At 71.3% G+C, this 56,706-nt stretch carries 53 protein-coding genes and 1 other RNA gene (1 of these 54 only partly in view); 32 read left to right on the top strand and 22 right to left on the bottom strand.

The annotated features are described in order from the left end of the window. The 5 genes from ssrA to ftsE form a co-directional block, all read right to left on the bottom strand. Positions 1-179: a transfer-messenger RNA gene (ssrA, locus tag AC27IY_RS43425) on the bottom strand; it reaches 205 nt to the left of the window's first position. Positions 180-493: 314 nt separating this feature from the next. Continuing rightward, a complete protein-coding gene (locus AC27IY_RS43420; protein ID WP_487181577.1) occupies positions 494-2,347 on the bottom strand; it encodes a penicillin-binding transpeptidase domain-containing protein in 1,854 nt (617 codons plus the stop codon). 20 nt (positions 2,348-2,367) lie between these two features. Beyond that, positions 2,368-2,835: an SsrA-binding protein SmpB gene (gene smpB, locus AC27IY_RS43415; protein WP_344210087.1), complete on the bottom strand. Its 468-nt coding sequence runs from the start codon at positions 2,833-2,835 to the stop codon at positions 2,368-2,370. Positions 2,836-2,858: 23 nt separating this feature from the next. Then, entirely contained in the window at positions 2,859-3,767 is a 909-nt protein-coding gene (gene ftsX / locus AC27IY_RS43410) for a permease-like cell division protein FtsX (RefSeq protein WP_344210089.1), read from the bottom strand. A gap of 20 nt (positions 3,768-3,787) precedes the next feature. Further along, a complete protein-coding gene (gene ftsE, locus AC27IY_RS43405) occupies positions 3,788-4,477 on the bottom strand; it encodes a cell division ATP-binding protein FtsE (protein WP_020541427.1) in 690 nt (229 codons plus the stop codon). Between the two features lie 202 nt (positions 4,478-4,679). On the opposite strand from ftsE, the gene AC27IY_RS43400 reads away from it, so the two are divergent. Beyond that, positions 4,680-4,871, top strand: a complete 192-nt coding sequence (locus tag AC27IY_RS43400; protein WP_449948134.1) for a hypothetical protein — start codon at positions 4,680-4,682, stop codon at positions 4,869-4,871. Positions 4,872-4,940: 69 nt separating this feature from the next. Here AC27IY_RS43400 and prfB read toward each other — a convergent pair whose 3' ends face one another. Then, positions 4,941-6,059, bottom strand: coding sequence for a peptide chain release factor 2 (prfB, locus tag AC27IY_RS43395; protein WP_329584571.1), 1,119 nt, complete (start codon positions 6,057-6,059; stop codon positions 4,941-4,943). 47 nt (positions 6,060-6,106) lie between these two features. On the opposite strand from prfB, the gene AC27IY_RS43390 reads away from it, so the two are divergent. Further along, positions 6,107-7,138 (top strand): DUF8094 domain-containing protein, encoded by a 1,032-nt coding sequence (locus tag AC27IY_RS43390; protein ID WP_487181576.1) that lies wholly within the window; start codon positions 6,107-6,109, stop codon positions 7,136-7,138. A gap of 40 nt (positions 7,139-7,178) precedes the next feature. On the opposite strand, the gene AC27IY_RS43385 is transcribed toward AC27IY_RS43390, so the two are convergent. The 3 genes from AC27IY_RS43385 to AC27IY_RS43375 all read right to left on the bottom strand — a co-directional run bounded on the left by AC27IY_RS43385 (position 7,179) and on the right by AC27IY_RS43375 (position 13,121). Further along, positions 7,179-12,053, bottom strand: coding sequence for an NAD-glutamate dehydrogenase (locus AC27IY_RS43385; protein ID WP_423474273.1), 4,875 nt, complete (start codon positions 12,051-12,053; stop codon positions 7,179-7,181). A gap of 316 nt (positions 12,054-12,369) precedes the next feature. After that, positions 12,370-12,567, bottom strand: a complete 198-nt coding sequence (locus AC27IY_RS43380) for a zf-HC2 domain-containing protein (RefSeq protein ID WP_091079819.1) — start codon at positions 12,565-12,567, stop codon at positions 12,370-12,372. Then, positions 12,567-13,121 (bottom strand): sigma-70 family RNA polymerase sigma factor, encoded by a 555-nt coding sequence (locus AC27IY_RS43375; protein ID WP_371250818.1) that lies wholly within the window; start codon positions 13,119-13,121, stop codon positions 12,567-12,569. The genes AC27IY_RS43380 and AC27IY_RS43375 overlap by 1 nt, the downstream gene beginning before the upstream one ends. A 108-nt stretch (positions 13,122-13,229) precedes the next feature. On the opposite strand from AC27IY_RS43375, the gene AC27IY_RS43370 reads away from it, so the two are divergent. From AC27IY_RS43370 to AC27IY_RS43350, 5 genes are all read left to right on the top strand, one after another. Continuing rightward, positions 13,230-13,871, top strand: a complete 642-nt coding sequence (locus tag AC27IY_RS43370; protein ID WP_344210101.1) for a DUF4142 domain-containing protein — start codon at positions 13,230-13,232, stop codon at positions 13,869-13,871. Then, entirely contained in the window at positions 13,872-15,392 is a 1,521-nt protein-coding gene (locus AC27IY_RS43365) for a DUF1996 domain-containing protein (RefSeq protein ID WP_487181575.1), read from the top strand. Between the two features lie 73 nt (positions 15,393-15,465). Beyond that, positions 15,466-16,299, top strand: a complete 834-nt coding sequence (locus tag AC27IY_RS43360; protein WP_423474270.1) for a ferric reductase-like transmembrane domain-containing protein — start codon at positions 15,466-15,468, stop codon at positions 16,297-16,299. A 31-nt stretch (positions 16,300-16,330) separates the two neighbouring features. Continuing rightward, entirely contained in the window at positions 16,331-17,944 is a 1,614-nt protein-coding gene (locus tag AC27IY_RS43355) for an NADH-ubiquinone oxidoreductase-F iron-sulfur binding region domain-containing protein (RefSeq protein WP_487181574.1), read from the top strand. 70 nt (positions 17,945-18,014) lie between these two features. Then, positions 18,015-19,406, top strand: coding sequence for an FAD-binding oxidoreductase (locus AC27IY_RS43350; protein WP_487181573.1), 1,392 nt, complete (start codon positions 18,015-18,017; stop codon positions 19,404-19,406). Between the two features lie 6 nt (positions 19,407-19,412). Here the strand turns inward: AC27IY_RS43350 and AC27IY_RS43345 are convergent, their stop codons facing one another. Further along, entirely contained in the window at positions 19,413-20,036 is a 624-nt protein-coding gene (locus AC27IY_RS43345) for a L,D-transpeptidase family protein (RefSeq protein ID WP_364450158.1), read from the bottom strand. Between the two features lie 200 nt (positions 20,037-20,236). On the opposite strand from AC27IY_RS43345, the gene AC27IY_RS43340 reads away from it, so the two are divergent. The 6 genes from AC27IY_RS43340 (at position 20,237) to AC27IY_RS43315 (ending at position 24,220) form a co-directional block, all read left to right on the top strand. Continuing rightward, a complete protein-coding gene (locus tag AC27IY_RS43340; protein WP_449948116.1) occupies positions 20,237-20,875 on the top strand; it encodes a GNAT family N-acetyltransferase in 639 nt (212 codons plus the stop codon). A 71-nt stretch (positions 20,876-20,946) separates the two neighbouring features. Continuing rightward, positions 20,947-21,600 (top strand): HAD family hydrolase, encoded by a 654-nt coding sequence (locus AC27IY_RS43335; protein WP_364449720.1) that lies wholly within the window; start codon positions 20,947-20,949, stop codon positions 21,598-21,600. 55 nt (positions 21,601-21,655) lie between these two features. Continuing rightward, complete coding sequence (locus AC27IY_RS43330) at positions 21,656-22,165, top strand: DUF6912 family protein (protein WP_423474263.1); 510 nt, start codon at positions 21,656-21,658, stop codon at positions 22,163-22,165. Positions 22,166-22,253: 88 nt separating this feature from the next. Continuing rightward, complete coding sequence (locus tag AC27IY_RS43325) at positions 22,254-22,703, top strand: DUF2690 domain-containing protein (RefSeq protein ID WP_423443628.1); 450 nt, start codon at positions 22,254-22,256, stop codon at positions 22,701-22,703. 85 nt (positions 22,704-22,788) lie between these two features. Continuing rightward, positions 22,789-23,415, top strand: coding sequence for an HAD family hydrolase (locus tag AC27IY_RS43320; protein WP_344210117.1), 627 nt, complete (start codon positions 22,789-22,791; stop codon positions 23,413-23,415). A 97-nt stretch (positions 23,416-23,512) separates the two neighbouring features. Further along, positions 23,513-24,220 (top strand): HAD family hydrolase, encoded by a 708-nt coding sequence (locus AC27IY_RS43315; protein WP_344210118.1) that lies wholly within the window; start codon positions 23,513-23,515, stop codon positions 24,218-24,220. Positions 24,221-24,222: 2 nt separating this feature from the next. Here AC27IY_RS43315 and AC27IY_RS43310 read toward each other — a convergent pair whose 3' ends face one another. From AC27IY_RS43310 to AC27IY_RS43300, 3 genes are all read right to left on the bottom strand, one after another. Beyond that, the gene (locus AC27IY_RS43310) at positions 24,223-25,749 is read right to left on the bottom strand and encodes a penicillin-binding transpeptidase domain-containing protein (protein WP_449948110.1); all 1,527 of its coding nucleotides are present in this window, start codon (positions 25,747-25,749) and stop codon (positions 24,223-24,225) included. Positions 25,750-26,052: 303 nt separating this feature from the next. After that, positions 26,053-26,529: a nitroreductase/quinone reductase family protein gene (locus AC27IY_RS43305; RefSeq protein ID WP_449948107.1), complete on the bottom strand. Its 477-nt coding sequence runs from the start codon at positions 26,527-26,529 to the stop codon at positions 26,053-26,055. Then, positions 26,526-27,305, bottom strand: a complete 780-nt coding sequence (locus tag AC27IY_RS43300) for a glucose 1-dehydrogenase (RefSeq protein ID WP_449948104.1) — start codon at positions 27,303-27,305, stop codon at positions 26,526-26,528. Before AC27IY_RS43300 ends, AC27IY_RS43305 begins: the two co-directional genes overlap by 4 nt. Before the next feature lie 145 nt (positions 27,306-27,450). On the opposite strand from AC27IY_RS43300, the gene AC27IY_RS43295 reads away from it, so the two are divergent. The 3 genes from AC27IY_RS43295 (at position 27,451) to AC27IY_RS43285 (ending at position 29,581) form a co-directional block, all read left to right on the top strand. Further along, on the top strand, positions 27,451-28,095 hold the full coding sequence (locus tag AC27IY_RS43295; RefSeq protein ID WP_487181572.1) for a TetR/AcrR family transcriptional regulator: 645 nt from the start codon (positions 27,451-27,453) through the stop codon (positions 28,093-28,095). A 276-nt stretch (positions 28,096-28,371) separates the two neighbouring features. Next, complete coding sequence (locus AC27IY_RS43290) at positions 28,372-28,935, top strand: hypothetical protein (protein WP_487181571.1); 564 nt, start codon at positions 28,372-28,374, stop codon at positions 28,933-28,935. Positions 28,936-29,074: 139 nt separating this feature from the next. Then, complete coding sequence (locus tag AC27IY_RS43285) at positions 29,075-29,581, top strand: hypothetical protein (RefSeq protein WP_487181570.1); 507 nt, start codon at positions 29,075-29,077, stop codon at positions 29,579-29,581. 14 nt (positions 29,582-29,595) lie between these two features. Here AC27IY_RS43285 and AC27IY_RS43280 read toward each other — a convergent pair whose 3' ends face one another. Continuing rightward, positions 29,596-30,921, bottom strand: a complete 1,326-nt coding sequence (locus AC27IY_RS43280) for a helix-turn-helix transcriptional regulator (RefSeq protein ID WP_487181569.1) — start codon at positions 30,919-30,921, stop codon at positions 29,596-29,598. Positions 30,922-31,346: 425 nt separating this feature from the next. Between AC27IY_RS43280 and AC27IY_RS43275 the strand changes: the two genes are divergently transcribed. The 8 genes from AC27IY_RS43275 to rhaS all read left to right on the top strand — a co-directional run bounded on the left by AC27IY_RS43275 (position 31,347) and on the right by rhaS (position 41,256). After that, entirely contained in the window at positions 31,347-32,675 is a 1,329-nt protein-coding gene (locus AC27IY_RS43275) for an ATP-binding protein (RefSeq protein WP_487181568.1), read from the top strand. 115 nt (positions 32,676-32,790) lie between these two features. Then, complete coding sequence (locus tag AC27IY_RS43270; protein ID WP_371250807.1) at positions 32,791-33,708, top strand: LysR family transcriptional regulator; 918 nt, start codon at positions 32,791-32,793, stop codon at positions 33,706-33,708. Then, positions 33,705-34,562, top strand: a complete 858-nt coding sequence (locus tag AC27IY_RS43265) for a serine hydrolase (protein ID WP_487181567.1) — start codon at positions 33,705-33,707, stop codon at positions 34,560-34,562. The genes AC27IY_RS43270 and AC27IY_RS43265 overlap by 4 nt, the downstream gene beginning before the upstream one ends. Positions 34,563-34,621: 59 nt before the next feature. After that, on the top strand, positions 34,622-36,583 hold the full coding sequence (locus tag AC27IY_RS43260; RefSeq protein WP_487181566.1) for an acetoacetate--CoA ligase: 1,962 nt from the start codon (positions 34,622-34,624) through the stop codon (positions 36,581-36,583). Between the two features lie 85 nt (positions 36,584-36,668). Continuing rightward, the gene (locus AC27IY_RS43255) at positions 36,669-38,165 is read left to right on the top strand and encodes a sugar ABC transporter ATP-binding protein (protein WP_423474243.1); all 1,497 of its coding nucleotides are present in this window, start codon (positions 36,669-36,671) and stop codon (positions 38,163-38,165) included. Beyond that, positions 38,162-39,181, top strand: a complete 1,020-nt coding sequence (locus AC27IY_RS43250; protein WP_423443600.1) for an ABC transporter permease — start codon at positions 38,162-38,164, stop codon at positions 39,179-39,181. Before AC27IY_RS43255 ends, AC27IY_RS43250 begins: the two co-directional genes overlap by 4 nt. Before the next feature lie 18 nt (positions 39,182-39,199). Then, complete coding sequence (locus AC27IY_RS43245; protein WP_364449762.1) at positions 39,200-40,174, top strand: ABC transporter permease; 975 nt, start codon at positions 39,200-39,202, stop codon at positions 40,172-40,174. After that, on the top strand, positions 40,171-41,256 hold the full coding sequence (rhaS, locus tag AC27IY_RS43240; protein ID WP_487181565.1) for a rhamnose ABC transporter substrate-binding protein: 1,086 nt from the start codon (positions 40,171-40,173) through the stop codon (positions 41,254-41,256). The genes AC27IY_RS43245 and rhaS overlap by 4 nt, the downstream gene beginning before the upstream one ends. A gap of 23 nt (positions 41,257-41,279) precedes the next feature. Here rhaS and AC27IY_RS43235 read toward each other — a convergent pair whose 3' ends face one another. Together AC27IY_RS43235 and AC27IY_RS43230 are read right to left on the bottom strand one after the other, a co-directional pair. Beyond that, positions 41,280-41,951, bottom strand: coding sequence for a response regulator (locus AC27IY_RS43235; RefSeq protein ID WP_423474237.1), 672 nt, complete (start codon positions 41,949-41,951; stop codon positions 41,280-41,282). Beyond that, positions 41,948-43,357: a sensor histidine kinase gene (locus AC27IY_RS43230; RefSeq protein WP_487181564.1), complete on the bottom strand. Its 1,410-nt coding sequence runs from the start codon at positions 43,355-43,357 to the stop codon at positions 41,948-41,950. The genes AC27IY_RS43235 and AC27IY_RS43230 overlap by 4 nt, the downstream gene beginning before the upstream one ends. Positions 43,358-43,481: 124 nt before the next feature. Between AC27IY_RS43230 and AC27IY_RS43225 the strand changes: the two genes are divergently transcribed. From AC27IY_RS43225 to AC27IY_RS43215, 3 genes are read left to right on the top strand one after another with little or no spacing between them, the layout of a single operon-like run. Next, complete coding sequence (locus AC27IY_RS43225; protein WP_364449773.1) at positions 43,482-44,399, top strand: ATP-binding cassette domain-containing protein; 918 nt, start codon at positions 43,482-43,484, stop codon at positions 44,397-44,399. After that, positions 44,396-45,970, top strand: a complete 1,575-nt coding sequence (locus AC27IY_RS43220; protein WP_487181563.1) for an ABC transporter permease subunit — start codon at positions 44,396-44,398, stop codon at positions 45,968-45,970. The genes AC27IY_RS43225 and AC27IY_RS43220 overlap by 4 nt, the downstream gene beginning before the upstream one ends. Next, complete coding sequence (locus AC27IY_RS43215) at positions 45,967-46,743, top strand: ABC transporter permease (RefSeq protein WP_487181562.1); 777 nt, start codon at positions 45,967-45,969, stop codon at positions 46,741-46,743. Before AC27IY_RS43220 ends, AC27IY_RS43215 begins: the two co-directional genes overlap by 4 nt. Positions 46,744-46,752: 9 nt before the next feature. On the opposite strand, the gene nagZ is transcribed toward AC27IY_RS43215, so the two are convergent. The 6 genes from nagZ to AC27IY_RS43185 form a co-directional block, all read right to left on the bottom strand. Next, positions 46,753-48,054: a beta-N-acetylhexosaminidase gene (nagZ, locus tag AC27IY_RS43210; protein ID WP_423443584.1), complete on the bottom strand. Its 1,302-nt coding sequence runs from the start codon at positions 48,052-48,054 to the stop codon at positions 46,753-46,755. Between the two features lie 21 nt (positions 48,055-48,075). Next, positions 48,076-49,737 carry a phosphoenolpyruvate--protein phosphotransferase gene (gene ptsP / locus AC27IY_RS43205; RefSeq protein WP_423443582.1) on the bottom strand — a complete coding sequence of 554 codons (1,662 nt, stop codon included), beginning with the start codon at positions 49,735-49,737 and terminating at the stop codon, positions 48,076-48,078. Continuing rightward, positions 49,734-49,997 carry an HPr family phosphocarrier protein gene (locus AC27IY_RS43200; RefSeq protein WP_329584642.1) on the bottom strand — a complete coding sequence of 88 codons (264 nt, stop codon included), beginning with the start codon at positions 49,995-49,997 and terminating at the stop codon, positions 49,734-49,736. Before AC27IY_RS43200 ends, ptsP begins: the two co-directional genes overlap by 4 nt. A gap of 123 nt (positions 49,998-50,120) precedes the next feature. Then, positions 50,121-50,567 (bottom strand): PTS sugar transporter subunit IIA, encoded by a 447-nt coding sequence (locus AC27IY_RS43195; protein ID WP_329584643.1) that lies wholly within the window; start codon positions 50,565-50,567, stop codon positions 50,121-50,123. Between the two features lie 11 nt (positions 50,568-50,578). Then, the gene (locus AC27IY_RS43190) at positions 50,579-50,815 is read right to left on the bottom strand and encodes a PTS sugar transporter subunit IIB (protein WP_020541384.1); all 237 of its coding nucleotides are present in this window, start codon (positions 50,813-50,815) and stop codon (positions 50,579-50,581) included. 33 nt (positions 50,816-50,848) lie between these two features. Continuing rightward, positions 50,849-51,883, bottom strand: coding sequence for an SIS domain-containing protein (locus AC27IY_RS43185; RefSeq protein ID WP_344210163.1), 1,035 nt, complete (start codon positions 51,881-51,883; stop codon positions 50,849-50,851). A 126-nt stretch (positions 51,884-52,009) separates the two neighbouring features. Here AC27IY_RS43185 and AC27IY_RS43180 point away from each other — a divergent pair, with 126 nt between their 5' ends. The 5 genes from AC27IY_RS43180 (at position 52,010) to AC27IY_RS43160 (ending at position 56,642) form a co-directional block, all read left to right on the top strand. Continuing rightward, positions 52,010-52,750, top strand: coding sequence for a GntR family transcriptional regulator (locus AC27IY_RS43180; RefSeq protein WP_344210165.1), 741 nt, complete (start codon positions 52,010-52,012; stop codon positions 52,748-52,750). Positions 52,751-52,811: 61 nt separating this feature from the next. After that, the gene (locus AC27IY_RS43175; RefSeq protein WP_487181561.1) at positions 52,812-54,128 is read left to right on the top strand and encodes a PTS transporter subunit EIIC; all 1,317 of its coding nucleotides are present in this window, start codon (positions 52,812-52,814) and stop codon (positions 54,126-54,128) included. A gap of 30 nt (positions 54,129-54,158) precedes the next feature. Then, positions 54,159-54,749: a DUF6461 domain-containing protein gene (locus tag AC27IY_RS43170; protein WP_487181560.1), complete on the top strand. Its 591-nt coding sequence runs from the start codon at positions 54,159-54,161 to the stop codon at positions 54,747-54,749. 74 nt (positions 54,750-54,823) lie between these two features. Continuing rightward, positions 54,824-56,092 (top strand): PTS transporter subunit EIIC, encoded by a 1,269-nt coding sequence (locus AC27IY_RS43165; protein ID WP_487181559.1) that lies wholly within the window; start codon positions 54,824-54,826, stop codon positions 56,090-56,092. Between the two features lie 166 nt (positions 56,093-56,258). Further along, entirely contained in the window at positions 56,259-56,642 is a 384-nt protein-coding gene (locus AC27IY_RS43160) for an Rv3235 family protein (RefSeq protein WP_487181558.1), read from the top strand. Positions 56,643-56,706: the final 64 nt, after the last annotated feature.

The following is a 56,706-nucleotide window of genomic DNA, read 5'->3' as shown; positions in this document are numbered from 1 at the left end:
CTCCCGGGCTGACAGTGGTTTCGCTACTTAGGCAGCGAGGGCCAGGGAGTCCTGGCCGACCACAGTGCGCTTAGAGTTGGCACTTGTTGTTTGCGGTCACAGGATTAACGAGGTTATGTCCGCAGTCCTCGGCCCGCTTCACCTGGCTTGCAAAGTCGAAGTCGAAGCCAGTCACCCCCTGTGCAGTTGTCAACACACCCCACGCGAAGTGAGGTGAGCAACATGAATCTACACGGCACAACGCCCCTGACGCCAACTTAATTCCCCGTGGCGCGACCGCCCCGAACATGCCGAAACCCCCGGGAGCGCGGCGCACAAGCACACGCTCCCGGGGGCCGACCGGCAGGGTCGAGCCGGTCCGGACGGCAGGGCTTCCCCCGAGATGAAGCCCTGATCTCATCACGGCGACTGGGACCGCAACCCCCCGAGCGGGCCCAGTCACTAAGGAAGACGCTCGGCGAGCAGCCGATGGTTGCTCGCCGTCACGACCTTTTCACGGAGAGGTGCGAAGGGCCGAGAAGAAGCTCCCCGCGACGGCCGAGGCGTTGTAGTTCTTCGACAGCACCGCCACGGCCAGATCGCCCTGCCAGCCGACGAACCAGGTCAGCTGGTTGCCCGCCGTCGCCGTCACGCCGTAGACCTTGGCCTGCTGCTGCGCCAGCGCCGGCGTGCTCAGCGCGCCGGCCCGCATCATCGTGGTCAGCGCCGTGCGCACCTTCGCGTCCATCGGCACGGGGTCGGGCTGGACGATTGGCGCCTTGTCGGTGGCGGCGTCGGACGACTTGGGGTCGGTGACGAGCACGGGCGGACGCCAGGTGCCGGACGCCACCGCCGCCCCGACCAGCGCCATGCCGAGCGGGCTGACCTGGACGTTCTGGCCCGCGATCGCCTTGGCCTTGTCGGCGTCGCCGGCCAGCGACGGGAACGAGCCGTTGAACGACCTCAGCGGCAGCCGCCACGACTGCCCCACCCCGAACGCCTCCGCGCTCTTGCGCAGGTCGTCGGCCTTGACCCGGCGGGCCAGCGAGGCGAGCGCGGTGACGCAGCCCTTGGCGAAGTTCTCCTGGAAGGTGCCCGACGTGTTGGCGCCGAGCTGCCCGGCGTGCACGAACCTGGCACCGCCGACCGTGCGCTCGGCCGGGCAGCTCAGCCGCTGCTTGGGGCTCACCCCGGCCTTGAGCAGCGCGTCGGCCGCCACGATCGAGAACGCCGTGCCGGCGGGGAACTTGCCGGCCAGCGCGTCCTTCTCCTGGTGCATGCCCTTGGTGGCGACCGCGCGGATCTCGCCGGAGTTCTTGTCCACCACGACGAGCGAGCTGGTGGCGGAGTCGGCCACGGCCTGCTCGGCGGCGGCCTGCACGCTGCGGTCGAGGGTGGTCTTGACCGAGACGTTCTGCCGGCCCGGCCACTCCTTGAGCCGGGCGACCTCCTTGCCGGTCTTGAGGTCGAGCGTGATGACCTTGGTCTCCGTGGAGCCGGTCAGGTAGTTCTGGTAGGCCTGCTGCAGGCCGCTCTTGCCGACGGAGTCGCCGGCCCGCTGGGGGCCGCCGAGCTTCTGCTCGGTCTCCGGGGTCAGCGCGCTGACGGTGCCGACGATCTGCCGGGGCGCGTCGGGGTTGACCGGCTGGTCCTGGGGTTCGACCTTGATGCCGGGGATGTTGAGCTTGCTCTGCAGCGCCTGGTAGCGCGCGCGCCCGAAGGTCACCAGGGGCACGAACTTGTCCGGCGGGGACGACCTGATGCGGCTCAGCAGCCGGTCCCGGGCGTAGTCGGTGATCTCCGACAGCTTGTCGACGACCTCCTCGGCCCGGTCGCCGAGCTGGGCGGGGTAGACGCCGGCGACGTAGAGCACGGTGTCGGTCTGCAGCGGGTCGCCGGTGCGGTCGACGACCGGCTGGCGCGGGTTGGGCCCGATGTCGACCGCGAAGCGCTCGCCCTCCTTGAGCTGGGGGTGCAGCACGGACGGCGACCAGCGCACCTTCCACGAGCCGTCCACCAGGTGCAGCGGCAGCACGCCGTCGTACTCCCAGAGCGGGTTGTTCTCGCCCAGGTCGACCTCGGCGCGGAAGTCGGCCTTGGACTCCTCGCCGGTCACGGTGACGCTCTTGATCTTGAACCGGAAGGAGGCCGCGTCGAGCTCCAGCTTGGCGTCCGACAGGGCCTTGCGTACGGTCGCCTGGTCGCCGTCGGTGCGGCCGGCGGCCAGGTCGTAGTCCTCGCTCTGCCAGCCCACGAGGAAGTCGCGCACCGCGTCATGCGGTGACGGCTCCTCGAAGCAGCCGGTCAGCGTGGTGCACGCGATCGCCAGGGTGACGGTCGCGGAGAGGGTGCGGCGGGCGCGTCTCATCGCTGGCGGTGTCGCGCCTCTCATCGGTTGCGGTAGCGCAGGGCGCGGGCCATCTCCCGCTTGGCCTGCTGCTCCGCCAGCGTCTGCCGCTTGTCCCAGTCCTTCTTGCCGCGGGCCAGGCCGATCTCGACCTTGGCCCGGCCGTCCTTGAAGTACAGCGACAACGGAATGATCGTCAGCCCGCCCTCCTTGGTCTTGACGGCGAGCTTGTCGATCTCCTTGCGGTGCAGCAGCAGCTTGCGCTTGCGGCGGGCGGCGTGGTTGGTCCACGTTCCTTGCGCGTATTCGGGGATGTGCACGTTGAGCAGCCACGCTTCGTCACCGTCGATGCTGGCGTAGCCGTCGACGAGCGAGGCGCGGCCCTCGCGGAGCGACTTGACCTCGGTGCCCTGCAGCACGAGCCCCGCCTCGAAGGTGTCCTCGATGTGGTAATCGTGCCGAGCGCGTTTGTTCTGGGCGATGACCTTCCGCCCGGTCTCACGTGGCATGCTTCGACTTTACCGGCGTTCCGTCACACTCTGAGGTATCGGCGGAGGGTGACGAACGACGCGAGCACACAGATCACCACGCCGATGATCATGGTGAAGGTGATCGTCTGCGCCACCGTGTCCCAGCCGAGCTGCGCCGTCGGGCCGCCGACGAAGCGGCCGAGCTCCTCGAACAGCATGACCTTCGTGACGATCAGGATGACCGCCGCGAAGACGCCGCCGATGAGACCCGCGATCACGCCCTCCATGATGAAGGGGAGCTGGATGTAGAGGTTGGAGGCGCCGACCAGCCGCATGATGCCGGTCTCCCGCCGCCGGTTGAACGCCGACAGCCGGACGGTGTTGCCGATGAGCAGCGCGGCCGCCAGCACCAGGATGATCGCGACCGCCAGCGCGTAGTAGGCGAGCTTGTCGAGCATCTGGAAGAACGGCCCGACGAGCTGCTTCTGGTCGGTCACCTGGGAGACGCCGGGCTGGCCCTGGATCGCCTGGATGACCGACGCGTAGTTGTTGGGGTCGGCCACCTTGATTCGGAACGAGGTCGGCATGTCCTCGACCTTGGTGGCCTTCACCAGGGCCTCGTTGGAGGCGAAGGCCGCTTTGAAGTTCTCGTAGGCGGACGCCTGGTCCTCGTAGAAGACCTCCTTGACGCCGGGGGTGCCCTTGAGGTGCTCCTGGAGCTTGTTGGTCTGGGCCTGCGTGATCGCCTTGCCGTTGCAGGTCTGCACGGCCGAGCCCTTGGTGCACAGGAAGACCGAGACCTCGACTTTGTCGTCCCAGTAACCGCGGATCAGACCGACCTGGGCGTTGATCATCAGGCCGACGCCCAGCATCGCCATTCCGACCGCCACGGTGATGACCACCGCGATCGTCATGGTCAGGTTGCGACGGAGGCCGATCCAGACCTCGGAGAAGATGAAGTTCGCCCGCATGTTCTGTCTACAGCTCCCTGTCAGTACGCCTGGCCGTAAACGCCACGCGACTGGTCACGGACGATCTTGCCGTCCTCCAGCTCCACGACACGCTTGCGCATGGAGTCGACGATGGCCGCGTCGTGTGTGGCCATGACGACCGTGGTGCCAGTCCTGTTGATGCGGTCGAGCACCTTCATGATGCCGATGCTCGTCGCGGGGTCGATGTTGCCCGTGGGCTCGTCGGCCAGCAGGATCATCGGCCTGTTGACGAACGCGCGGGCCATGGCGACGCGCTGCTGCTCGCCGCCGGACAGCTCGTCGGGCATGCGGTGGGCCTTGCCCTCCAGGCCGACCAGCTCGATGACCTCGGGCACGACCTTGCGGATGAACCGCCGGGGCTTGCCGATGACCTCGAGCGCGAACGCCACGTTCTCGTAGACGTTCTTGTTCGGCAGCAGCCGGAAGTCCTGGAAGACGCAGCCGATGCGGCGGCGCAGGTGCGGCACCTTGAAGTTGGAGAGGCGGGCCAGATCCTTGCCGGCGACGTGGATCGCCCCGGAGTTGGGCCGCTCCTCCTTGAGGACCAGGCGCAGGAACGTGGACTTGCCTGACCCCGAAGGGCCGACGAGGAACACGAACTCGCCCTTGTCCACGTCGACGGAGACGTGGTCGAGAGCGGGCCGGTTCTGGTTGGCGTAGACCTTGGTGACATTATCGAAATGGATCACGAGAGCATCACGGCATGCCAGTCTAGGGGTCAGGACGGAAGCGAGGGTGGCACATGCCCACTTCCCGCCACCGGCCACTCGGCGGCCGTCGCTTTACCAATGATCGACGTTCCGATTGGCCAGACGACAGTCTAGGGGGAAGACTGGCATGGAACGTCCATAACGGAAACAAAACGATTGTGCGGCTAGACTTGGGGCTGACATGAGTTGCGAACACCTCGTATGCGCGCAGTGCGCCCACCCCGTCATCGAGGGCCGCTGCCCGCTCTGCCGCGCCAACCGCGAGCGGATGCACCAGCACGGCTTCGCCGGGCTCCCGCCCGCCCTGATCGCCGTGCTGCTGGTCGTCCTGCTCTTCGCGACGCTCGCGGCCGAGCACCTGGTCGTCCGCTAGGCGGATCGCCCAGGACGGGCCGCTCAGGACGGGCGCTCAGCCCGCCCGCTCATCCCGGGCGGCCGGGCCTCACTCGGCCGCGCCCGACTCCTGGCGGCGCATCCACCGGATCTCCGACTCGATGAACTCGTCGAGGTCGCCGTCGAGCACCGCCGTCGGGTTGCCCGCCTCGGTGCCCGTGCGCAGGTCCTTGACGATCTGGTAGGGGTGCAGCACGTAGTTGCGGATCTGCGTGCCCCACGACGTGGTCGTGGCGCCCCGCAGCTCCGACATCTTCTCGGCCTCCTCCTGCCGCTTGCGCTCCAGCAGCTTGGCCTGCAGGACCGCCATGGCGGTGGCGCGGTTCTGGAGCTGCGAGCGCTCGTTCTGGCAGGAGACCACGATGTTGGTCGGCAGGTGGGTGATGCGCACGGCGGAGTCGGTGGTGTTGACGCCCTGGCCGCCGGGGCCGCTGGAGCGGTAGACGTCGACGCGGATCTCGTCCTCGTTGATGTCGATGTGGTCGGTCTGCTCGACGACCGGGACGATGTCGACCCCCGCGAACGAGGTCTGCCGCCGCCCCTGGTTGTCGAACGGGCTGATGCGGACCAGGCGGTGCGTGCCGTGCTCGCCGCGCAGCGTGCCGTAGGCGTAGGGAGCCTTGATCGTGAAGGTGGCCGACTTGATGCCGGCCTCCTCGGCGTAGGAGGTGTCGTAGACCTCGGTGGAGTAGCCCTTGCGCTCGGCCCACCGGAGGTACATGCGCAGCAGCATCTCGGCCCAGTCGGCCGCGTCGACGCCGCCGGCCTGCGCGTTGATGCTGACCAGGGCCTCGCGGGCGTCGTATTCGCCCGACAGCAGGGTGCGGACCTCCAGCGCGCCGATGTCGGACCGCAGCGACTCCAGCTCCTTGTCGGCCTCGGCGCGCGTGTCGGCGTCGCCCTCCTCGGCCGCGAGCTCGTAGAGGACGCCGAGGTCGTCGAGCCGGCGGGCCACGCCGTCGACGCGGTTGAGCTCGCCCTGGAGATGGGAGAGCTTGCTCGTCACCTTCTGGGCCTGCTCGGGGTCGTCCCAGAGGTCGGGCGCGGCGACCTGCTGCTCCAGCTCCTCGATCTGCTTGCGCATCGCGTCGAGGTCGAGCACGTCCTGGATGCTGCGGAGCGTGCCCGCGAGCTCGTTGATCTCTTCTGCCGGATCGATGCCTGCCACGTCTCCCAAGGGTACGCGACCGTCGCGGGCCCGAATAACATGGCGAGGTGCGTGCATACGGGCGACGGTGGCTCCTGGCGCTCGCCGCCGGCGTCCTGGCCGGGGCGGGCGCCTGCTCGGCCGACGCCGCGCCGCCCCCTCCGACCAGCTCCGCCGCCGCTGTGTCGACCACGCCCACGCCCTCGTCGTCGCCCTCGCCGAGCCTGGTCGCGGTCACCAAGGCCGAGGCCGCCGAGGTGTTCACCGAGATCACCGCCACCGACGACACGCTGCGCGTCAAGAGCGACCTCGACGGCCGTCTGCGCATGGCGGTCGACCTCACGACCGGCGGGCAGACCCCGCTGAGCCTCGCCGCCTACCTGTCCACCGACTATGCGCCGCCCCGCTACCGATGGGGCGCGCCCGCCCTCTTCGTGCCGAGGTTCAGGCCCGACGAGCAGGCGCCCTGGTTCACCGCCCTCGCGACCCGCGACGGCCGGCCGACGCTGCTGACCTTCGCCAGGTCCGACCGGTGGCGGCTGAGCTCGGTGGCCGAGCTCCTGCCCGGCCAGAAGCTGCCGGAGGTCGCCGAGGACGCCGAGGGCTACGCCACGGCGCTGGCTCCTGACGACAAGAGCGTGACCATCAGCCCGCAGTTCATGCAGCCGGTGCACGCCAGCGTGGCCGAGACCGGCTCGTCGGGCGTGACGGCCGGGCTGGTGGCGGCCGGCCCCTACACCACCGAGGTGGCCGAGCAGATCGCCTCGCTGCGGGAGCAGGCGAAGGCCGACGGCTTCAGCTACGACTCCATCTTCAGCGCCGACAGCTTCCCCGTGTACGCGCTGCGCACCGCCGACGGCGGGGCGCTGATCCAATACTCGCTGTCGCGCACGACGACCACGACCACCAAGACGGCCGAGGACGACTACATCCCGGTGCCCGACGCGGCCCGCTGGGCGATCAACTCGACGGTGCTGCGGCGTACGCTGCGGCTGGTCGAGACGCACCAGTACGCCACCGCCGTCCCGCCCATCGCCAAGGCGGGGGCGGCGGCCGTGATCGCCCACGACGGGGGCCTCACGCGCGCCACCGGCACGTGAGCCCCCGGGCGCGGCGCCGCCGCGCCCGGGAGTCCGGTGACTACGCCTCCGTGTAGGGGAGGTTGCTGGCGGCCACCAGCGTGCGGACGGCCCGCAGCGCGACCGACAGCGTGGCCAGGTCGAAGTTGTCGCTCTCCCAGATCTCCGACAGCGTCTGCCTGGCCCGCGAGACGGCCGCCGAGTTGGCCTCCGACCAGCGGGCCAGCCGCTCCTCGGGCGCCAGGCCCGGCTCGCTGTGGGCCAGCACGTCCTGGGTGAGCGAGGCGTGCGCGGCGTACAGGTCGTCGCGCAGCGCCGAGCGGGCCATGGAGTTCCAGCGGTTGTCCCTCGGCAGCGCGATCACGCGCTCCCGCAGGCGGGCCAGCTGGAGCCGGTCGGCCAGGTCGAAGTAGACCTCGGCCACCTCGCTGACCGGCCGCTCGCTGAGCGAGGCGATCTCCACCAGGTCGAGCGTGGAGTAGGCGGGCACCATCCCGGCCACCCGCTCGGCCAGCTCCTGCGGAACGCCGCGGGCGAGGAAGGCGTCGCGGCGATCCTCGTACGCGGCCAGGTCGGGCCCGGTGAGCAGCTTGGGGATGTGGGCGAGCAGCCCGTTGACGCCCTTGATGAAGAAGCCGGCCGACCCGGCGAGGTCGAGCGGCGGCCGGCGGTTGGCCAGCAGCCAGCGGGTGCCCCGCTCGACCAGCTTGCGCGCCTCCAGCAGCATGGCGATCTGGGTGGCGGTGTCCACCTGGTTGTCGAGGGACTCGACCGCCCGGTAGAAGCTCGGCAGGTCGAACAGCTCGCGCGCGACCAGCCAGGCCCGCACGATGTCGGGCGCGGAGGCGCCGGTCTCCTCGCCGAAGCGGTGCATGAACGTGGTGCCCATGGAGTTGACCAGCTCGTTCACCACGCAGGTGGTGATGATCTCGCGGCGCAGCGGGTGCGCGTCCATGTACGGGCGGAACCGCTCCCGCAGGGCCGACGGGAAGTACGAGACCAGCCACGACTCCAGGTAGGGCTCGTCGGGCAGGTCGGATCCCAGCACCTCGGCGTCCAGCACCAGCTTGGTGTAGGCGAGCAGCACCGAGAACTCGGGCGAGGTCAGCCCGAGCCGCGCCTGGCGGCGCTCGGCCAGCGTCTTGTCCGAGGGCAGGAACTCCAGCTCCCGGTTGACCAGCCCCTCGCGCTCCAGCCGCCGCAGGTAGCGGGAGTGGATGTGCAGCATCTCGACGGCCTGGGCGCGGGCGGCGTCGAGGACCACGTTCTGGGCGTGGTTGTCGCGCAGCACGAGCTGGGCGACCTCGTCGGTCATCGAGGTGAAGACCTGGTTGCGCTGCTTGTCGGTCAGCTCGCCGTCGCGGACGACCTGGTCGAGCAGGATCTTGATGTTCACCTCGTGGTCGGAGGTGTCGACGCCGGCCGAGTTGTCGATGAAGTCGGTGTTGACCAGGCCGCCGTCGCGCGCGAACTCGATCCGGGCGAGCTGGGTCATGCCCAGGTTGCCGCCCTCGCCGATGACCTTGCAGCGCAGGTCGGCGGCGTCGACGCGGAGCACGTCGTTGGCCTTGTCGCCGACGTCGGCGTGCGACTCGGACGACGCCTTGACGTAGGTGCCGATGCCGCCGTTCCACAGCAGGTCGACCGGGGCCTTGAGGATGGCGCTGATCAGGTCGGTGGGCGCCATCGAGGTGACACCGGCCGGGATGCCGAGCGCCTCGCGCATCTGCGGCGTGATCTGGACGGACTTCGCGGATCGGGAGAAGACGCCGCCGCCCGCCGAGATCAGCCCGGGGTCGTAGTCCTCCCAGGAGCTGCGCGGCAGCTCGAACAGGCGCCGCCGCTCGGCGTAGGAGCGGGCGGCGTCGGGGACGGGGTCGACGAAGATGTGCCGGTGGTCGAAGGCGGCCACGAGGCGGATGTGCTCGGACAGCAGCATGCCGTTGCCGAACACGTCGCCCGACATGTCGCCGATGCCGACCACGGTGAAGTCGGTGGTCTGGGTGTCCACGCCCGTCGTGCGGAAGTGGTATTTCACCGACTCCCAGGCGCCGCGCGCGGTGATGCCCATGGCCTTGTGGTCGTAGCCGATGGAGCCGCCGGAGGCGAAGGCGTCGCCGAGCCAGAAGCCGTACTCCTTGGCCACCGCGTTGGCGATGTCGGAGAAGGTGGCGGTGCCCTTGTCGGCCGCGACGACGAGGTAGGTGTCGTCGCCGTCGTGCCTGACCACGTCGCGCGGGGGCACGACCTTGCCGTCCACGAGGTTGTCGGTGACGTCCAGCAGGCCGGAGATGAAGGTGCGGTAGCAGGCGATGCCCTCGGCCATCAGCTCCTCGCGGGTGCCGCCCACCGGAGGACGCTTAACGACAAATCCACCTTTAGACCCAGTCGGGACAATAACGGTGTTTTTCACCATTTGCGCCTTGACCAGGCCCAGGATCTCCGTCCGGAAATCCTCCATCCGGTCCGACCACCGCAGACCGCCGCGCGCCACCTTCCCGAACCGGAGATGCACGCCTTCCACCCGCGGCGAGTAGACGAATATCTCGAACTTCGGCCGCGGCAACGGCAGCACGCTGATGGCCTGCGGGTCGAATTTGAGAGATATGTACGTTTTGCGGTGCCCATCCACCGTCTGGAAGTAATTGGTGCGCAAGGTCGCCTGAATCATCTCCAGGTACGCCCGCAGGATGCGGTCCTCGTCCAGCGAGGCCACCTCGTCGAGCGCGCCCAGGATCTCCTCGTTCAGCGCGTCCACCAGGTCGCACCGCACGTCCTCGTCCCGCCGCGGGTCGAGCCGCGCCTCGAACAGGTTGACCAGCAGCCGCGCCAGCCGCACGTTGCCGGTGAGCACCTTCTCCATGTACGGCTGCGAGAACGTGCTGCCCGCCTGCCGCAGGTATTTGGCGTACACCCGCAGGATCTCGACCTGCTCCCAGGTCAGCCCGGCCCGCAGGATCAGCGCGTTGAAGTCGTCGGCCTGCACCCGCCCCGTCCACAGGGCGCGCAGGCCGTCCTGGAACAGGCGCTTGAAGTCCTTCCTGTCCACGTCGGCCGACGGGGTGTAGCGCAGGCCGAAGTCGTAGATCCAGGCGTTCTTGGTGGCCGGGTCGTTGTCCCGGTCGACCTCGTACGGCCGCTCGTCCACGACCTCGACGCCCAGCCGCTGGATGAGGGGCAGCGCGTGGGACAGCGAGATGGGCGAGCCGATCTTGTAGATCTTGAGCCGCCGCTCCCCCTCGGCCGCGTCGTACGGCTCGTAGAGGTTGATCCCGACCTCGCCGCCGTCGCCGCCCGCGACCAGCTCCTCCAGGCGGCGCAGGTCGACCACGGCCACCTTGGGCGGGAAGTCCGCCTTGTAACCCTCAGGGAAGGCGGAGGCGTAGCGGCGGGTGAGCGCCGGCGCCTCCTCCTCGGAGGTCATCTCGGCCAGCGCGACCGCCAGGTCGTCCTCCCAGGAGCGGGTGATGGCGGCCAGGCGCGCCTCCAGCTCCTCCACGTCCACGCGCGGCGGCGGGAGCTGCTTGCCCCGCTCGCCCCGCACCACGACGTGCAGGCGGGCCAGCGACGACTCGCCGATCATCGCGCTGTAGTCGAGCGACCGGCCGCCCAGCGCCTTGAGCAGCACTTCCTGCATCTTCAGCCGGACCTTGGTGGTGTAGCGGTCGCGCGGCAGGTAGATGAGGCAGGAGATGTAGCGGCCGTAGTCGTCGCGGCGCAGGAACAGCTTGACCTGCTTGCGCTCGCGCAGCCGCAGCACGCCGAGCGCGATCGGCAGCAGCTGCTCGACCGAGGTCTGGAACAGCTCGTCGCGCGGGAACGACTCCAGGATCTCGATGAGGTCCTTGCCGTCGTGGCTGTCGGGGGCGAGCCCGGCGCGTTCGAGCACGTCGGCCAGCTTGCGGCGCAGCACCGGGATGCGGGAGATCGACTCGTTGTAGGCCACGTGGGTGAACAGGCCGAGGAAGCGGCGCTCGCCGATGACCTCGCCGTCCGGCGAGAACATCTTGACCCCGATGTAGTCGAGGTAGGCCGCCCGGTGGACGGTGGCCCGCGAGTTGGCCTTGGTGATGATCATGAGCTGCTTCTCGCGCGCCTTGGCCCGCACCTCGGGCGGCAGCACCGAGAAGCTCTCGGAGCCGATCCGGTCGTCGCGCAGGATGCCGAGCGCCGCGCCCGGCAGCGCCCGCAGCGCCTCGCCCCGGTCGGTGTCCTCCAGCCGGTACTCCCGGTAGCCGAGGAAGGTGAAGTGCCCGTCGGCGAGCCAGCGCAGCAGGTCGATGCTGTCCTCGACCTCGGCCGGCTCCAGCGGCGGCGGGCTCATGCTGAGGTCCTCGGCGACCTGGACGGCGACCGCCCGCATCTTCCTGAAGTCCTCGACCGCGTGGCGCACGTCGGTGAGCACCCGCTGCAGGTCGTTCTCCAGCGCCTTCAGCGCCGCCGGGTCGGCCTGCCTGTCGATCTCGATGTGGATCCAGGACTCGACCAGCATCTGGCCGGTGACGTCCTCCTGGCCACGGCCCAGCATGCGGCCCGTCATGTCCCTGCGCACCCGCATCTGCGGGTGGACCAGCAGGTGGATGCCGAGGTCGTGCCGGTCCAGCTCCATCGTCACCGAGTCGACCAGGAACGGCATGTCGTCGGTGACCACCTCGACCACCGAGTGGCCGGGGTCCCACCCGTTCTCCTCGATGGTGGGGGTGAAGGCGCGGACCACGGCCCGGCCCTGGGGACGCTGCTCGGCGAGCTGGCGCTGCGACATCGCGGGGCCGTACACGTCGACGGGGTCGCGGTGCAGCAGGTCCTCGGGGGCCACGTGGCGGTAGTAGAGCCGCAGGAAGGAGAGCGCCTCCTCGGTGATCACGTGTTCACTGCTCGCCACGCAGTGCTCGGCCGCTCGCTGGAGCAGCTCGTCCTTGGCCTCGTCGAGGGGCATGTCAGGTCTCACTCCTTTGTGAGGGTTGGCCGGGCCGGATACGGCCAGGCTCTTGTTCCCGGGACAGCGGGAAGTAGTAGTGCGGGCGCGTACGGACCCGCGGCAGGCCCTGCCAGCAGGGGGCGGCCGGGAAAGCATCCCACAGCACGAACGCCGCGGCAGGGGCCGGGGACGACGTGAGAAGGCCCTGGGGCGTCATCGCCTCCAGGACCTGGCCGGGGATGCCGGGGAACGAGCGCATCGCCGTCGATGCCCACCGAACACCTCCCCCTGAACGCCTTGCCGTTACCGATACCACCCGAAAAGGGGGTGGACGTCAACGCGACATGGACATAGGGGGGTCGTCGTCGGAGGCGGAGGGGGTGTGCTTCAGCTCGTCGAGCTGCTCGGGCAACTCGACGAGCTCGACGAGCTCGCGCCGGCACTGCTCGCACTCGTCGAGGTGGCGCTCGAACGCCTCGTGCTCCTCTTCATCGAGGACGCCGAGGACGTAGGCGGCCACCTCGTCATGCATCAGCCGGCTACCCCCTTGTCCCGCAGCAGCTCGCGGAGAGCCCGGATGCCGTAGTAGAGCCGGGACTTCACCGTGCCCGGCGGAATCCCCAGAATCTCCGCCGCCTCACTTATCGTACGGTCTCGGAGGTAGGTCTGCTCAATGACTTCGCGGTGTTCGTCGGACAGACTGCGGAGCGCGTCGGCGACGACCATCGCCGACAGGGCTCGCTCAGAGCCGTCCGGCACCGCCATCATGTCGACTTCGGGCGGCTCGACCTCGTGAGGCCGCACGCTCTTGCGTCGACGTCCGTCGATGACGATCCTGCGGGCTACCGTCAGTAGCCACGCCCATAAGAGGCTTGGTTCCCATTGCAGTCTTGCCGAGTTACGCCAGGCTCGGACGAGCGTCTCCTGCACGACGTCTTCGGCCCATTGGAGGTCGTTACCAGTACTTTTGCGCACGTGGCGCAGCAGAGGGCCGCCGAACTCCTGGTAAAGCACCGCGATGCGGTGCTCCGCCTCGGCATCAGCACTCTCGAACCTGCCGTCGAGGTGACCTAGCACGGGGCACATCTTTACACCTTTGTTATCGGTCCGGTAGCCACTCCGATAACTCCAGTCATTTCTAACTATTCCCGGCCATAGCTGAACCTGACCCGCTGCCGCCGCGTACCTCCGACCATGCACAGGCTTTTGCGAGGCGAGCTGTTCATGCTCGGTGGCTTCGTCCTGGCCGCCGCCGTGACGATCGTGCTGGTCATGCCCCCGTCGATCGATCCGGCGGCCGCCCAGTTCACGCAGACGTCCGCGGGACCGCTCACCGCCGCAGACCGCGACCTGCTGGTCAAGGTCCGGCAGGCCGGTCTCTGGGAGATGCCCGCGGGCGACATGGCCCAGACCCGCGCCGAGTCGCAGCGGGTCAAGGAGGTGGGCCGGCTGATCATGGAAGATCACAAGAAGCTGGACGCCCTGACCGTCCAGGCCGCCAAGAAGCTCGGCGTGGTCATCCCCGACGAGCCCAACGCCGACCAGCAACGCTGGCTCGCCCAGCTCGCGGCGGAGAGCGGCCCCGCCTTCGACAAGGACTACGCGAACCTGTTGCGTGCCGCGCACGGCAAGGTCTTCACCGTCGTGGCGAGCGTCAGGGCCGGCACCCGCAACGCCGAGATCAGGAAGTTCGCCCAGGAAGGCATCAACTTCGTGATGCGCCACATGACTCTTCTGGAGTCCACGGGCCTGGTCGACTTCCAGCAACTCCCGGAGCCCCCGACGCCCTCACCTGCACCACCCGTCGCTCTGGCGGTCGACATGAGGAGACACTAAATGACGAGTTCCAGACGCATGGCCGCGGCCATGTCCGCCTTGGCCGTGGTGGCTAGCGGGCTGGTGTCCGCGGCCGTCATCGGCGTCGCCCCCGCACTGGCCGACCACTGCGACCCGGCCGAGCAGGCCTCGCAGGGTCAGCAGCAGAACAACAACCGGCAGCGGCGCAACGGCGACCAACAGGGCCAGGACGACCAGCAGGACCAGAACCAGAACCAGGGTCAGGACCAGGGCCAGAACCAGGATCAAGGTCAGAACCAGGACCAGGGTCAGAACCAGGACCAGGGTCAGAACCAGGACCAGGGCCAGGACCAGAACCAGGGCCAGAACGACCAGCAGCAGAACGACCAGCAGCAGAACGGCGACCAGAACAACCAGCAGAACGACCAGCAGAACGGCGACCAGCAGCAGGGGCAGGACCAGCAGGCGCCTCAGGGCGGCGCCAAGCTGCTCGACCCGGCCGCGTCCCCCGAGGACGCCCCCGAGGCCGCCCCCGAGGACGAGCAGACCGCCTCGACGTTCTCCCGCCGCCGCAACAACCCCACCAGGACCGCGACGCCCGTCCCCACCCGGAACAACCCCGGCGGCGGCAACGCCTCGCCGACCGCCTCCCCCACCGGCTCGGCCACGAACGACCCCGACGAGGCCGCCTGCGCCGACCTGGGCCCGTTCCCCGAGGACTTCGTCGACATCCGCCGGGTCGCCCCGCAGCGGGTGAACGTGCGCTTCAACCGCAACGGCTCCCGCGGCACCTTCGTCTCCCAGTGCGGCAGGAACGAGAACAAGCACAACAACCCGGACAACTTCATCGTGGCCCCCGGCGTGAGCAACGGGGCGCACCACCTGCACGACTACGTGGGCAACCTGTCGACGGACGCCTTCTCCACCGACGAGAGCCTGGCCGCGGCGGGCACCACCTGCCGGCTCGGCGACCGGTCCACGTACTTCTGGCCGGTGCTGCGCAACCGCAAGGTCGACGCGAACGACAACGACCCCGACGGCAACGTCGGCCAGCAGCTGACCGCCCGCGCGGTGCAGCTCCAGTTCCGCGGCAACGCCAGCTCCCGCGTGGTCGCCATGCCGAGGTTCCTGCGGATCATCACCGGTGACGCCAAGGCCGCGACCAACGGCACGGCCAACGCGAAGGCCGCGTGGTCCTGCACGGGATTCCAAAATCGCATAACTACCGACAAATATCCGCTTTGCCCGCGCGGCAGCCTCGTCCTTCGTATTCTGGATTTCCCGAGCTGCTGGGACGGACAGAACACCGACAGCGCCAACCATCGCACGCACGTGGTCTTCCCCGACCAGAACGGCGCCTGTCCGCAAGGCACGCGAGCCATCCCGCAGCTCCGCATGACGCTCGCCTACTCGGTGCCGCAGGGTCCCTCGTACGCGCTGGACGCCTTCCCCGAGCAGAAGCACAACCCGGTCACGGACCACGCAGACTTCGCCAACGTCATGCCCGACCGGCTGATGCAGACCGTCGTCTCCTGCATCAACCGGGGCCGCCGTTGCTGACCTGAGAACCGCGCCCGCGAAGGGTCATCCGCCTTCCGAGTCGCACCCTCACCCGACCTTGGAGGGGAAACAGATGCTCCACAGACGACACCCCCGGCACCACGCGACCCAGCTGGACACCCGAAGCGTCCGGCTGGGGGCCAGCGCCATGGTCATGGCGGTCCTGCTGTCGGCGTTCGCGCTGACGAGGACCGAGCGTGGGATCGAACTGCTCGGCCGCGGGGTCGGCTTCCTCGAGTTCTACGCGGGCGTGTTCGCCCTGGTGCTGCTGACCGCGACGGTCGCGCTCGGCATCATCACCACCGAGCGCGTCTTCCTGTCGCCGGCGAACCGGGTCCGGGCGCAGCTCGCGCACCGGGCCACCGCCCTCATCGGGCTGGCCTACCTGATCACGCACGTCTCCCTCATGATCAGTCTCGGCCACATCCCGCTGGGGGCGGCGTTCGTGCCGGTGGCCGGGATCTACGTGGCCCTCGGGACGGTGGCCCTCGACCTCATGGTCCTGGCCGTGGTCACGGGGATGATCCGGGGACGCTTCGCGACGCGGAACAGGCCGTGGATGTGGCGGGTCATGCACTCCGCCGCGTACCTGGCCTGGCCCATCGCGATCATGCACGGACTCACGGCCGGCCGCCCGGCGGCCGGCTGGGTGGCCTGGTCGTACGTGGCCAGCCTGGCGGCGGTCGGCGGTGCGCTGATCGTGCGCGTGCTGGCCTCGCTCCGCAGGCCGCCCGTGATGGCCGAGCGGGTCGAAGGACCCGCGGTGACCGCTCCGGCGGCCGTGGGCGTGCCCGCCGAGCGGCCGCAGCGGGTCGCCGCAAGCACGCCGGCCGCCGCCACGGCGGGGGCGAGGAACGCGCCGGTGAGCCTCGCGGAGGCTCGCCGCAGATACCGGGAGGCCGGTTGAGTAACTCGATTGCCATCGCGAAGGAGCGACCGTGATCCCGGCCAGAGTGCCCAGGGTGTTGCGCATGGGTCCGGCCCGGCTGACCGCCGGGCTGGACCACTGCCGTCGGCTGGACCTGCCCGCCCACCGCACGCTCCACGGCCTCGTGGAGCCGCGCGAGCTGGGCGAGCTCATCGCGTACGCCAATGAGGTGGACATGCGCGGGCGCGGCGGCGCGGCCTTCCCGTTCGCGCGCAAGCTGCGGGCCGTGGCCGACGCGGCCGGCTCGAACGGCGAGAGCGTCGTGCTGGTCAACGGCGCCGAGGGCGAGCCCGCCAGCTCGAAGGACGCCATGCTGCTGACCCGCAACCCGCATCTCGTCCTCGACGGCGCGGTGCTGGCCGCCGAGGCCCTGGGAGCCAGGGAGGTGGTGGTCGCGACGGCCGGGGGCGAGGTGGCCGAGGCGTCCGTCGCCGCCGCGGTGGCCGAGCGCCGGGCGGCCAACGTCTCCGGCGGGGCCGAGAGCCGGGTGCCGATCCGGGTGGTCGGCATCAAGGAGCGCTTCATCTCCGGCGAGGGCGGCGCGCTGGTCAAGGCCGTCAACGGCGAGGAGGGCATCCCGCCCGGCCGTAAGAAGCGGGCCGCGACGAGCGGCGTGGACGGGCTGCCGACGCTGCTGTCCAACACCGAGACGTACGCGCAGCTCGCGCTCCTGGCCGAGTACGGCCCCCAGAAGTACGCCGCCGTCGGCACCGCAAAGGAGCCCGGCACGATCCTGCTCACCGTGAGCGGCGGCGCCGCCGACGGCGCCGTCATCGAGACCCCGACCGGCACCCTGCTGGCCGACGTGCTCGCCATGTGCGAGGCCGACATCGGCGACGGGGTGCTCATCGGCGGCTACCACGGCGCGTGGCTGTCGGCCGACGCCGTCGAGACCGCCGTGATCTCCCGCGAGGGCATGAAGGCCGCCGGCGCCACCCTCGGAGCCGGCATCATCGTGCCGCTGGGCGAGTCCACGTGCGCGCTCGGCGAGGCCGCCCGGGTCGCCTCCTACCTGGCGGGCGAGTCGGCCGGCCAGTGCGGCCCCTGCCGGCTCGGCCTGCCGGACGTGGCCAAACTCATGAACGCGCTGGTCGAGGGGTCCGGCTCGGTGGACGCCGTACGCCGGGCCGTCCGGCTGGTCGAGCGGCGGGGCGCGTGCTTCCACCCCGACGGCACGGCCAAGTTCGTGCTGTCGGCGCTGGACGCCTTCGAGGCGGAGATCGCGCTCCACCAGGAGCACGGCTCGTGCGGGCGGCCGGTGCGCGGCGTCATGCCGATGCCCGAGCGCGCGCCCGAGCTGGAGTACCGCCTGGAGGTGGACTGGTCGCGCTGTCAGGGCCACGGGCTGTGCGCGCACCTGCTGCCGGAGTTCGTCGAGCTGGACGACTACGGCTTCCCCTCGTTCCGCAATGTGCCCGCCTGGATGGCCAAGGAGGCGCGGCGGGCGGTGGACATGTGCCCGGCGCTCGCCCTGCGGCTGGCCGGCACTAGCGGGGACGGGCACGGGCCCGGCCCGTCGAAGCCGACCGGCTCCCCGCTCCGGCTGGTCAAGGACGGCGTGATGAAGGCGGCGAGCGTGCCCCGGCTGGCCCGGGCCGGCGCCGGAGGAGGGGCGGCCGGGTGACGGACTCGTGACGAACCCGGTGCTCCATGCCGGCGTCTCACCGTTGGGCACCACGACGGGGAGGACGTTCATGGATCGCCGGGATCTGCTGCGCGCGGCGGCGGTGGCCCCGCTCGCCGCCTTCGCCTCCGCTCCCGACTGGAGGGCGCTGCGCGGGCGGCTGGACGGGACGCTGGTGCTGCCCGCGGACGCCGGGTACGCCGCCGCCCGCCGCCTGTTCAACCCGGCCTACGACCGGATCAGGCCGGCCGGGCTCGCCTACTGCGCGAGCGCGGCCGACGTGGCGGCGTGCCTGACCTTCGCCCGGGCGGGCGGCATCCCCGTCACCGCCCGCTCGGGCGGCCACTCGTACGCGGGCTGGTCCACGGGCACCGGACTGGTGATCGACCTGTCCAGGATGTCGTCGGTCCGCTACTCGGCCGGCCGAGCCACGGTCGGCGCAGGGGCGAGACTCATCGACGTCTACGACCGCCTTGCCCGGCACGGCGTGAGCGTGCCCGCCGGCTCCTGCCCGACGGTGGGGATCGGCGGTCTCGCGCTCGGCGGCGGCCTCGGCGTCGTGTCGAGGAAGCACGGCCTGACCTGCGACGCGCTGGAGGCGGTCCGGGTGGTGACGGCCGACGGGCGGGTGCTCGACTGCGACGCCTCCCGCCATCCCGACCTCTTCTGGGCCTGCCGGGGCGGGGGCGGCGGCAACTTCGGCGTGGCCGTGTCCTTCACCTTCCGTACGTTCGCGACCGGCCGGGCGACGGTGTTCTTCCTGCACTGGCCGTGGGCCCGGGCGGAGGCGGCGGTGCGGGAGTGGCAGGCGTGGGCCCCGTCCGCGCCGGACGAGCTGTGGTCGTCGCTGCACCTGACGCGCTCGGCGGCCGGGCTGGACGTGGAGGTCGTGGGCACCTTCCTCGGCGGCGCGGCGGCGCTGGACCGGGCGCTGGCCCCGCTGGTCGCGCGGCTCGGGCGGCCCGCCCGGCGGTACGCGCGCACGGTGTCCCACCTGGAGGCCATGAAGGTCATGGGCGGCTGCGGGTCGCGGAGCACGGCCGAGTGCCGGCGGATCCCGCGCACGGCGTTCGCCGCCCGGTCGCACCTGGCCTACCGGCGGCTGCCGGCGGACGGGATCCGGGCGCTGGTGAAGGGGGTGGCCCGCGGCGGGCGGCACTCGGTGCTGCTGGACGCGATGGGCGGCGCGATCGGACGGGTGGCGCCGGGGGCCACGGCCTTTCCGCACCGGGCAGCCCTTTACAGCGTACAGTATTATCAGGAAGGAATGGATCGGGCATGGTTGCGGGCGATACACGCCGACATGTCCGAATATTTCGGGGAACATGCGTATGTGAATTACATCGACCCCGATTTAACGAACTGGCGGAGCGCGTATTACGGGCCCAACGCGGCGCGGCTAGCGGCGGTCAAGGCCGCCTACGACCCCGGCCGGCTCTTCCGGCTCCCGCAGGGCGTGTGACCCCGCTCAGGACTTGTCCTGGCCCTTGGCCCGGTGGATCTTGCCGCGCACGTACACCGGGTCGCCGACCTTGACCAGCTCGAACAGCCGCTTGGAGACCGCCATCGGCACCCGTACGCAGCCGTGCGAGGCCGGCCGCAGCGGCACCTGCGTCGAGCCGTGCATGGCGATCCCGCCGACGAAGTAGAGCGAGTTGTACATCGAGCCGAGCCGCCCGGTCGTCCAGCCCGGCGCGCGGCTGGTGACCCGGAAGTCGCCCACCGGCGTGATCGCGTTCCCGCAGCGCCCGCCCTCGCAGTAACGCACCTCGGCGCCCGAGGAGATGTGCGAGGTGAGCACCGGGCGGCGGTTGCGGTAGACGGTGAGGAGCTGGTAGGTCAGGTCCACCTCGACCCGGTTCGCGGCGCCCTTGGGCACCAGGGGCCGCAGGCGGGAGCGCCGGTCGAACGCCTTCAGCATCTCGGGGCCGATCACGGCCTTCGGCATGATCCTGCGGCTCTTCTGGAAGGCCCAGACGGCGAACTTGGTCTGCTCGTCGTAGACGCCGTTGGACCGGCCGAAGTAGAAGCCGCGCTCGTGGAGGCGGCGCTGCAGCGCCCTGACCTCCTCGCTGCGGTCGCCCGGCCGCATAAGGGTCACGGTGGTTGTTTCCTCGTCGGCCGCGGCCGGCACGCTCATCACCGCTGAAAAACCGCATCCCAGGATGAGTGCGGCTATTCCTCGTACCTTAGTCCTCATATAGCGCGCGTACCCGAATCATCGAATAAGCACCTTCTCGCTTCGGAAAACAAGTCGCGATCCTCCCATCTGCTCAGGGAAGATGTGGCGATATGCGTAACTGGCCGTTTTTCAACCTGTCCATCACGACGCCGCGTCTCGAACTGCGCGTCCCGTCCCTGGAAGACCTCGACGAGCTGGGCGACCGCGCCGCCGAGGGCGTTCACGAGGACGGCTTCATGCCGTTCCTGTTCCCCTGGACGGACGGTGAGCCCGCCGAGCGGGCCAGGCGGACCGCGCAGTACCACTTCCGCGCCTGGGGCGCGCTGACCGCCGACGACTGGGCGCTGGAGTTCGCCGTCCTGTACGAGGGCCAGGTCGTCGGCACCCAGGGGATCCAGGCCAGGAACTTCGCCGTCACCCGCGAGCTGGGCTCCGGCTCCTGGCTCGGCCGGCGCTTCCACGGCCGGGGCATCGGCACCGAGATGCGGGCGGCCGTCCTGCACCTGGCCTTCGCCGGGCTCGGCGCGCGGCACGCGGTGACGGAGGCGTTCGAGGACAATCACGCCTCGCTCGCGGTCACGCGCAAGCTCGGCTACCGCGAGGACGGCATCATGATGCACGCCCGCAAGGGCGAGCCGGTCGCCACGCAGCGTTTCCGGCTGGCCGCCGAGGACTGGAGCGAGACCCCGGGCGTCGAGATCCACAACCTCGGCCCGTGCCTGCCGCTGCTGGGCCTCGCCAGCTCCTGACCTGGCAATTTAGCCTGATTTATCGGCATTTCCTGGGACGTCTTACCCTAGAACGGAGTTCGAGCCTGGAGGTGGCCGTGGTCACGGGTGTGCTGATCGACTGGGGCGGGGTGCTCACGACCAGTCTCGCCGACTCCATCGCCAAGTGGATCGAGGCGGACCGGATCGACGGCGAGCACTACCGCTCCGTGATGCGGGAGATGATCGACCACGCCTACGGCGAGGGCGCGGGCGAGAACGCCGTGCACGCCCTGGAACGCGGCGAGCTCGACGGGCCCGCGTTCGAGCGCGACCTCGCGGCCCGGCTGCTGACCCTGGACGGGGTGCCGCCGGTCGCCGACGGGCTGCTGGAGCGCATGTTCGCCGGGTTCGAGCGGGTCGAGGCGATGCACGACATGCTGCGCGACGTACGCGCCCACGGCGTCAGGACCTGCCTGGTCTCCAACTCCTGGTCCCACACCTACCAGCGCGACGGCTGGGACGACATCTTCGACGCCGTGGTCATCTCGGGCGAGGTCGGCATGCGCAAGCCCGAGCCGCGCATCTTCCACCACGCCCTCGACCTCATCGGGCTGCCCGGCGCGGAGTGCGTGTTCATCGACGACATCGAGGCCAACATCACGGCCGCGCGCGCCCTCGGCATGGCCGGGATCCACCACCGCGACCCGGACACGACCATCGCGGAGCTCGAGTCTCTGCTACGCCTCACGCTCCGGCGGGCATGATAGGTGCCCTGCCCGCCGGGCCGTTCCCGGCGGCCTGAAGCACGAAAGGTTCGTGATGCGCGTCTATCTGCCGTGCACCCTCCCGGCCCTGGCCACCGCGGTCAAGCTGGGAGAGCTGGGCCCGGCCCCGCTGACCGGCTACGCGGTGACCCCCGCGCTGACCGAGTGGTACGCCTCGGGCGACACCGAGGAGCTCGAATACGTGGCGCTGACCGAGGCCGCCCGCGCCTCGCTGCGCATGCTGGCGGCCGACCGCGCCGACGGCGTCCAGGCGCCGCCCCGCCGGGTGGTGGTCGCCGCCGAGGTGCCGGAGGGCGCCGCCAGGGCCGGCGCCGACCTGGAGGAGCGCGCCCGCGTCCGCCTCGCGCAGGCGGTGCCGCTGACCAAGGTGGCCGCCGTGCACATCGACGACGTGGAGGCGGCCGCCGACATCGAGGCCGCGCTCGCCGCGCTGCCCGCCGCCGACGAGGGCGACGACGACGCCCGCTTCACCGTGGACGGTGCGGAGGCCCACGAGCTCATGTGGTACGCCACCCAGGAGATCCCCGACCTGTTGCGATCATGACAAAGATCACAAAACCTTGACCGTCCGGCGCGGATCATCGCTAATGTCCCGACGCAGCACTGTTACTTACACGAGGAGTCGATTCCCAGTGAAGCTTCGCGTAGCGGCGACCGCGATCGGGGCAGCGGCGGTCACCCTCCTGGCGGGCTCCCCAGCCCACGCACAGGCCGCGCTGAAGCCCTATGACCACAAGGACCCGTACCGCAGCGGCTGCGGCAACTCGGCGCGCGTCGTGCGCACCGCCGCGATCAAGACCCGGTTCAACGACCAGGTGGGCACGGTCAAGCTCATGTGGTCGGGCAAGTGCAAGACCAACTGGACCGAGATCAGCACGATGTCCTCCGCGTCCGGCACCATCCGGGTCTACCGCAACGGCGCGTACGACACCTTCCAGTTCAAGAAGGGCAACGGCGGCCGGCACTGGGGCAACATGCTCTACGCCAACAACGTCTGCGCGTGGGGCAGCGCCTCCGTCCAGTGGAACGGCGGCCGGGGCGGCCAGACCGGCACCGGCACCACCTCCAAGGCCTGCGGCTGAGCGTGTCCCCGGGGCGCGGCCGGCCGGTCGCGTTCCGGGGCCTTCGCGGGGATGTGTCGGCCCCGCCGAATAAGCTGTCTGCCAAATGACGAAACACATCATTTGGGACTGGAACGGCACGCTGTTCCACGACATCGACGCCGTGGTCGGGGCCACCAACGAGGTCTTCAAGGCGTACGCGCTGCCCGCCCTGACCGCCGACGGCTTCCGCGCCGTCTACACCCGGCCCATCTGGGTCGCCTACGAGCGCCTGCTCGGCCGCCCCCTCAACGAGGGCGAGTGGGAGCTGCTCGACGACGGCTTCCACGAGCACTACTTCCGGCTCAGCGAGGTCTGCGGGCTCGCCGCCGACGCCGAGACGGTGCTCACCGGCTGGACCGGCACCCAGTCGCTCTGCTCGATGGCGCCGCACACGCACCTGGTGCCGAAGGTGGACGCGTTCGGCATCACCCGGCACTTCACCCGTATCGACGGCCTGCACGGCACCACCGGCGGCGAGAAGGCCGCCCACATGGCCGCGCACATCCGGTCGCTCGACGTGGACCCCGCCGAGGTGCTGGTGATCGGCGACAGCGTGGACGACGGGATGGCCGCCCGCCACGTGGGCGCGCGGGCCGTGCTCTACACCGGCGGCATGTCCACCAGGGCCGAGCTGGAGGCCACCGGGCTCCCGGTGGTGGACACGCTGGCCGCCGCGCTGGACTTCGCCTGACGCCGGTCATACGGAATCTTCCGGACGGCGGGCCCGCGCGGGCGCGCCGCCCTTACCCTTGCAGTGTTCCTTCCAGGAGGCTGCCATCAACCGCCTTGTGCTGTGGAACGTCGACCTGACGCTGGTCGACGTCGCCATCGTGACCAGAGACGCCTACGCCGAGGCGTTCCGGGCCGTGACCGGCCGCCCGCTGGTCAAGCTCGTCCCGCCCATGGGCCGGCCCGACTCCGAGGTCGTCTTCGAGACGCTCGCCGTCAACGGGGTGCAGGCCGAGGACGACCATCTGCCGGGGTTCCTGGCCGCGCTGGCCACGGCCTTCGCCGCGCGCAAGGGACGGCTGGCCAAGGAGGGGCGGGCCATGGCCGGGGCCAAGGACGCACTGCGGGCCGTGGCGCGGCTGGACGGCGTGGCGCAGACCGTGCTGACCGGGACGATCAAGAGCAACGCGGTGCTCAAGCTGAAGGCGTTCGGGCTGGACAAGTTCGTCGACTTCGAGCTCGGCGGCTACGGTGAGGAGCCCTACCCCAAGGCGACGCTGCTCCAGGTCGCCCAGGGGCGGGCCAAGGCGCGGCTCGGCACGACCTTCACGGCGGCCAACACCGTGGTGATCGGCGACTCCGTCCGTGACGTCCAGGCGGCCAGGATCGGCGGGGCCGCGATGATCGGCGTCGCCTCCGGGCGCTCGATGGCCGCCGAGCTCCGGGAGGCCGGCGCCGACCTGGTGCTCCCCGATCTCTCCAACGCCTCCGAGGTCGTCAACGCCGTCGCCGCCCTCACCTCCCCCGCCACCCGCAAGGCGGGCTGACCTCAGCCGAGCGCCCGCAGGAAGCGGGCGGCGGCCGGGGCCGCCACCGCTGAGCCGGCGCCGCCGCCCTCGGCGATGACGGCGAAGGCCACGTCCCCCTTGTAGCCGATGAACCACGAGTGCGCCGGCGGCTCCTCGCCCGAGCCGTACTCCGCGGTGCCGGTCTTGCCCGCCGTGCCGGCCGGGAAGCGTACGGCCTGCGCGGTCCCGTCCGTGACGACGGCGGGCATGAGGGTGCGCAGGGCGGCCACCACGGCGGGCTCCAGCGGCCGGGGCCCGCGGTCCTGGCCGCCGGGGTGCTCCTCCAGGACGAGCCGGGGCGGGATCCACGCGCCCGAGGCGATGGCGGCGGCGACGGAGGCCATGTTGAGCGGGCTCGCCAGCACCCGCCCCTGGCCGATGGCGGCGGAGGCGAGGTCGGTGTCGTCCTTGGGGTCGGGGAACTCCGCCCGTACGGCGGGCACGCCGGGCGTGATCGGCGTGCCGAAGCCGAAGCTCCGCGCGACCTCCGCCAGCCGCCCCCCGCCGAGCGAGGCCACGCTCATCTCCCCGAACGTCGTGTTGCACGAGTGCGCGAACGCCTCCCGGAAGGTCAGCGTCCCGAAGTCCTCGAACCCGGCGTTGTGGAACGGGAAGCCGCCGATGTTCTTCTCGGCCGGGCAGGTGACCCGCTGCCCCGGCTTGACGCCGTCCGCGACCAGCGCCGAGGCCGTCACGACCTTGAACGTGGACCCCGGCGGGTACGTCCCGAGCAGCGCCCGGTTGAACCCGCCCGGCTTGTTGACCACGGCCAGGATGTCCCCCGTCGAGGCCCGCAGCGCCACGAGCGAGGCGGGCTGGGTGACGTCCTCCAGCGCCGCCGCGCCCGCCCGGTGGACGGCGAGGTCGAGGGTCGTCTTGACGGGCCGCACACCGTCGGCGGGCACCACGGTCTTCACCCGCTCGTCCCCCTCGTAGAGGTCGATGTGGACCCGGTTCTGGACCTTGAACCGGTCGGGGTAGGTCTGCCTGACGCCCTCGACGAGCTGCTGCACCGAACCGGGCGCGTCCGGGGTGCTAATGGGCGTGCCGTCGGCCGCCAGCACCTGCGGCGGCTCGCCCTTCTCGGTCACCGCGCGCAGGGAACGGTTCGGGGTGGTGAGCAGCGGGTGCAGGGCGGCGGGCGTCCAGGCGACCTTCCACGCGCCGCCGCGCTCGACCACGCGCAGCCGCCCGTCGTACTCCCAGTCGCGCACGCCGGACAGCTTCGCGGTGAAGCTCAGGTACCCCTCGTCGTCCGGCCCGTTGTCGGCGAAGACCCCGGTGGAGACCGACCGGCGGAAGCTCGCCTGCGTGACCTTCAGATCGGTACGGAACCGCTGGAGCCGCGCCTCGAAGTCGGCGGGCGGGTCGGCGACGAGCTCCCGCATGGCGGCGTGGTCCTGGTCGCTCCAGGCGGCGAGGTAACGGTCGGCGGCCTCCTCGGCCGACCCTTCGGTGCGCAACGCCCAGATCACGCCGCCCGCGGCCACGACCGGGATCAGGAGCACGGCGAGCAGCCAGGGCCAGCGGCGTCGTCGCCGTCTTAGTGGCCGCTCCGGCTGAAGATAGGCATACGTTGTCCCCGTTTGTGGTGCCATGCGGCCGAGCAGACCAGAGCGGTCACCGGGGTGTCCAATAGGGATATGGGACTTCCATCCTTATGGAAATGGATATGGTCCCTGTTCGCGGGCCTGGTCCGGCATCTTCCCTGCTGCATCGCGGAGGCCAGGAGTGTCGTGGCTCACAGCGAATGGAGACAACGGTATGCGGAAGATCTCTTGCCCCGTACAAGCACGCTGCCGCCGCCGCGATCACGGCCGACGGCGGAAGCTGATGCGCATCAGCCGACTGTCAGCCCAGTCTTCGAGCCGGGTCGGCCGGATGGTGCCGGGGTCGTGGGGTTGGTTGAGATCCGCGACGATCTCGGCCATGACGGCCTGGCGTTCAGCCGGATCGGTGACCGGCGTGGCCCGTGCGGGCAGATCTGCACGGACCCCGTTCTTGAGGTGGAAGGTGAAGTCGGGATTGGCGAGAAGGTTCGCGTGCCAGTCGGTCGCGGCACCGCCGGCGCCGCTGCACAGGTAGGTGGCGCCCGCAGCCCGGTAGAAGAAGATCTCGATGCGGCGTGGCCGGCCGGTGCGGCGCCCCAGCGTCGTGATGTCGATGATCCGTTCGCTGGTGCCTGCCGCGGGTGTGATCTCGATGGCTCGCCGGATGTGATCGGGCAGGTGCGACAAAGACGCGTCACGTGCGGAGTCGTTCCATCCGGTCGTGTCTGGACTGCTCATGCGGCCTCGGTCTGAAGGGCGGGCCCGAGGAGGAGTCCACCGTCGATGACGTACTCCGACCCCGTGATGAACGACGCGTCCGATGACGTGAGGAACAGGAGAAGCCGGGTGACGTCGGTCGGCTCTCCGAGTCGGGGGATGGCGAACGGCTCGGGTGAGTAGAAGTCGGCGATTGCCGCAGTGGCGCCGGCTGCTGGTTCCTGGATGAAGGGGGTCGCGATCACGCCGGGGTGGAGGGTGTTCACGCGGATGTGGTCCCGGCCGAGCTCGAGCGCTGCCGTTCGGGTGAGGCCTCGCACGGCCCACTTGCTGGCGACGTACGGCGCGTAGTGCGCCGTGCCGCCCAGGCCCATCGTCGAGGCGATGTTGACGATGGCTCCCCCTGCTGCGCGGCGCAGAGCGGGGGCTGCGACCTTGATGCCGAGGAAGGTCCCTGTGAGGTTGATGTCGAGGATGCGCGACCAGGTGGCCTGCTCCGTGTCCTCGATCGTTGCGGGGGGGTTCTGCACGCCCGCGTTGTTGACGAGCACGTTCAGGGCGCCGAAGGCGCTCTCGGCGGCCAGCACGGCGGCGGACCACGAGCTCTCGTCGGTGACGTCAAGTCGGGTGAAGCGAGCGCGGGGCCCGAGTTCGTCGGCGAGAGCGGCGCCGCGTTCGGCGTCGATGTCGCCGATCACCACGTTCGCTCCCTCCGCGTGAAAGGCGCGTACGTGGCTCGAGCCCTGGCCGCCGGTCCCACCGGTCACGAGCACGGTCTGGTCGTCGAAGCGGTTCATCCGATGTTCCCTCGGTACGTGGGTGACTGACCGGGATCATCGGCGATGAACGGCCGGCCGATGGCGAGCCGAGCGACTCGCCACTGCCTCGACACTAGGTTGGCGTCAGTGGCGAGTCAAGCCACTCGCCTCGTATACTCGGTCCATGAGCAGGGTCGTGCCGACGTACCACCAGCGCGTCGCCCAGGAGAAGCGCGCGCTGATCGTGACGGCTGCGACCGCACTGTTTCTCGAGTTGGGCTACGACCGGACGTCGCTGGCGCGGATCGCAGAGCGCTCGGGCGTTTCGCGGGCCACCTTGTTCAAGCAGTTTCCGAGCAAGGCTGCCCTGTTCGACGCCATCGTCACCGAGTCCTGGTCAACCGCCGACGAGGAGGGTCCTCCGCCAGCGGGCAACGTCGTCGGTGGGCTCAGCGCCATCGGTCACCGTTACGCCGAGCTGTTGAGCCGGCCCCAGATGACCGACCTGTTCCGGATCGTCATCGCCGAGCTGCCGCGGTTCCCCGAGCTGGCCCACGCGCAGTTCTCGCAAGGGAAGATGCCCTACTTCGAGTCCGTACGCAGCTACCTCCTGGCTGAGCACGAGGCGGGAACGGTGCGGGTCGAGGACGTGGACCTCGCAGCCACCCAGTTCCTGGGCATGATCTCCAACTACGTCTTCTGGCCGACCCTCCTGGTGCCGGGCTGGGAGGTGAGCGCCGAACGCGTCGCTCAGGTGGTCGACGAGGCCGTCCGCACCATCGTCGCCCGGTACGCCACAGCTGGACCGGAGCCGTCGGCCAACGACTGAGTCCCACCGCCAAGGGGCTGCTGCGCGACGACTTGCAGACACCGCGCGTCCAGCATTTGAACCCACTCACCTGAACTATCGGAGTAGCCGGCACAACTGCCCCTGGCCGGAGACAGAGCTGCGGAATCGTGAATACGATCACGACGGTGACTTGATTCCCACCCTTTGCGATATTGCGCACAAGGCTCAAGCGCTTTAACATGCCCGTTACCTGGACGGCCTGCCGTTCTGGACCTCGTCGGTGTGTTTGGTGGCGAGCGACCCAAGGAAGCCGCGATGCTCAGTCAGGTCCTAGAGATACTAAAAGAGCTGGTCGGGGAACTTTCGAAGGCTGTCAAGAATGCCCGCGCCTGGGTGAAAGTGTTGCTCGCTGCCGGCCTTTCCTGCGCTCTTGTCGGCGCCGGCGTCGTCTGGGGGATCAAGCTCGCCGGACCGCCGGACACAGCTCTCGGCGGAGTCGATCTGGCCTCATCCTGCATAGCATTGAACTATGAGACGAACGACCAGCAGTTCTGTTCGTCCCGCATCGACTTGAAAGCCGCCTGCAATTGGCAATATTCTCGAACTGATCTCGCTTTTCGATTCACCTCCGCCAGTGCCGAGAGTGGCGTCTGCTACGCTCCGGGAAAACGGCCCCTCGGGGGAATCGCCGACATGCGCGGCTACTGCAAGTATGCGTTCAGGCCCAGCATCAGCGTTGACGCCGCCAATGTGAACAACGTCTGGACCTGCCGAGAGAAGATCGACATGAATTTAGCATGCCAATTGCGATATCGGCGTTACGAAGGAGTGGAAGCCCGTAACGAAGATGGCGTATGGCAGTGCTACCAAGCCGCCTGACTCTCCATCGGGCGGGTCGGCGGAGTCTCTGTGCCGCAGCGGTGATGACGTCGGGCAGATGGCCGTCGGCCTCGTCCAGCGGCATGTCGAACACGTCCTCGCTCTCGTACGGGAGTCCGTAGATCGGTGAAGATGCGTAATGATCGGGCCCGCTCTCGCGACGGGGGTGAAGATGGACAGCTCGCGAACGGTCTTCCGGCTGGAGCGGGGCGTGACAGGGTTTCGCCACGTCAGCGAACCTCCGGTGCCGGAGACCGAGCCCAGAAGATGTCGTAGAGCCTGGTCCGCCGCAGCCCGGAGGGCCCGCGGACAGGTCGGGGATTTTGCCGAACGCGAGTATCCGCAGAGCTTCCACAGCGCCACGATCAACGACCGGGATGGAGCGCACCTCGCCCTGTTCCAGGCGCAGGTTCCGCTGGTCGCGTTCGTGAGCGATCGACGGTGGGCGTACTCCGACGAGTTCCTGGACCCACCTGCCTGGGCGGTCGCCCTCAGCCCCTTCGGCTTCACCGTCTTGGGTACGTCACTGCTCATGTCGCCGCTGACGAAGGTGGACACCACTGCTTTGTCCGCCGCGGAGTGGAGGGAGATCGAGTACTGGAAGCCGAAGACCCCTGGCGAGCTGCTCTTCAACGCGTGGGACTGATGCTCGGCCGTCCATCACGGCTCGCTCCGCTGCACGGGATCGAGCAAAGCCCGGGGCGGCCGGGGCGTGCAGCCCGTGTCCTGGACAGGCAAGCGGTGGCGCCGCGTGCCGGGCTCTCCTGACTCCGCGCTCAGGGCGGCGTGAATGCGCTCCCCGCTCTGCGGACGGACGGTGTGCAGCGAGGTGGCCAGGAGTCGCAGGTCGCAGGCGGCGTAGCGGTTGACGGCCACCGCGTCGGGAGCCAGCACGACCGCGAGCTTCTCGGCGGCCTCCACGTCACCGGCCAGAGCGTGCGCCCGAGCCAGGCAGGTCCCGAACCAGGCCCGGTCACGCCGGTACGCCCCGGGCAGGGTCGCCAGGCCGCGTTCGAGGAACCGTACGGCCCGCCGGCCGTCGCCGAGCGCGAGTTCGGCCATCCCGCGCTGCATGTCGAACCAGCCGTCGTCGTAAAAGTACATCCACGGCGGCTCGTCCTCGGGGTGCTCGCCCGCTGCCCGGATGAGCTCCTCGGCCTCGCCGAGCAGCCGCCGTGCGGCCTGGGCCTCGCCCATTTCCGCGTGTCCGCGGGCCGCCATCTGAGCGGCCATGCCCTGCACTCCGAGGGTGGTCCGTCCGTCGTACCAGCGGGCCGCCTCGGCCAGGCGTACGCAGCGGAGGGGTTCGCCGATGCTCCAGGCCAGATGGGCGCGCATGTTGAGCGTGGTGGCGGCGAGAGCTCCGTCGCCTGCCTCCAGGGCCCAGCCGTGGGAGCGGTCGTACCAGGCCAGCGCGGCGGCATGGTCACCGGAGTCCTGGCACATCCAGGCGACGAACTGGGCGTACTGGCCGAGGAGCCCGGCCACGCGTTGCGCGAGCGGACCCGGGGTCCCCTGTGCGAGGACGGTGACCGCGTCGAGCTGAGCGCGTACGACGGGCAGGAGGGGACCGCTTCCCATGGTGTCCTCTGCGCGGCGATGCTCCTCCAGGCAGCGTTCAAGCCACTCGATCGTGGCGGTGTCCACGCGCTGTGGATGCGCGAGGGCTTTGGTGATGCGTTCGTACAGCTCGGGGTCGGGAGGAGCGGTGATCGTGGGGACAGGTCGCCGTTCGGGCTCGAACAGGTCGTTCTCCGTGAGGCCGAAGGCGCGGGCGTACAGGAGGCGGTAGGGGTCGTCGGGCTGGTTGTGGCCGGCCTCGTACGCCTTGATCCGGCGCACGATGCTCTCCCGGGAAGGAAGCCGGGCGCGTACGTCGTCGCCGGCGGCCTCGGCCAGATGGCGGGCCATCTCCTTCTGGCTCCAGAACCGGTTGCGGCGCTCGGCACGCAGGCGTACGGCCCATGCGGGAAGTTCGGTGGCCATCGTGAGCACCTCGCTGTCAGACCTGGGGGGCGTACTGACGCCTTCAGTGTCCCTGATCGCTTCTGTGATCCAAAGATTACTTTGTGTTGCCATCGGAGGTGGCGCGATCGAATCCGAGGCCCGTAGGCGCTGGAACCGCCGTACGAAGTGGGCTCCTGACCCGGCGTCCACCAGGTCGGCCCCTCCCGTTGGAACATCCGGCCGGGTTCGGAATGCCCGGGTCTCTCGGCGGCGACGGACCTGGAGGTTTGGAACGCCGCGAAATGTAACCAGAACCCGAGCAAATGTAACCAGCACATGGTTACATTTGCCCATGAGCCAGAGCGTGAACGAGTTGGTCGCACGTCTCGCATGACCGGAGGCGACTGCGACGACGTCGAGGTCAAGTCGGCGGCAGGCGGGTTGCCGCATCGCTCACCTCAACTTTGAGCGCCCTGGCGAACCACCCAGGCGGCGGGACGATCATCCTTGGCCTCGACGAGGCCACCGGCTTTCGTCCGGTACAGCTTTCAGATCCGCAGGCTCTCAAGCAGGGCCTCGCTCATAAGGCTCGCTCGTTCTCGCCGCCCGTCCTGCTTACGATCAGCGACGCGGAAGTGGATGGGGCGCTGGTCGTCGTCGCCAGGGTGCATGAATGCGATCCGTCGGCCAAGCCATGTCGGATCACGGCGTCCGGCACGGCATACATGCGGGGGTACGACGGGGATTTCCCACTGTCGGATTTGGAGGAGCAGGCATTCCTTGCCGCCCGGAAGCCGCCGATCTTCGACCGGCAGCCCGTTCCAGGGGCCACCCGTGAGGACCTGGACATCGACCTTGTCGCGGCGTTCCTGCGTTCGGTCCGCGAACGGGATCCCCACGGCCTTGGTCGTTTCCCTGATGATGCCGAGTTGCTACGGCGTGCTGGAGTTACTCTGCCCGACGGCACTCCTACCGTCGCCGGAGTGCTGGCTCTCGGGGTTCACCCACAGGAATGGTTTCCGCGCTTCGTCATCCAGGCTTCGGCAGAGCCATCGCCGACCGATCCTGTGGGGTCGCGGGCTCGGAACCAGACCACGATCACCGGGGCCATTCCACGGATGCTGGAAGAGGCCCTGGCCTGGGCACGGCGAACCTTCGACACCAGCGTCGTGTCAGCGCCGGACGGGACTGTCCGTGATCGTCCCGACTATCCGTACATCGCATTTCGCGAGATCATCGCGAACGCTCTCGTCCACCGCGACCTCGATCATTGGTCGGCCGGCATGGCCGTGGAGGTTCGGCTCCGTCGTGATCGGCTGATTGTCTCCAATCCAGGCGGTTTGTACGGCATCACAGTCGATCGGCTCGGCCGAGATGCCGTCACTTCAGCACGCAACGCGCGGCTCGTTGCGATCTGCCAACACGCTCGCACACCAGAAGAAGGCGCGCGAGTGATCGAGGCGCTGGCAACCGGCATCCCGACCGTGGCCGATGCCCTGGCAGAGGCCGGGCTACCACCCGCGCACTACATCGACGCCGCCATCCGATTCACTGTCGTCCTACGGCGGCGGGCAGTCCGCGTCATCCGCCCAGGCGACGACCTCAACAAGACGGAGCTGCTCGTCTACGACGCCTTGGCGGCAGGGTCACGCAGCGTCGGCGATCTCAAGCAGGAACTGAACCTGTCTGCACCCAACATTCGTAAGGCACTCCGCGAACTGCGATCGAGGGGGCTCGTCGAACAACTGGGGGGCCGAGGACAACCGACAACCTACCGAAAACTCCCAGAGTAGGGAGATGTTGATGAACGCAGACCCGCCGTCGACCCCTTCCTCGGCAGAGACCGACAGAAGGGTCCCTTTTGATATGGAACGTCAATAATGACGAATCTGGATATAGTGCCTGTTCGTGGACCTCGTCCGGCACCTTCGCTACTTCATCGCGGTCGCCGAGGAACTCCACTTCGGTAACGCCGCGATCCGGCTCGGCATGGCCCAGCCGCCGCTAAGCCAGCGCATCAAACGGCTGGAGGAGGAGCTGGGCGCCCGGCTGTTCGACCGTTCGGCCCGTCAGGTGCGCCTCACCGAGACGGGCCGGTTGCTGCTCGGTGAGGCGCGCGAGATCGTCGCGCGCGCCGACCGGCTGCACGAGCTGGCCAGGCAGGGTCGCGGGACGGTGCTCAGGGTGGGGGTGCCGCCCGATCTGGCGGCCACGGTGATCGCGGCGCTGGTCGCCCGGTTCCGTGAGACCCATCCGGAGGTGCGGCTCGCGCCCGCCGAGATCTGGACCGCCGACCAGGTGACGGCGCTCGCCGAGGGCACGATCGACGTCGGGCTGGTCCGGCATCCGGTCTCCGCGCCCGGCCTGCGGTTCGGCGAGGTCCTGGTGCAGGTCCAGGGTGTGCTGCTGCCCGACGGCGATCCGCTGACCGGGGTCGGCGAGGTGCATCTGGCCGACCTCGCCGGGCGGGAGCTGCTGATGCCGCCGAAGGAGGGCGAGCCCGGCCTGCACGCCGAGGTGCTGGCGGCCTGCCGCCGCCACGGGTACGTGCCGCCGCAGGTGCACCAGGGCGCGGGGCTGGGGCTGGTGCTGGCGGGCGCGGCGGTCGCGTTCGGGCCGGAGGTGGAGGCGCCGGGGCTGGCGTGGCGGCCGCTGCTAGGCTCGCCGATCGCGTCCCGGGTCTCCACGGCCTGGCGCGGCGAGACGGCCGCGGCCGGCGATTTCTCGGCCGTCGCCGTACGGACGTTGAAGGAGAGCGCCGGAATGACCGACGAGGGCGCGGTGCCGCCGCGGCGCGTCAGCCGCAGGCCGGGGATGCTGGCATGAGCGGGCCCGACTTCGAGGCGCTGTTCCGGGTGGCGGGGGTCACCGGCTGGCTGCACGCCGCCGACGTCGACACCGGTCGGGAGATCGGGCACGGGGCCGACGAGCCGCTGCCGGTGGCGTCGATGTTCAAGGTGCCGCTGCTGGTGGAGCTCTGCCGGCAGGCCGACGCCGGGCTGCTCGATCCGGCCGAGCGGGTGACGGTGCCGGCGGCCGGCCGGTCGACGGGGCCTACCGGGGTCTCGGCGATGCTCGACGAGGTGACGATGTCGCTGCGGGACCTGGCCTACCTGATGATCGCGGTGAGCGACAACGCCTCGGCCGACGTGCTGCTGCGGCGGATCGGGCGGGAGGCGGTCAACGCCATGCTGGCCGCGTACGGGCTGGACGTGACGCGGGTGCGGCAGAGCAGCCAGGAGATCAACGAGAGCATGGCGGCCGACGCCGGGCACGGGTGGCCGTACCTCGATCCTGACGAGGTGGCCCGGATGCGCGCGCTCGACCCGGCCTGGGGCAACGCCGGCACACCCCGGGAGCTGACCCGGCTGTTCGGGCTCATCTGGCGCGACGAGATCGCCTCGGCCGCGTCGTGCGCGTGGATGCGCGGCGTGCTCAACATGCAGGTGTGGCCGCACCGGCTGGCCTCCGGCTTCCCGTACGACGACGTGGCCGTCAGCGGCAAGACCGGCACGCTGCCGACGCTGCGCACCGAGTCCGGCGTGGTCGAGTACCCCGACGGCGGCCGGTACGCGGTCGCCGTCTTCACCCGCTCCTTCTCCACCGCGCTCAACCAGCCACGTGCGGACGCGGTGATCGGCACCGCCGCCCGTATGGCGGTGGACCACCTGAGACGGTAGCTAGTTATGTGGGGGGTAGAGGTAGGACTCTCCATGGAACGGGCGACAGGATGGGGCACATGGTTGCTGAGGGCGAGCTTCTCTGGGAGCCGGGCGAAGAGGTGGCCGCGCGGGCGAGGCTGACCCGCTACCTGGAGTGGCTGGGCAGGACGGGCGAGGACTACGAGAGCGTGTGGCGCTGGTCGGTCGAGGACCCGGCCGCGTTCTGGACCTCGATCTGGGACTACTTCGAGGTGATCGGCGAGCGCGGCGACGGGCCGGTGCTGTCCGGCGCGATGCCCGCCGCCCGCTGGTTCGAGGGCGCCACGCTCAACTACGCCGAGAACGCGCTGCGCCGCGACGAGGGCACCGCCGTGATCTTCGTCTCCGAGGACGGCGCCCGCCAGGAGCTGACCTTCGCCGAGCTGCGCGAGGAGGTCGCCCGGGTACGGGCCGGGCTGGTCCGGCTGGGCGTGCGGCGGGGCGACCGGGTGGCCGGCTACCTGCCGAACATCCCGCAGGCCCTCATCGCCTTCCTCGCCACCGCCTCGCTCGGGGCGATCTGGTCGGCCGGCTCCCCCGACTTCGGGGTGCCGAGCGTCGTCGACCGGTTCAAGCAGATCGAGCCCAAGGTGCTCATCGCGGTGGACGGCTACCACTACAACGGCAAGAGCTACGACCGTTCGGCCGCGGTCAACGAGATCGCCGCCGCGCTGCCCACGCTGCGGGCCACCGTCTGGATCCCCTACCTGGCCGCCGCCGGGGACGGCCGGGCGCCGCAGCAGGCCGAGCCCACGCCCCCGCACACCCTTGAGGTGCCGCACGGCGAGGTGATCGGCTGGGAGGGGCTGCGGGCGGAGGCCGCGCCGCTGGAGTTCGAGCGGGTGCCGTTCGACCATCCCCTGTGGATCCTCTACTCCAGCGGCACGACCGGGCTGCCCAAGCCGATCGTGCACGGCCACGGCGGCATCGTGCTGGAGCACCTGAAGTCGCTCTCCTTCCACCAGGACCTGGGCGAGGGCGAGGTGTTCTTCTGGTACACCACCACGGGCTGGATGATGTGGAACTACCTCGTCGGCGCGCTGCTGGTGGGGGCCACGGCCGTCCTCTACGACGGCGCGGCGACCCATCCCTCCCCCGCCGCGCTGTGGCGGATCGCCGCCTCGGAGGGGGTGACGTACTTCGGGACCGGGGCGCCGTACATCATGGCCTCGCTCAAGGCCGGGATCGAGCCCGAGGGGCTGGAGCGGCTGCGCGGGGTGGGCTCCACGGGCTCGCCGCTGCCGCCCGAGGGGTTCGCGTGGGTGGCAGGCGCGCTGCCGGGGGTGCCGGTCGGGTCGTTCTCCGGCGGCACGGACGTGTGCACCGGCTTCGTCGGGGCCACCCTGCTGCACCCGATCAGGGCGGGCATCATCCCGTGCCGGTCGCTGGGGGCGAAGGTGGAGGCGTACGACCCGGCGGGCAAGCCCGTCGTGGGCGAGGTGGGCGAGCTGGTGATCACGCAGCCCATGCCGTCGATGCCGGTCATGTTCTGGAACGACCCCGCCGGCGAGCGCTACGCCGAGAGCTACTTCGACGTCTATCCCGGCGTGTGGCGGCACGGCGACTGGATCAAGGTGAACGAGGACGGGAGCTGCGTCATCTACGGCCGCTCCGACTCCACGCTCAACCGCGGCGGCGTACGGATGGGGACCAGCGAGTTCTACCGGGTGGTCGAGCGGTTCGAGGAGGTCGCCGACAGCCTGGTGATCGACACGGGCCAGCTCGGCCAGGAGGGCCGGCTGCTGCTGTACGTGACGCTGGCCGAGGGCGCCGAGCTGACCCCGGAGCTGGAGCGGGCGCTGTGCGGCGCGCTGCGGCAGGAGCTGTCGCCGCGCCACGTCCCGAACGAGATCAGGGTGGTCCCCGGCATCCCGCGCACGCTGTCGGGCAAGAAGCTGGAGGTGCCGGTGCGCAAGATCCTGCTGGGCGCCCCGGTGGAGCAGGCGGCCAACCCGGACGCGATGGCGAACCCGGAGGTGCTGCGGCACTTCCGGCCGTGACCCTTGATCGACTATTGACGTGCCGCCATCCGCTGAAATAACGTCCTGGCACACCGCTTAAAACGATTTTTCGCGGGATGGCGGCATGAAAGACACACCCGTCCTGTCCCTCTTACAGGTGAGCAAGGCGTTCGGCGCGGTCCGCGCCGTCCGCGAGGTGTCGCTGGAGCTGCGCGCCGGCGAGGCGCACGCCCTCGCCGGCGAGAACGGCGCGGGCAAGTCCACGCTGGTGAAGATCCTGTCCGGCGTGCACCGCCCCGACTCGGGGCGCATCCTGCTCGACGGGGAGCCGGTCGAGTTCGCCGGCCCCGCCGACGCCCAGCGGGCCGGCGTCGCGGTCATCTACCAGGAGCCGACACTGTTCCCCGACCTGTCGGTCATGGAGAACATCTTCATGGGCCGCCAGCCGCGCGCCCGCCTCGGGCTCGACCGGCGGGCCATGCGCGCCGCCACCGCCGAGCTGTTCGGCCGGCTCGGCGTGCACCTCGACCCCGACCGGCCGGCCCGCGGCCTGTCCATCGCCGACCAGCAGCTCGTCGAGATCGCCAAGGCCCTGTCCAGGCAGGCCAGGGTGCTGGTCATGGACGAGCCGACCGCCGCGCTGTCCGGCCAGGAGGTCGCCCGGCTGTTCGGCGTGGCGGGGACGCTGCGCGAGCAGGGCGTCGCGCTGCTGTTCATCTCGCACCGGCTGGAGGAGATCTTCGAGCTGTGCCAGCGGGTGACCACCCTCAGGGACGGCGCGCTCGTCGCGACCGACCCGATCGGCGACCTCACCCCCGACGACCTCGTACGCCGCATGGTCGGCCGCGAGCTTGCGTCCCTGTTCCCCAAGCAGGACACCACGGCCGGCGAGGTCGCGCTCAGCGTGCGCCGGCTCACCCGCGAGGGCGTCTTCACCGACGTGTCCTTCGAGGTGCGGCGGGGCGAGATCGTCGCGCTGGCCGGGCTGGTCGGGGCCGGGCGCAGCGAGGTCGCCAGGGCCGTGTTCGGCATCGACCGCTGGGACGCCGGCGCCGTCGAGGTGGACGGCAGGCGGCTGCGCCCGGCCCGGCCCACAGCGGCCATGGCGGCGGGGCTGGCGCTGGTGCCGGAGGACCGCCGCCAGCAGGGCCTGGTCATGGACCTGTCCATCGAGCGCAACATCGGCCTGGCCGGGCTGGCCGCGCTCCGCAGGGGGCCGCTGATCTCGCGCCTCGCCGAACGGGAGCGGGCCAGGGACTGGGCGGTGCGGCTGCGGCTGAAGTTCGCCCGGCTGGGCGACCCGGTGAACGTGCTGTCCGGCGGCAACCAGCAGAAGGTGGTGCTGGCCAAGTGGCTCGCCCGCCGGCCGTCGGTGCTCATCGTGGACGAGCCCACCCGCGGCATCGACGTGGGCACCAAGGCCGAGGTGCACCGGCTGCTGTCGGAGCTGGCCGCGAGCGGGGTGGCGGTGCTGATGATCTCCTCGGAGCTGCCCGAGGTGCTCGGGATGGCCGACCGGGTGCTCGTCATGCACGAGGGGCGGCTGGTCGCCGAGCTGGACCGGGCGGAGGCGTCCGAGGAGAGCGTCATGGCCGCCGCGACAGGAAGGGGCCGCCCGTGAGCAGTGCTGCGAGCGCGGGCCGGGGCGGTGGGCGGCGGCTCGTGGACCGGGTGGCGCGGGTGCGCGAGCTCGGCATCGTGGTCGCGCTCGGCGCGCTGTTCGCCGTCACCGGCGCGGCGAACCCGAGCTTCCTCAGCTACGGCAGCATCCGCGACATCCTGCTCAACTCGGCCATCGTCGCGCTGCTCGCCGTCGGCCAGACGCTCGTCGTCATCACCAGGAACGTGGACCTCTCGGTCAGCTCCGTCGTGGGTCTGTCGGCGTTCGGCGGCGCGCTGGTCCTGGCCGATCACCCCGGCGTGCCGGTCCCGCTGGTCATCGCGGGCTGCGTGGCGCTCGGCGCGGCCTGCGGCGCGGTCAACGGGCTGCTCGTCGGCGCGGCCAGGGTGCCCGCCCTGGTGGCCACCCTCGGCACCCTGTACGCCTTCCGCGGCATCGACTACGCCTGGGCCGGCGGCCGTCAGGTCAACGCCGCCGACATGCCGGAGGGCTTCCTCGCCCTCGGCACCCGCTCGGTCCTCGGCGTCCCGCTGCCCGCGCTGATCGCCCTGGCCGTGCTGCTCGCCGTCGGCTGGATGCTGCGCAACCTGCGCTCCGGCCGCGAGCTGTACGCCATCGGCTCCAGCCCCGAGGCGGCGGTGCTGGCCGGCATCCGGGTACGCCGCCGCGTCCTCACCGCGTTCGTCGCCAACGGCGCGCTCGCCGGGCTGGCCGGCGTGATGTGGGCCGCCCGGTTCGGCACCGTGGACGCGACCGTCGCCACCGGCAAGGAGCTCGACGTCATCGCCGCCGTCGTGGTCGGCGGCGTGGCCATCTTCGGCGGCAGCGGCACCGTCTACGGCGCCGCGCTCGGCGCCGTCCTGCTCGCCTCCATCACCAGCGCGCTCGCCGTGCTCCGGGTGGACGCCCTGGCCCAGACCGCGATCAACGGCGCCCTGCTGCTGGCCGCCATCGTCCTCGACCGCCTGCTCGCGCTGCGCGTGGCCGCCGCCCTGCGCCGCCGGAGGTCGCCATGAACGCCGCCGGAGGCGACAGTGAACACTGACGCGCTGCGCCGCTGGGAGACGTTGATCGCCGTGCTGCTGGCCGGGGTCGCGGTGTGGGCCTCGCTCGGCGTGGACGGCTTCGCGAACGACTCCAACGTCTCGTTCCTGCTGCTCGACACCACCGAGATCGCGCTCATGGCGCTGACCATGACGCTGGTGATCGTGGCGGCCGAGATCGACCTGTCCGTGGCCTCCACGCTCGGCCTGTCCTGCGCGGTGCTCGGCGCGCTGTGGAACGCCGGGCTGCCGATCGAGGCCATCATGCCGATCTGCCTGCTGGTGGGCGCGGCGTGCGGGGCGGTCAACGGGCTGCTCGTCACCCGGCTCGGGCTGCCCTCGCTGGCGGTCACGATCGGCACGTTCGCGCTGTTCCGCGGGCTCGCGTACGTGATCCTGGGCGACCAGGCGGTGGCCGACCTGCCGCCCGCCTACACGGGCCTCGCCACCTCCTCGATCGGGCCGGTGCCGCTCGCGACCGTGCTGGTCGCCGTGCTGGCCGTGGTGGCGGCGCTGGTGCTGCACGCGACCGGACTCGGCCGGTCGATCGTGGCGATCGGCGCGAACGTCGAGGCGGCCTACTTCTCCGGCATCCGGGTCAAGCGAATCAAGCTCTGGCTGTTCGTGGCCTCCGGGGTCATGGCGTCGCTGGCGTCCCTGATCTACACCTTCCGCTACGCCAGCGCCCGCGCCGACAACGGCATGGGCCTGGAGCTCGCGGTGGTGGCCGCCGTGCTGCTCGGCGGGGTGTCGATCTTCGGCGGGAAGGGCACGCTGCCCGGCGTCCTGATGGCGGTGCTGCTGCTCGGCGTCGTACGCAACGCGCTGATCCTCGCCGACGTGGCCAACGAGGTGCTCAACTTCGTGACGGGCCTGCTGCTCGTCGCCTCCGTGCTGGCGCCGAACCTGGGGGCGGCCCGGCGACGGCGCACACCATCACCAGTGGAAGGGAAGTCCGTTTCATGACAACGCGCACCCCTTGGCGTCCCGTGGCGCTCCTCGCCGGGCTCGTGCTGCTGACCAGCGCGTGCGGCGGCACCACCAAGAGCGATGTCCAGCAGCAGCAGTCGTCCGCCCCGGCCGGGACGGCATCGTCCGCCCCGGCCGCCGATCCCGACGCCCCGCTCAAGCAGGGACTGAAGATCGCCTTCCTGCCGAAACAGGTCAACAACCCGTACTTCACGATCGCCGACAAGGGCGGCGTGGACGCGGCCCGGGAGTTCGGCGGCGAGGGCAAGGAGGTCGGCCCGTCCGACGCGAGCGCGTCCTCGCAGGTGTCCTACATCAACACGCTGATCCAGCAGAAGCAGGACGCCATCGTGATCTCGGCCAACGACCCGAACGCCGTCGTGCCCGCGCTCAAGCAGGCCCGGGCCGCAGGGATCAAGGTCGTCAGCTACGACTCCGACACCGCGCCCGAGGGCCGCGACATCTTCGTCAACCAGGCGAGCGCCGAGGACCTGGGCCGTACGGAGGTGCAGCTCCTCGCCAAGCAGCTCGGCAACAAGGGCAAGATCGCGATCCTGTCCGCCACGCCGAACGCGACGAACCAGAACACCTGGATCGAGTTCATGAAGGACGAGCTGAGCAAGCCCGAGTACAAGGACATGGAGCTGGTCAAGGTCGCCTACGGCAACGACGACGACCAGAAGTCCTTCACCGAGACGCAGGGGCTGCTGCGCTCGTACCCGGACCTCGCGGGCATCATCTCGCCGACGACCGTGGGCATCGCGGCGGCGGCCCGCTATCTGTCGGACTCGCCGTACAAGGGGAAGGTGAAGCTGACCGGGCTCGGCACGCCGAACCAGCTCCGCAAGTTCGTCAAGGACGGCACGATCGAGGCGTTCGAGCTGTGGAACCCGGCCGACCTCGGCTATCTCGCCTCGTACGCGGCCGCCGCGCTCGCCTCCGGGCAGATCACCGGCGCCGAGGGCGAGACGTTCAAGGCGGGCAAACTGGGCGACTACACGGTCGGGGCCAAGGGCGAGGTGCTGCTCGGCAAGCCGACCGTGTTCGACAAGTCCAACATCGACGACTTCGACTTCTGACCGTCACGGCCGCGCGGCACGCGTCACGGCTGCCGGCCGCGCGGCACGACCAGGCCCGTCTCGTACGCGGCGACGACCGCCTGCGTCCGGTCGCGCAGCCCCAGCTTGTTCAGCACCCGGCTCACGTGCGTCTTGACCGTCTCCTCGGTCACCACGAGCCTGGCGGCGATCTCGGGGTTGGACAGGCCCTCGGCGACCAGCCTCAGGACCTGCGTCTCGCGCGGCGTGAGCGTGCCCAGCGCCGCCACGGGCGCGCCGGGACGCGGGCCCATGCGGGCGAACTCGCCGATCAGGCGGCGGGTGACGGCCGGGGCCAGCAGCGCCTCGCCGGCCGCGACCACGCGCACCGCGTCGAACAGGCGCTCGGCGGTGACGTCCTTCAGCAGGAAGCCGCTGGCGCCGGCGCGCAGGGCGTCGTAGACGTACTCGTCGAGGTCGAACGTGGTCAGGATGAGCACCCGGGGCCCGCCGGGGCCCGCCAGCTCCCTGGTCGCCTCGATGCCGCCCATTCCGGGCATCCGTACGTCCATGAGCACGACGTCCGGCTTCACCTCGCGGCAGATCCGCACCGCCTCCAGCCCGTCGGCGGCCCGGCCGGCCACCTCGAAGTCGGGCTGGGTGTCCAGCAGCTCGCCGAAGCCCGTACGGACCACCAGGTGGTCGTCGGCGATGACGACCCTGATCGGCGCGCTCACGCGGCGCTCTCCCTGCCCGGCAGGACGGCCCGGACGAGGAAGCCGCCGCCGGGCGCGGGGCCGGTGACCAGCTCGCCGCCCACGGCCGCGGCCCGCTCCCGCATGCCGGCGAGCCCGTGGCCGCCCTCTCCGTCGAGCGGGCCGGGGCCGTTGTCCCTGATCGACAGCCGCAGGCCGGCGCCGGTGTAGTGCAGCTCCACGTCCACGGCCGCGCCGGGCGCGTGCCGCCGCGCGTTGGTCAGCGCCTCCTGCACGATCCGGTACGCCGCCAGCTCCACCCCCGGGTCCAGCTCGGCCGGCGCGCCACGGAGGATGAGCCGGGTGGCCGCGCCGGACGCCTCGCGGGAGCCGTCGAGCAGCTCGTTCAGCTCGTGCAGGCGGAGGCCGGGCTGGGGGCGCCAGGACGCCTCGGTGCCGTCGTCCTCGCGCAGCACGCCGAGCAGGCGGCGCATCTCGGTGAGCGCCTGCCTGGCGGTGTCGCCGATGGCCAGCAGCCGCTCGGCCCCCGCCTGCGGCATCCCGGGGACGGCCAGCCGCGCGGTCTCGGCCTGGACGGCGACCAGGGAGATGTGGTGGGCGACGACGTCGTGCAGCTCGCGCGCGATGCGCGCCCGCTCGCCGCGGGCGGTGTGCTCCAGCAGGTCGCCGGCCGCCTGCCGCCGGGCGGCGGTGTGCGCGCCGGCCGTGGCGCGGGCCGCCCGCGCGATGCCGCCGAGCGCGGCGACCGGGGCCAGGCAGGCCAGCACCAGGACCAGCTCCCCCACCGGGATCCCAGCCGCCGGAAACCCCGCCGAGGAGCCCTCCGCCACCGCAAGCCCCACCGCTGGGAGCCCCGCCACCGGAAGCCCCGCCACCGGGAGCCCCGCCACCGGGAGCCCCGCCACCGGGAGCAGGGCCAGCGCCGGGAACGGGGCCGCGAGCGCGAGCGCCGGTCCGGTCCGCCCGTGCCGCCCTGCCCGGTAGAGCGCGATCACCTGGGCCACCGCCCCGGCGACGGTCAGCGTGTGGAACGCCCCCACCGACAGCACGGCCGCCGCACCGCCCACGGCCGCCGCGATCATCGGCTGCGCCGCGAGGAGCGGGAGCGGCAGGGTGGTGGCGAGCGCCAGCAACGGCAGCACCAGCAGACGGAGCGGCCCCCCGTGGCCACGGGACCACGCCATCTCACCGGCCACGTCCTCCGGAGGCGGGGCCGACCCGTCGGCCAGGAGGCTCTGGGACGACGCCGGCCCCCCGGCCGGGACACTGACCGACCAGCTGCCGGCGATCGGCTGGCCGGCGAGCACTTCCACCACCGCGACCAGGGCCAGCAGGAGCCCGAGCACGACCAGCGCGCGACGGCGGTCCGCGCCGCCGTCCACCGGCCGCGCCCCCCACAGAACGCCCAAACCCTGCCCGATCGCCACGAACCCCATTGTCACCGCCCCACCGCGCCCCCCGCATCCCTCACACGAGGGACCTCATGTAGCCCCCGAAGATCGCTCACGTGCGTGACGACCCCGCCCCGGCCCGCTCCCTAGCTTCGTAACCGTGGAAGCAACCATCGAAGTCTCCGGCCTGCGCAAGCGGTACGGCTCACACCAGGCCCTGGACGGCATGACCTTCACCGTCCACCCCGGACACGTCACGGGCTTCGTCGGCCCGAACGGCGCGGGCAAGTCCACCACCATGCGCGTGGTGCTCGGCCTGGACGCCCCCGACGAGGGCCACGCCCTGGTGGGCGGGCGCCCGTACCCGAGCCTGCGCACCCCGCTCCGGCACGTCGGCGCGCTGCTGGACGCGGCCGCCCTCCAGCCGGGCCGCACCGGCCGCCACCACCTCCTCTGGCTCGCCCACTCCCAGGGCCTCGGCGCCCGCCGGGTGGACGAGGTGCTGGAGCTGGCCGGGCTCGGCGCGGCGGCCCGCCGCCGGGCGGGCGGCTACTCGCTCGGCATGCGCCAGCGGCTCGGCATCGCCGCCGCGATGCTCGGCGACCCGCCGGTGCTGCTGCTGGACGAGCCGTTCAACGGCCTCGACCCCGAGGGCATCGTGTGGATGCGCGGCCTGCTCCGCGCCCTCGCCGCCGAAGGGCGGGCGGTGCTGGTCTCCAGCCACCTGATGAGCGAGCTGGAGGACACCGCCGGGCACCTCGTGGTGGCGGGACGGGGGCGGGTGGTGGCGGACACCAGCGTGGCCGACCTCATCGCCCGCGCCTCCGGCGGCCGGGTACGCCTGCGCACGACCGCCCGCGAGGCGGCCATGCGCGCCCTGGCCGAGGCCGGTGCCACGGTGACCGTGCAGGACCGGGAGACGCTCACCGTGGACGGGCTGGCCGCCGAGCAGGTCGTCCGGCTGCTGGCGGCGCGCGAGGTGCCGTTCGCGGAGGTGGCCGCGCACCGGGCCACGCTGGAGGCGGCGTACCTGGACCTGACCAGGGACGCCGTCGAGTACCGAGGGGCGGCCCGATGACCGCGACCGCCCCCTACCACTCGCCGCTCGGCACGGCCGGGCGCGACGGGTTCGCGCGGCTCGTCCACGCCGAGTGGACCAAGTTCCGCACCGCCCCCGGCGGGCCCGCGGGGCTGGTGCTCGCGGCGCTGCTCGTCGTCGGGCTCGGCCTGCTGTCGGCGGCCGGCAGCCACGCCTCCTGCTCGAAGGGGCCGGTCGAGGTGCCCTGCCCGGTCCCGCCGCGCGGCCCCGGCGGCGAGGCCGTCGAGGACAAGTTCTTCTTCGCCCACCAGCCGCTGCGCGGCGACGGCTCGATCACCGTGCGGGTGAGCGCGATGTCGGGCCGGATCCGCCTCCCCGACGCCGTCCCCGGGGTCAGGAACGTCGCCGCCGCCATGACCCCGTGGGCCAAGGCCGGCCTCATGATCAAGGCGAGCACCCGGCAGGGGGCCTCCTACGCCGCCGTCATGGTCACCGCCGAACACGGCGTCCGCATGCAGCACGACTTCACCGAGGACGTCGCCGGGCTGCCCGGCAAGGTCACCCCGTCCACCCCCCGCTGGCTGCGTCTCACGCGGGCGGGCGACACGGTCACCGGCGAGGAGTCGGCCGACGGCGTCCAATGGACGAAGGTCGCCGCCGTCCGCCTGCCGGGGCTGCCGGAGCGGGCCCGCATCGGCCTGTTCGCCGCCTCCCCCGGCGACGTGCGGGTCAGCGGCAACGCCGTCGGCGGGTCCACCGTCACCTCCCGCTTCGCCGAGGTCACCGCCGTCATGGACCGGCTCGACGTACGCGGGGAGGGCACCGGCGGGGCGTTCGCCCGAGACGACATCGGCGTCTCGTACGAGCTCGACGGCTCGCCGCACCACCCGGGCGGGTTCCGGGAGTCCGGCGGCACGTACACGATCACCGGCGTGGGCGACATCGCCCCCCTGACCGTCGGCAGCACCGTCGAGAACACCCTGGCGGGCGCGATGTTCGCGCTGGTCGCCGTGATCGTCGTGGGCGTGCTGTCGGTGACCGCCGAGTACCGGCGCGGGCTCATCCGCACGACGCTGCTGGCGAGCCCGCGGCGCGGACGGGTGCTCGTGGCCAAGGCCGTGGTGGTCCTGGCCGCGACCTTCGCCGGATCGCTCGCGGCCACCGCCGTCACGCTGCCGCTCGCCGAGCGCGTCCTCGCGGGCAACGGCGTCCACCTCCTGCCGGTGTCCGCGCTGACCGAGCTGCGGGTGGCCGCGGGCGTGGCGGGCGTGCTGGCGGTGAGCGCCGTGCTCGCCCTCGCGTTCGGCGCGCTGCTGCGGCGCGGCGCGGCGGGGGTCATCGCGGCCGTCGCGGCGGTCCTGGTGCCGTACGTGCTCGCGACCACGTCCGTGCTGCCCGAGCCGGTCGCGGACTGGCTGCTGCGGGTGACGCCCGCGGCGGGCTTCGCCGTCCAGCAGAGCATCCCCGAGTACCCGCAGGTGTTCGGTCATCACGCGCCCGCGGGCGGCTTCTACCCGCTGCCGCCCTGGGCCGGGTTCGCCGTGCTCTGCGGGTACGCGGCCCTCGTGCTCGCCCTCGCCGTACGCCGCCTGAACAGGGAGGACGCGTGAGGCGGGCGACGCTCGCGGAGTGGACGAAGCTCCGCACCGTGCCGGGCCCCGCCGGGCTGCTGGCCGGGACGGTCGTGCTGACCGTCGCCCTGGGCGCGCTCACGGCCACGGTCGTCCGCTGCGAGGCGGCCGGCTGCGGCCACGACGCCACCCGGCTGGCCCTGACCGGGGTGCAGCTCGGCCAGGCCCTGGTCGCCCTGCTGGCCGTGCTGGCGGTCTGCGGCGAGTACGGCAGCGGCATGATCCGCACCAGCCTGGCCGCGGTGCCGCGCAGGGGCGTGCTGCTGGCCGCCAAGGCCGCCGTCGTCACCGGCCCGGCGCTGGCCGCGGGGACCGTCGCGGTGCTCGGGTCGGTGCTGGCCGGGCGGCTGCTCCTGCCGGGCAGCGGCTTCACCCCGGAGCACGGCTACCCGCCGCTGTCGCTGCTCGACGGCCCCACCCTGCGCGCCGCCGCCGGGTCGGTGCTCTACTTCGGCCTGGTCGCGCTGCTCGGCGTGGGGATCGCGGTCGTCGTACGCGAGCCGGCCGCCGCCGCGGGGGTCGTGCTCGGCCTGCTCTACCTGTTCCCGCTGGCGGTGCGCCTGGTCGCCGACGAGGACGTCCAGCGGCTGCTCTGGACGGTGTCGCCGGTGAACGCGGGCCTCGCCGTGCAGGCCACCACGGACGCCGCCGCGCTCCCGCTCACCCCGTGGGCCGGTCTCGGCGTCCTCGCCGCCTGGGCCGCCGCCGCCCTCGCCCTGGGCGCCCTGGCGCTGCGCAGCCGCGACGCCTGATGAGAACGCCTAGTCGGCCGCCGACTTCACCCGGGCGGTCAGCTTGCGGTGCGCGGCGGAGCGCAGCACATCGTTCGCGCGGCTCACCGAGGCCGTCGGCGCCTCGGCCAGGTAGCCCTTGGCCTGCTTGAGCTTGAGCAGCCGGGTGACCGACTGGTCGAGGCGCCGCTCGCTGATGCGGCCCGACTTCACCGCCGCCAGCACCGCGTCGTAGGCCTTCGGCAGGTCGTTGGGCATGAGCAGCAGGTCGGCCCCGGCCAGCACGGCGCGCACGGCGATCTCGCCGTCGTTGTACTTCTGGCGCACCCCGGCCATGTTGAGCGCGTCGGTGGAGATCACGCCGTCGTAGCCGAGCTTCTGCCGCAGCAGCCCGGTCAGGATCGGCTTGGACAGCGTCGCCGGGTCGCCCGACGGGTCGAGCTTGGGGAAGACGATGTGGGCGCTCATGACGGCGTCCACCCCGGCCCCGATCGCGGCCTTGAACGGCGGCGCGTCGATGCGCTCCCACTCGGCCCTGGTGTGCTTGATCACCGGCAGCCCGGTGTGACTGTCCACCGAGGTGTCGCCGTGGCCCGGGAAGTGCTTGGCGGTGGCCGCCACGTCCGCGTCGGCGAAGCCCTTCACCGACGCCGCCACCATCTTGGCCACCCGCTGCGGGTCCTTGCCGAACGCCCGCGACCCGATGACCGGGTTGCGCGGGTCGATGTTGACGTCGGCCACCGGCGCGAAGTCGAGGTTGACGCCGAGCGCCCGCAGCTCCGCGCCGGTCGCCGCGGCGACCTTGCGCGCCCACGCCGGGTCCCCGGTCGCGCCGATCACGGACGCGCCGGGGAAGTCGGTCATGAGCGCCGACATGCGCGAGACCAGGCCGTTCTCCTGGTCGGTGCCGATGAGCAGCGGGACCTCCTTCGAGGCCCGCTGCAGGCCGTTGGTCAGGCCGACGACCTGGGAGACGCCCTTGACGTTGTGCGGGAACAGGATCACGCCGCCCAGGTGGTAGCGGGCGATCACCTTGGCCGGGGTCGGGGCGCCGTAGCGGGCCTGGTTCTCGCCGGAGGAGGAGGCGGCCGTGGTGCCGTAGAGGACCGGCATGAAGAGCTGGCCGACCTTCTCCTCGACGCTGAGCCTGGCCAGGGCCCGCGCGACCGGGTCGGACTGCGACGCGGACGGGCTCGCGCTCGGGCTCGCGCTCGGGGCGGGCGGGGCGGCCTTCCCTCCCGTCGGGGTCGCTCCCGCCGTGCCGCCGCCTCCGGCGCACGCGGTGAGAGCGATCACGAGCAGGCCCGTCGTACCGAGTCGTCGTCGCAGCATGACTCCAAAGGTATCCAGAATCTAGACACCGAGACGCCCGAGCGCGGGCAGGTACGCCCGGGCCGCGGCCCGCGCCTCCACCGCCGTGACCGCGTCCCGCGCGGCCTCGGCGGCCAGCCGGCACTCGTCGAAGGTGTGCGCGGCCAGCGCGGCCCGTACGGCGGGCAGCGCCCCGGCCCCCATCGACAGCGTCGTGGCGCCGAGCCCGACGAGCACGCAGGCCATGGCGGGGTCGGCGGCCGACTCGCCGCAGATGCCGCACGCCTTGCCCGCCTCCCGCGCGGCCGTCGCGGTCAGCGCGACCAGGTCGAGCAGCGCGGGCTGCCACGGGTCCTGCAGCGCGCTCACCGCGCCGAGCTGGCGGTCGGCGGCGAAGGCGTACTGGGACAGGTCGTTGGTGCCGATCGAGACGAAATCCACCGCGCTCAGCAGGTCGCCGGCGCGCAACGCGGCCGACGGGACCTCGATCATCACGCCGGCCTGCGCGATCCCGCGCGAGCGGCACGCGCGCGCGAACCACTCGGCCTCCTCGGCCGTGGCCACCATCGGCGCCATCACCATGAGGTCGCCGGCCGCGGCGAGCGCGTCGAGCTGCGCCTCCATCACCTGCGGGAACCGGCGGAACACGCGCACCCCGCGCTCGCCGAGCGCCGGGTTCGGCTCGGGCGGGACCGGCAGGAACGCCAGCGCCTTGTCCGCGCCCGCGTCGAGCGTGCGCACGATCACCTTGCCGCCGGGGAACGCCCGCGCCGCCTCCCGGTAGGCCGGCGCCTGCTCCTCGGCCGTGGGAGCCTCGGTGCGGTTCATGAACAGGAACTCGGTCCGGTAGAGCCCGACGCCCTCGGCGCCCGCGGCGACGGCCGCGTCCAGCTCGGCGGGGCCGCCGATGTTGGCGAGCAGCGGCACCGGATGGCCGTCGGAGGTCCGGCCCGGCCCTTCGGCCTGCGCGTACGCGGCCCGGCGCACGGCGTTCGCGCTGACCGCCTCGGCGACGTCGGCCTCGGCCGGCTCGACGCGTACCTCGCCCGAGGTGCCGTCGGCCAGCACGCGCGCTCCCGGCCTGATGGCGGTCGCACCGGGGCAGGCGACGACGGCGGGCACGCCGAGCGCCCTCGCCAGGATCGCCGTGTGGCTGGTGGGGCCGCCCTCCTCGGTGACGAAGGCGGCCACGTGCTCGCGCACCAGCAGCGCGGTGTCGGCAGGCGCGAGATCGCGGGCGACCAGCACGTACGGCTCCGCCGGCGCGCCCTGGAGGCTCGGCATCGCGATGCCGTAGAGCACAGCGACCACCCGGTCCCTGACGTCGTCGAGGTCGGCGGCCCGCTCGCCGAGGTAGCCGCCGGACCCGGCGAGCACCTCCCGGTAGCGGGCGAACGCCTCGTAGACGGCTCTCGGGGCGGCCAGGCCGCGCTCGATCAGCGAGCGCACCCGCACGACCAGGCCGGGGTCCTCGGCCATCAGCGCCTGGGCGACCAGGATCTCCTCGGCCTCGCCGCCCGCACGGTGGCCGCGTGCCTCCAGCTCGCCCGCGACCTGCGTGAGCGCGGTGATCGCGCGCTCCTTCTCCTGCTCCGCCTCGCCGGTGTACGTTGCGCCCTCGGGGGGTTCGGGCACCGAGACGGAGAGCACATAAGCGGGGCCGTGCCCGAAGCCCGGGCTGACCCCCACCCCCCGCAGGTTCATGGCGTGCCGGCGATCTCGGCCAGCTCGTCGAGGACGTCTTCCGAGCCCTCGCCCTCCGCGCTGATCACCACGGTCTCGCCCTGGCGGACGTCCAGCGCCATGATGGCGAGGATGCTCTTGCCGCTGACCGGGGCCTTGGCACTGTTCATCTTCGCCACCGTGATGTCCATCGGGGCCTTCATGGCCCTCTGGACGAACGTCGCCGCGGGACGGGCGTGCAACCCCACCTCCGCCGCCACGGTGACCTTGCGCTCACCCATCGACTCCTCCTTCTGCCGGTCCGGACCAGTGGCCGGACGCGCGTGCGATGAACCCGCCGACCGGGGGGCGAAATCGGCGGCGTGCCTATTGTGTCGCTTTCCCGGCAGCCACGGTCCCAAAGGTCAGTCCCATCGGAAGAGCTCATCCCCCACATGCACTGCCCCCTCGGCGACGCCCGTCACCGCCCCGTTCGTCGCGTCGAGCGCCACCACGGGGCAGACCGGCGAGCGGCCGCCCGCCTCGACGGCCGCCGGGTCCCACGCGACGACCGGCTGCCCGGCGCTCACCCGGTCGCCCTCCGCGGCCAGCAGCCGGAAGCCCCGGCCCTTGAGCTGGACCGTGTCGATGCCCAGGTGCACCAGCACGCCCTTGCCGTCGTCACCGACGATGACGTACGCGTGCGGATGCAGTTTCATGATTTTTCCCGCTATGGGGGCCACGGCCTTGCCTGGCCCCCGCAGCGGGTCGATGGCCGTTCCCGGACCGACCAGGCCCGCAGAGAACACCGGGTCGGGCACGGCTGCCAGCCCCACGGCCGCCCCCTCGACCGGGGCGAGAACAGTCGTCATGGTCCTCGCCCTTAGCCGATGATGTCCTCGATGTCGCTGGCTATGGTGTCCGCCTCCGGTCCGACGACGACCTGGACCACGTTGCCCGCGGCCATGACGCCGTGCGCGCCCGCCGCCCGCAACGCGGCCTGGTCGACCTTGGTCGCGTCGTGCACCTCTGTCCGCAACCGGGTGATGCAGGGCTCGATCTCGATGATGTTGTCGGCCCCGCCGAGCCCGGCGATGATCGCGTTCACATCCGCCGCCATCCGGCCTCCCTAGCTCTTGCCGACCAGGCTAGATCAGTCCGTCTGGGTGACCTTGTTCAGACCGCGCGGCGCGTCGGGGTCGACGCCGAGCCGCCGGGCCAGCGCCTCGGTGAGCAGCTGCCCCGGCACGATGAGGCCCATCGGGGCCACCCACTCGGGCAGATCGGGACCGTTGAGCGCGGCCGTGCCGGCCCGCGCCAGCCCCTCGCCGCCACCGATCGTGTACGCCGCCGCCCCCGCGGCCACCACCCGCTCGGCCAGCGCCACCGTGCCGGGCAGCGTCGGGCTGTTCTCGGCGGCGACCAGCAGCGCCGGGGTGTCGGCGTCGACCACGGCGATGGGGCCGTGCAGCAGGTCGGCGTAGGACAGGCCCATGGCGTGCAGGTAGCAGGCCTCCTTGAGCTTGAGCGCGGTCTCCAGCGCGGTCGAGAACGCCAGGCCGCGCCCGGAGACCACCACGCCCGGCTTGTCCTGCAGCCCCTCGACCACGGCGTCCAGGTCGCCGGGCTCGTCGAGCAGCTTCTCCACCGCGTCGGGGACCCGCCGCAGGTCGTCCTGGTCCACGTCCGCGCCGAGGCCGAGGGCCAGCACGGCGAGCGCGGCGAGCTGCGTGGTGTACGTCTTGGTCGCGGGGACCGCCTTCTCCTCCCCCGCCTCGGTGCACAGCGCCACGTCGGCGGCCTGCGCGAGCGGGCTGTCCGCGCCGCCGTTGGTGACGCCGACGGTCGCCGCCCCGCAGTCCTTGGCCCAGGCCAGCGTCTCCACGATCTCCTCGGTGCGTCCCGACTGGGAGATGGCCACGGCCAGCACGCCGTCGAGGTCGAGCTTGCGCCGGTAGGTGGTGGCGATCGACGGCGCGGCCAGGGCGGAGAGCCGCCCGGCGTGCGCTTCGACCAGGTAGCGGCCGTAAACTGCTGCGTTGTCGGAGGTGCCACGCGCGATGAACAGCAGCTGGCGGGTGCGTTCGCCCACCGCTCTCACCTCGCCGATCCTGGGGAGCAGGGAGTCCAGTGTGGCCCGCAGCGCGGCCGGCTGCTCGGCGATCTCGCTGCGCATCTTCGTGGTCATCGGTGGGCTCATCCTTCAACTCGTACCGGATCGGGCTTGACCGCCTTTTGCGACCTGTGGTCTAGTCCGGACTAGACCAGTACGAACCATAGCCCATCACATGGAACGGAACGAGGGGAGGATCCCGTGGCCCACATCGACCCGGACAGCCCGGTGCCCAAATACTTCCAGCTCCGCGAGATCCTGCTGGACCTCATCGACAGCAACGAGCTCAGCATCGGCGCGGCCATCCCGTCCGAGCGTGAGCTGTGCCAGCGTTTCGGCCTGTCCAGGATGACCGTCCGGCAGGCCGTCGACCACCTCGTCTCGGAGGGCCGGCTGCACCGGGTGCCGGGCAAGGGCACGTTCGTGGCCCGGCCGAAGATCGAGCTGGCGCTGCAGCTCACCTCGTTCAGCGACGACATGCGGGCCCGCGGCATGGTGCCCGGCTCGCGCGACCTCGACCGGCGCATCGTGCGCGCCAGCGCCCACCTGGCCAAGGAGCTCGGCATCCAGCCTGGCGAGGAGGTGCACTTCATCGAGCGGCTGCGCACCGCCGACGGCGAGCCGCTGTCCATCGAACGGGCGCACATCCCGGTCAAGCTCGCCCCCGGCCTGGCCGAGCACGACCTGTCGGACAAATCGCTCTACGAGCTGCTGGAGAGCCGCTACGGTCTCGTCATGGACGCCGGTGAGCTCACCATCGACGGCGGCATCGCCGATCCGAGCGACGCCGATCTGCTGAAGCTGCCGCGCGGCGGGGCCGTGCTGCTGCTCCAGCGCCGGTCGTTCTCCGGCGGCGTCTGCGCGGAGCTGGGCGTGTCCACCTACCGCGCCGACCGCTACCAGCTCCGCACCATGCTCGAGATGCCCGTACGACGGGGCTGACGGCCCCAGAGCTCCCCAGGCTGCCGGAAGCCCGGTGCTCCCACCCCCGGAGGAACGCCCGGTGAACGAGACCGCCGCCGCCCGGCCCTCGCCGTTCGCGCGCGTCATGTCCGTGCTGCAGCGGATGGGCCGCTCGCTCATGCTGCCCATCGCCGCCCTGCCCGCCGCCGCCCTGCTGCTGCGTTTCGGCCAGCCCGACATGCTCGGCTCGAACGGCGCCGAGCCCGGCGGCCTGGCCGACGTCGCCGGCCTGTCCTGGATGGGCGCGGTCGCCGAGGTGCTGGCGGCGGCCGGCGGCGCGCTGTTCGAGAACCTGCCGCTGCTGTTCGCCGTGGGCGTCGCGATCGGCTTCGCGCGCAAGTCCGACGGCTCCACGGCGCTCGCCGCCGTGGTCGGCTACCTGGTCTTCGACCGGGTCACCAAGGTCATGTTCTTCGGCTCCGACATCAGGGACACCGTCTCGATCAAGGAGCTCCAGGCGCAGGGCGGCGTACGGGAGATCATCAACTACGGCATGCAGAACCCCACACGGGTGCTCGGCGGCGTCGTGATGGGCCTGGTCGCGGCGCTGCTCTGGCAGCGCTTCCACCGGATCAAGCTGCCCACCTGGCTGGCGTTCTTCGGCGGGCGGCGCTTCGTCCCGATCATCACCTCCATCGTGGCGCTGCTCATCGGCGTGCTGTTCGGCTGGCTGTGGCCGGTCATCGGCGAGTGGTTCCGGCACGCCGGCGAGGCCCTGACCGCGCTCGGCCCGGTCGGCACCGGCATCTACGGCCTCGTCAACCGCCTGCTCATCCCCCTCGGCCTGCACCACTTCGTCAACTCCGTGGTCTGGTACGTCGTCCCGCAGTGCGAGGTCAACGGCCATGTCCTGGTCGGCGACTGGAACTGCTACTTCGGCGGCGCCCCGCAGTCCGGGCAGTTCATGGCGGGCTTCTTCCCGGTCATGATGTTCGCGCTGCCCGCCGCCGCGCTCGCCATGTGGCGGGCCGCCCCCAGGCACCGGCGGGCCACGGTGGGCGGCATCATGCTGTCGGCGGCGCTGGCGTCGTTCGTCACCGGCATCACCGAGCCGATCGAGTTCGCCTTCATCTTCGTGGCGCCGCTCCTGCTCGTGGTGCACGCGCTGCTGACCGGCCTGGCGATGGCGCTGACCACGCTGATCGGCGGGCAGCTCGGCTTCGGCTTCTCCGCCGGCCTGCTCGACATGCTGCTCAACGCCAGCAAGTCCAACACCCAGAACGTGCCCGGCATCCTCCTGCTGGGCGTGGTCTACGGCGTGGTCTATTACGCCGTGTTCACGTTCCTGATCCGCAGGCTCGACATCATGACCCCGGGCCGCGAGCCCGAACCGGACGTCGATTCCGGCGAGACGTGAAATGTCGGCCGTGACTGCCAGGATGGCGCAATGATCTTCGACTGGCTCTCGGAGGAGAGTTACCCCCTGCTCGCGGGCTCCTACGGGCTCACCTACGTCCGCGACCTGACGCCGGAGCAGGTGACCGCCCGGCTGGGCGGCCGGCCGGAGGAGCTCGTGCCCATGACGCTCAAGGAGCTGGAGACCGAGGCCGGCCGCAGGTTCCACGACCGCGGCCACTTCTTCGGCCTCACGGCGATCGGCGACTGGACGATCGTCGTCGAGACCCTCGGCGACCTCGCCTGGTCGGAGGAGATCCTGGCGCCGCTGTCGGCCGGCACCCGCGTGGTCTCCCACGCCTACCTCGACGTCAAGGGCCTGGACAACTTCCTCTGGATCGAGGACGGGCGGCTCCGCTTCGCCTTCTACCCCCAGGAGGGCTACGCCGAGGAGGTGCCCGACGAACTGGCCGCCGTCATGCGCGAGATCGAGACCGACCACTGGCACCTCGATCCGCACGACGGGCCCGCCTTCATCCTGGCCGAGCACCTGACCGGCATCACGCTGACGCCGCAGCTCGTCCAGGACGCCGCCTACCGCTGCGCCTTCGTCCCGCGCCCTCTCCCCTCCCTGGTCACCTGATCCGTTTTCTGCCGATGCCGCAGTGGTAGGAACACCCCGATCCCCCGCAGACCGACCAGCGAGCGGGGGTGGCGATGACGGCCGTCGACTCCGGCAAGCACCCCTTCACTTCCGCCCTCGCCGTGCTGCAGCGCATCGGCCGCTCGCTCATGCTGCCCATCGCCGTCCTGCCCGCCGCCGGCCTGCTCTTCCGCTTCGGCCAGGACGACCTGCTCGGCGCCGTGCCCGGCCTGGCGCCGCTCGCGCGGGTCCTCGCCGCCGCGGGCGGCGCCCTGTTCGAGAACCTGCCCCTGCTGTTCGCCGTCGGCGTGGCCATCGGCTTCGCCCGCAAGTCCGACGGCTCCACCGCCCTCGCCGCCCTGGCCGGCTACCTGGTCTTCGACCGCGTCACCAGGACGCTGTTCTTCGACGCGGGCGAGGGCGCCGTGTACGACGAGGTCCTGCTCGTCCTCCGTGACGGCACCCGCACGATCGACGCCGGCGCGCAGAACCCGACCGGCGTCCTCGGCGGCATCGTCATCGGCCTCACCGCCGCCCTGCTCTGGCAGCGCTTCCACCGGGTGAAGCTGCCCGCCTGGCTCGCCTTCTTCGGCGGCCGGCGCTCGGTCCCCATCGTCACCGCCGTGGCCGCGCTGCTGCTCGGCGTCGTCTTCGGCCTGCTGTGGCGGCCGGTCGGCGACTGGCTGGCCGGGGCCGGCGACTGGCTGTCCGTCCACGGCGCGGCCGGAGCGGGCATCTACGGCGTCGCCAACCGCCTGCTCATCCCCGTGGGCCTGCACCACTTCCTCAACACGATCGTCTGGTTCACGCTGCCGGACTGCCGGGCCGGCGTGCGCGGCGCGACCCGGGACGCCGACGGCGACCTCAACTGCTACTTCGCCGGCGAGCAGGGCGCGGGCGTCTTCATGACCGGTTTCTTCCCCGTCATGATGTTCGGGCTGCTCGGAGCGGCCGTCGCCATGTGGCGCGCGGCCCCGCCGGAACGCCGCCCGGCGGTCGGCGGCATCCTGCTGTCGGCCGGGCTCACGTCCTTCGTCACCGGGATCACCGAGCCGCTGGAGTTCGCGTTCATCTTCGTCGCGCCCGTGCTGTTCGCCGTGCACGCGCTGCTCACGGGCGTGTCGATGGCGCTCATGGCCGAGCTGGGGGCGCGGCTGGGGTTCACGTTCTCCGGCGGCGCGATCGACCTGCTCCTCAACGCCGGCAAGTCGAACACGCACGGCCTCGGGCTCATCCTCGGGTTCGGGGTCGCGTACTTCGTCCTCTATTACGCGCTCTTCACCGTGCTCATCCGTGCCCTGAACCTGCCCACCCCGGGCCGCGAGGTTACGGCCACCCCTTAGCCCCGGCCGTTCCCGCCCGGAACCGGGGGCCCGCCGCACCAGCTTCCGGCGCCCTTCCCGGGCGAACCCGGACGTTGCCCGGCACGTACGCGAGAAGCTGGCGCGGCACGTACAACCGAGCCGGGCCGAAAACTCCTGAAGGCGTTTCCCGCGAGAAGGAGGACCCGTGTCGGCAGCCCCCCACATCCCGTACACCGACGGCGCCCTGGCCCTCAGCCCCATGATCTGGGGGCCGCCGGGCGCGGCCCCCGACGAACGCCGCCTGCGCCACCTCGGCCAGGCCCTCGCCGAGGTGCTGGCCGGTTGCCGCTCCCCCGAGACGCTGGCCGACCAGCTCACCGTCCGCGCCTACCGGCACCTCACGGGGACCGGCCTGCTGTTCAGCACCGGCCGTGCCCCGTTCGTCCGCCGGGTCCACGTGACGGAGCCGCGCGAGGGCGTCATCGAGATGTGCGTGATCGTACGCTGCGGCGAACGCGACCGTGTCCTCGCCGTCCGCCTCGAACGCCACGGCGTCCACTGGCTCTGCACCGACGTCGAGACCGCCTGAGACCGTCCCCGGACGACGGAAGGACCCCCGCCCGTCGGGGGCGGAGGTCCTTCCGTCACGTCAG

It is taken from the genome of Nonomuraea sp. B208 (assembly GCF_057536035.1).
This window is presented reverse-complemented; position numbering and strand designations above follow the sequence as displayed.

Excerpts from the sequence above, each read along its gene's own strand:
- AC27IY_RS43420 (WP_487181577.1), bottom strand. The coding sequence starts at position 2,347 with ATGAGACGCGCCCGCCGCACCCTCTCCGCGACCGTCACCCTGGCGATC.
- smpB (WP_344210087.1), bottom strand. The coding sequence starts at position 2,835 with ATGCCACGTGAGACCGGGCGGAAGGTCATCGCCCAGAACAAACGCGCT.
- ftsX (WP_344210089.1), bottom strand. The coding sequence starts at position 3,767 with ATGCGGGCGAACTTCATCTTCTCCGAGGTCTGGATCGGCCTCCGTCGC.
- AC27IY_RS43400 (WP_449948134.1), top strand. The coding sequence starts at position 4,680 with ATGAGTTGCGAACACCTCGTATGCGCGCAGTGCGCCCACCCCGTCATC.
- AC27IY_RS43385 (WP_423474273.1), bottom strand. The coding sequence starts at position 12,053 with ATGCCCCTCGACGAGGCCAAGGACGAGCTGCTCCAGCGAGCGGCCGAG.
- AC27IY_RS43380 (WP_091079819.1), bottom strand. The coding sequence starts at position 12,567 with ATGCATGACGAGGTGGCCGCCTACGTCCTCGGCGTCCTCGATGAAGAG.
- AC27IY_RS43375 (WP_371250818.1), bottom strand. The coding sequence starts at position 13,121 with ATGTGCCCCGTGCTAGGTCACCTCGACGGCAGGTTCGAGAGTGCTGAT.
- AC27IY_RS43370 (WP_344210101.1), top strand. The coding sequence starts at position 13,230 with ATGCACAGGCTTTTGCGAGGCGAGCTGTTCATGCTCGGTGGCTTCGTC.
- AC27IY_RS43365 (WP_487181575.1), top strand. The coding sequence starts at position 13,872 with ATGACGAGTTCCAGACGCATGGCCGCGGCCATGTCCGCCTTGGCCGTG.
- AC27IY_RS43360 (WP_423474270.1), top strand. The coding sequence starts at position 15,466 with ATGCTCCACAGACGACACCCCCGGCACCACGCGACCCAGCTGGACACC.
- AC27IY_RS43350 (WP_487181573.1), top strand. The coding sequence starts at position 18,015 with ATGGATCGCCGGGATCTGCTGCGCGCGGCGGCGGTGGCCCCGCTCGCC.
- AC27IY_RS43345 (WP_364450158.1), bottom strand. The coding sequence starts at position 20,036 with ATGCGGCCGGGCGACCGCAGCGAGGAGGTCAGGGCGCTGCAGCGCCGC.
- AC27IY_RS43340 (WP_449948116.1), top strand. The coding sequence starts at position 20,237 with ATGCGTAACTGGCCGTTTTTCAACCTGTCCATCACGACGCCGCGTCTC.
- AC27IY_RS43330 (WP_423474263.1), top strand. The coding sequence starts at position 21,656 with ATGCGCGTCTATCTGCCGTGCACCCTCCCGGCCCTGGCCACCGCGGTC.
- AC27IY_RS43320 (WP_344210117.1), top strand. The coding sequence starts at position 22,789 with ATGACGAAACACATCATTTGGGACTGGAACGGCACGCTGTTCCACGAC.
- AC27IY_RS43305 (WP_449948107.1), bottom strand. The coding sequence starts at position 26,529 with ATGAGCAGTCCAGACACGACCGGATGGAACGACTCCGCACGTGACGCG.
- AC27IY_RS43300 (WP_449948104.1), bottom strand. The coding sequence starts at position 27,305 with ATGAACCGCTTCGACGACCAGACCGTGCTCGTGACCGGTGGGACCGGC.
- AC27IY_RS43295 (WP_487181572.1), top strand. The coding sequence starts at position 27,451 with ATGAGCAGGGTCGTGCCGACGTACCACCAGCGCGTCGCCCAGGAGAAG.
- AC27IY_RS43290 (WP_487181571.1), top strand. The coding sequence starts at position 28,372 with ATGCTCAGTCAGGTCCTAGAGATACTAAAAGAGCTGGTCGGGGAACTT.
- AC27IY_RS43285 (WP_487181570.1), top strand. The coding sequence starts at position 29,075 with ATGATCGGGCCCGCTCTCGCGACGGGGGTGAAGATGGACAGCTCGCGA.
- AC27IY_RS43280 (WP_487181569.1), bottom strand. The coding sequence starts at position 30,921 with ATGGCCACCGAACTTCCCGCATGGGCCGTACGCCTGCGTGCCGAGCGC.
- AC27IY_RS43265 (WP_487181567.1), top strand. The coding sequence starts at position 33,705 with ATGAGCGGGCCCGACTTCGAGGCGCTGTTCCGGGTGGCGGGGGTCACC.
- AC27IY_RS43260 (WP_487181566.1), top strand. The coding sequence starts at position 34,622 with ATGGTTGCTGAGGGCGAGCTTCTCTGGGAGCCGGGCGAAGAGGTGGCC.
- AC27IY_RS43255 (WP_423474243.1), top strand. The coding sequence starts at position 36,669 with ATGAAAGACACACCCGTCCTGTCCCTCTTACAGGTGAGCAAGGCGTTC.
- rhaS (WP_487181565.1), top strand. The coding sequence starts at position 40,171 with ATGACAACGCGCACCCCTTGGCGTCCCGTGGCGCTCCTCGCCGGGCTC.
- AC27IY_RS43220 (WP_487181563.1), top strand. The coding sequence starts at position 44,396 with ATGACCGCGACCGCCCCCTACCACTCGCCGCTCGGCACGGCCGGGCGC.
- nagZ (WP_423443584.1), bottom strand. The coding sequence starts at position 48,054 with ATGCTGCGACGACGACTCGGTACGACGGGCCTGCTCGTGATCGCTCTC.
- ptsP (WP_423443582.1), bottom strand. The coding sequence starts at position 49,737 with ATGAACCTGCGGGGGGTGGGGGTCAGCCCGGGCTTCGGGCACGGCCCC.
- AC27IY_RS43200 (WP_329584642.1), bottom strand. The coding sequence starts at position 49,997 with ATGGGTGAGCGCAAGGTCACCGTGGCGGCGGAGGTGGGGTTGCACGCC.
- AC27IY_RS43195 (WP_329584643.1), bottom strand. The coding sequence starts at position 50,567 with ATGACGACTGTTCTCGCCCCGGTCGAGGGGGCGGCCGTGGGGCTGGCA.
- AC27IY_RS43190 (WP_020541384.1), bottom strand. The coding sequence starts at position 50,815 with ATGGCGGCGGATGTGAACGCGATCATCGCCGGGCTCGGCGGGGCCGAC.
- AC27IY_RS43185 (WP_344210163.1), bottom strand. The coding sequence starts at position 51,883 with ATGACCACGAAGATGCGCAGCGAGATCGCCGAGCAGCCGGCCGCGCTG.
- AC27IY_RS43170 (WP_487181560.1), top strand. The coding sequence starts at position 54,159 with ATGATCTTCGACTGGCTCTCGGAGGAGAGTTACCCCCTGCTCGCGGGC.
- AC27IY_RS43165 (WP_487181559.1), top strand. The coding sequence starts at position 54,824 with ATGACGGCCGTCGACTCCGGCAAGCACCCCTTCACTTCCGCCCTCGCC.